A 55384-nucleotide genomic window follows, 5' to 3' on the forward strand; every position below is an offset into this window, starting at 1 on the left:
GGGCGATGCGGTAGATCAACTGCAGGTTGCCGGCCGCGGCGCTGAGGCCGCGCTCGTAGCCCACGTACACCCGCTCGGACAGCTGCTTGCCGAGGGTCACGATGGTGTCGGCGGTCGCGCCGTCGCTCTGACGCACCGACAACTCGTCCAGGCGCAGCAGCTTGGCCGGGTCGAACTTGCTGCCGCCGCTGCCGTCGCCCTGCAGCAGTGCGAGGGCGGCGCGTTGGAGCAGCAGCGTCTCGGAGCCGGCCAGTTCGTCGTAGCTGCGCCCGGTGACAAGCAGGGCGAGCTTTTCGGTGGCGGGCATTTCAGGGTCGGAGAACAGCTGGATGCGCGGTGTCAGCACGCTGCCGGTGACGCGAACACCGACGCGAACGTCGGTTTCGGCACGCACCGCCTCGATGTTCAGGCGCGGGTTCTCGAGATTGCCGACGAAGGTGATGATGCCCCGCTCGATCTGGAGGTCCTGGCCATAGGCCTGATAGGTGCCGTCTTGCGTGCGGATCTCGCCACGTGCTTCGAGCCGACCGTCCGGGGTGGTGATCTGCAACTCGCCTGTGAGCCGGGTGTCGATGCCGAGGCCGCGCAGTTGCAGCCGCTTGCCGAGGTCGATGGCCAACTGCATCTCCACGGCGCGGGGCGCGCTCGGCGCGGCTTCGTCGTCGGCGGCTTCGTCGGCCGCCGCCGCGTCGCCCGGGCGGCGCACGGTCACGTCTTCGGCGAGGCTGGGGGCGCCGCCGCGGCTGATGTCGATCAAACCGCGGTCGATGCCCAGTTTGCCGGTGATGGCGACCTTCTCGGGATCGAGCCGCACATCGATCCGGCCGCTCGCGACGATGCGCCGATCGACGCGGCCGAGCACCTCGGCTTCTTCGGCGACAAGCGCCAGTTGCGCCTGCGGCTGCGCGCCCAGCCGCGCCGTGCCGCTGACGCGCAACTCTCCTTCGCCGGCCTGGAAGCGCAGCATCTCGAGGCGGGCACTGTTGCCATCGAAGCGCGCCTCGAGCCGCCCTTCGCGCAGGGACACGCCCTCCAGTGTGTTGCGCAGCGCCAGTTCGCGGCCCTGCACCTCGCCGATCAGTTCGGGCGCACCGACGCGGCCGGCCAGGCGCAGCGACGCGTCGAGCGTGCCGCCCAGGCGCCAGCCGGCAGGGATCCAGGCACCCCAGGCGGCCAGGTTTTCGACCTGCACGTCGAGTCGCCCGTCGAGCGGTGCTTCGGGGCCGGGAAACAGCGCGGTGGGCTCGGCCCGCACCGTCTGCCGGCCCTCGATGCGGCCGAGGTTGGCGCCGGCGATCAGTTCGGTCAGGCGCCACACGCCGGCCTGCGCGTCGAGTGCGACCCGCAGGTCGGTCAGGCCGAGCGATTGAACGACGCCGAACTCGCTGATCTGCAGGTCGCCGCCGGTGCGTGCGATCTCCACCTGCGCGCGCACGACCGGATCGCTGCTCAAGTCGATGCGCGCACCGAGGCGCAGGTCGCCGGCCCAGCCGAAACCGGGCTGCAACCGCTGCAGCAACTCCGCCACGACGAAAGGTTCCACCTCCGCCTGCACCGCCAGCCGCGCCGGCGCCGCGCCGCTGCGCTGCCACTGCAGCCGGCTCCAGCGCAGGGCCGCACCGAGCACCTCGGCGCGGCCGGGCTCGAGCCGCACGGCGAGGGATTGCTCCGCCTGTTCGAGCACGAACTGAAGGTCGCGCGCGACGAACAGCGGCAGCGGCGGGGCGCTCGACGGCCTTGCCATGCCGGTGCCGGTGCCGGTGCCAGTGCCAGTGCCAGTGCCAGTGCCAGTGCCAGTGCCAGTGCCGGCATCGGCGTTGCTGCTGCTTTGAGAGCCGCTGCGGGCGTTGTCGCTCGCACTGCCGCTCGCCGGGACCGCTGTCGGCCGCAGCGACAGCTCGCTCAACGTCGCGCGCCACGTTGATGGCGCCTTGCCGGTCCCGGCTCGCCAGGCCCCGCTCAGATCGGCAGCCAGTGCGAGCGGCTCCGCGGCGGCGGCCGGCGCTGCTGCGCTCGCCTCGCTGCCGGGCGGGGGCGTGGGCTGGCGAAGGCTGGCTCTCAGGCTGGCGCGGTGCTCGGCCAGCGTGCCGTCGGCGTCCAGAGCAATGCTCGGCAGCACCAGGCCCGGGACGCGGACCTGGGCCGCCCGCAGCTTGCCCTGCAGCACCGCACGCGCGAGCGCTTCCGTGGCTGCCGCGCCAGCCGCGCCGGCGGGCAGGGTGGCGTTCCAGTCGGCATCGGCCGAATCGAGCTGCAGCGTGCCGGCCTGCAGCGCCTTCAATTCGAGCGAACCTTGCGTGGTCAGCGCGCCGCCCCCGCCACCGAGCAGGGCGGCACCGAGGCCGCCTTCGACACGGGCTTCGAGCTGCGCCTGGCCGCTCAGCGGGCCCAGTCCGAACAGTTCGGCGAGCGGAGCCAGACGGGCCAGCGCCGGGGCATCGAGCCGGATATCGAACTGCTCGCCGCCGCGCGCAGCGCTGCCGCTTGCGGGAGCCTGGAGTTGCAAGGTGAATTGGGCGGTGTTGCCGGCGGCGCCCGTCTGACCTTCTGCTTTGAGCCGGCCGCGGCCATCGGCTTCGGCCTGCAACGTCAGTGCCACCGGCTGGCCAGCCAGCGCGCTGTCGGTGAGCTCCGCGCGCAGCGTGCCGTTCAGCCGGGTGAGCAGCGCGGCGGCATCGGCCGCGTCGGCGGGGACGCGGGCCTTCAGATCGACCTGGCCGTTGAGAACGTTCTTGGCGCGGCGCCAGGCGGCGTCCGGCTCGCCGGGTAGCCACAGGCGGGGGTCGAAGGCGGCCAGTTTCAGCGCGGCTCGGCTGTCCCAGGCGTTGCCGGCGCGGCGCGCGCTGCCTTGGCCGTCGAGGCGCGCCGCGCCGGCGCGGGCGCTGAGCGACTTCAGCACGATCTCGTTCGGGGTTGCGCTGCCGTTCAGCGCGAGCTGCACGGCGTCGCGCAAGGGGCCGCTCGCTTGTTTGCGCGCGACACCGACCAGCGCGCCGGTGATCCGGGTGTCGAACTCGAGCAGGCCGAAGGAGGGTTGGGGTGCGGTTGCAGGAGGGGTCGGCGGGATGGTCGCAGACGCAGGAGCAGACGCAGGAGCAGGAGCAGGAGCAGGAGCAGGAGCAGGAGCAGGAGCAGCCGGAGCCGGAGCCGTCGGAGCAACTGGGCCCGCCGCATCCGGCGTGTGCTTCAGGCGGATCGGGCCGCTCAGGCGCAGCGGCGGCGCACGGCGGTCGAGCTGCTGCAGCAGCACGCCGTCGAGCGAAAGCTCGACCGCACCCACGCCACCGTCGATCCGGCCGCTGCCCTCGAGTTGCCCGGCCGGCGTGCCGGCGTCACCGGCGAGTTGCACGCTGGCACTGTCGATTTGCCAGTCGGCCCCTTGGCCACTGGCGCGCAAGTCGAGCTCGCGCACCGGCAGGCGCTGCTGGTCCCAGCGCCCGGGCATGGCGTTCGCGATCTGCGCGCGCACCGACAGCGGCGCATCGGCGGCGAGCTGCAGGATCGCGCTGCCGGTCAGCGCGGTGGTCGGCGCCTGAGGCGTGAAGGGGGCAAGCAGGGGGGCGAGGTCGAGTTGCGTGAAACGCGCATCGAGCTGCGAAAGCGGCAGTGCCGCGAAGGGCGTGACCTGCGCCTTGGCGTTCAGCCGTTGGTCCTGAAGCTCCAGCGAAGCCGTCACGTCGAAGCGCTCGAGCGGACCGCCGGCGGTGACCTGCAGCACGAGCCCGCGCGCCCATTCCGGCAGCGCCGTGGTGCTGGGCACTGCAGGTGCAGTTTCCTTGTCTGCGGCATCCGCGCGCACCGCCAGGCTGGAGCGCAAACTCATCGGCGCGTCGGCGTCGATGTGGGCGCTGCCCTCGGCGAGCAGGCCGTTCCAGCGCAGCGCGAGGGCGTCGATCCGATGCGTGGCGCCGGCCTCCAGGTGCGCGGTCAGCCCCTCGATGGGCGCCGGCAGGCCGGGCAGCTCGAGGCGCTCGATGCGCAGGACGTCGACCCGGGCCGTCGCCGGCAGTCGAAGGCTCTGGGGCGGCTCGGGCGCAGGGCTCGGCTCGGTGCTCGGCGTGGTCTCGACGTCCAGCTGCCGCAGTGCGATGGTGCGCGCCTCGATGTGCACATACGGCGCGCGCAGTTGCCACCGGCCGAGCTGCAGGCCGTCGATGCGCAGTCCGTCGACCCGCACTGTGCTGCCGCTGGTCTGCATAGAGGCACGGTCCAGCACGAACTCCGACTCGGCGCCGAGCAGCGCGCCGCGCGAGTCCCCGACGGTCAGCCCCGGCACCCGCTCGGCCACTGTCTGCAACCACCAGCGGGTGCCGCCTTCGGTGTGCAGCGACTGCCACGCCGCACTCAGCGCGGCCACGAGCAACAGCGGCAGCAGCACGAGCAGCGCAAGGACCAGCCAAGGCCAGCGCCGACGCCGCCGGGCCCGGGGCGTCGTCGCGTGCGGCTCGCTTTGTGCAGGTCCCGTGCGGGGCGACGGCATGCCGGAGTCGGCCTCTCGCACCATCAGAAGGTCGCTCCCACGCTGATGTGCAGACGCACCGAGCCGACCTCCTGCCCATAGGCCAGATCGACGCGCAGCGGCCCGATGGGGCTGCGCCAGCGCACGCCGACGCCGTAGCCGAAGACCGGTTCGTAATCGCCCCAGTCGTTCGCGGCATTGCCGGCATCGATGAAACCGGCGCCGTACCAGTCGCGCCAGTCACCGGAAAAGCGGCGCAGCACCTCCACGGTGCCGGTGGCCAGCACCGGACCGCCGACCACCGCGCCGTCGCGCACCGGGCCGAGCTCGCGGTAGCCGTAGCCGCGCACGGAGTTGTCACCGCCGGCGCGAAAGAGCAGCGCGTCGGGCACGCCCAGCGAATCGCGCTTGATGACCTGGGCGATCTCGCCGCGGACTTGCAGGAGCCACGGCCGCGGCAGCGGCTGGAACCAGGTGCCCTGCAGGTACAGGCGAGCGAAGGGGCCGCGCTCGTCGTCGTCGTCCAGCGCGTAGCCCGCGCCGGCCTGCGCGTTCAGGATCAGGCCGCGGGTCGGGAAGACGAGGTTGTTGACGTCGCGCCGCACCCATTCGTAGTTGCCATAGAGCGCCTTGTCGGTGGTCCGCCGCGTGTCGGTTTCGAGCGTGGTGCGAATGAATTCGAGGTAGTAGAGGCGGTCGATCCGCTCGGTGGTGCGCGTGCGGCCCAGGCGCGCGCGTTGCGTGTCGGTGCGGGCGCCGCCGGCGTCGAGCGTGTCGGCCTGCAGCGAGAGCAGGTTGCTGTAGCCGCTTTCCTGCGGATAGCCGAGCAGGTCGAAGCCGGCCAGGCGCTCCTCGCCGCCGACCTGCAGGCGCACGGAGGCCACCACGTCCTGCCCGAACGGCCGGCGGTGCGTGTAGCCGAGTCCGAAGCGCGGGCCGGTGTTGGTGGAGTAGCCGATGCTCGTGGTGGCCGACTGCAGCGTGTTCTCGCGCAGGCGGGCCACAACCACCGCTTCGCCGGCGCGCGCGGGATCGAGGTCGAGCTCCACCGCCACGCCTTCGTAGAGGTTCGAGCGCTGCAGCGCTTCCTGGTAATCGAGCAGGATTTTTTCGGAGTACGGATCGCCGATGTCGAACGGCACGAGGTTGCGTGCCACGTCTTCCGGCGTGCGCTCCAGTCCTTCGATGCGCACTTCGCCGATGCGAAAGAGTGGCCCGCTGTCGATGACGAGCGAGAGCCGCACGGTGTTGTCTTTCGCGTCGACCTGCGCGCCGGTGCCCGCATAGTCGGCGCTCGCGTAGCCGCGCGAGCGCAGGCTGGCTAGCAGCGCGTTCTTCGCTCCGGCCCATGCCGACTGGCTGAAGGCCGCGCCGCTCTTCAGCGGCCAGCGCGCCTGCAGGCCACGCCAGCGTCGCTCGAGGGCCGGGTCCCCGGCCTGAAGCGCCTCGGCGAAGGCGCCCTGCATGTCGAACTGGACGCGGCCGACGCGCGCCTGCGGGCCGGGATCGACCTGCACCCGCACCGTGGGCGTACCGCCGGCCGGGTCTTCCACGCGCTGTGCATCGACCTGAGCATTGAAATAGCCCTCGGTCTCGAGCAAGCTCCTGGCCTGGGCCGGCGCGGCGGCAATCAGCCGGCCGATCTCCACTTCGGAGATGTCGGCTTGTTCACGAAAGCGCGCGAGATCGAGATGACGCACGAGCAGTTTGCGCAGTGCGTCGGGCCCGCGCACTTCGAGGCCGTAGGCGTGCTTGTCGTCGGCGCGCAAGGTTGTGACGCCGGAGTCTTTGCCGGAGCGCTGGGGCTCGGCCGATTCCGTGTCGCTGTCTTCGGTGCCTTGCTCTGTGGATTGCGGCCCGGTCTGCGCGCTGACACCGGGTGCCGACAGCGCCGCGGCCAGCAACACCAGCAGCCCGATCAGCAGCGCGGGAACCGCCCCTCGGAGCCGCGTTGCCTGATGCATCGCCGGCGCTGCGCTCACTTGCTCAGGAGGCGCATCGCACCTTCGAGCCCCGACAGCGACAGCGGGAACATGCGCTGCTGCATCAGCTGCTGGATCACGGCGATGCTTTGCCGGTAGCCCCACACGCCGGGCGGCTCGGGATTGATCCAGGCGTACTTAGGGAACGCGTGGGTCAGGCGCTGTAGCCATTCGGCGCCGGGCTCTTCGTTGTCGTATTCGACGCTGCCGCCGGGCTGCAGGATCTCGTAGGGGCTCATGGTCGCGTCGCCCACAAAGACGAGCTTGTAGTCACGGTTGTACTTGCGGATCAGGTCCACGGTGGCGAGCTTCTCGGCGTGGCGGCGGCGGTTGTTCTTCCACACGAAGTCGTAGACACAGTTGTGGAAGTAATAGAACTCGAGGTGCTTGAACTCCGACTTGGCCGCACTGAACAGTTCTTCGACCCGGTGCACGTGCTCGTCCATCGTGCCGCCCACGTCCATCAGCAGCAGCACTTTCGCCTTGTTGTGGCGCTCGGGAACCATTCTGATGTCGAGAAGGCCGGCGTTGGCCGCCGTGCGGTGGATGGTGTCGTCAAGATCCAGCTCGAGGTCGCTGCCTTCGCGCGCGAAGCGGCGCAACCGGCGCAGCGCGAGCTTGATGTTGCGCGTGCCGAGCTCGAGGTTGTCGTCGTAGTCGCGGTAGGCGCGCTGTTCCCAGACCTTGACCGCGCTCTTGTTGCCGCCGGCCCCGCCGATGCGGATGCCCTGCGGGTTGTAGCCGGAGTTGCCGAACGGCGAGGTGCCGCCCGTGCCGATCCATTTGCTGCCGCCTTCGTGGCGCTCCTTCTGTTCCTCGAAGCGCTTCTTGAGGGTTTCCATCAGCTCGTCCCAGCCCATCTTTTCGATGGCGGCTTTCTGCTCGGGCGTCAGCTCGCGTTCGAGCGTGCGGCGCAGCCAGTCGAGCGGAACTTCGCGACCGAAGTCGGCGACGAACTCCACGCCCTTGAAGTAAGCAGCGAACGCGCGATCGAAGCGGTCGAACAGGATTTCGTCCTTGACCAGCGCGGTGCGCGCGAGGTAGTAGAACTTGTCGACCGTGGGGCCGTCATCGTCATCGATCACGCCGGCTTGCAGGGCTTCGAGCAGCAGCAGGTATTCCTTGATCGAAACCGGAAGCCGGGCCGAGCGCAGCGTGTAGAAGAAGTCGATCAGCATGGGGCCCAGCGGCGGCAAGAAACTTGTCGGGAGATTGTGGCGGCGCCTCACCGCCGAGCGCGGCGTAGGGCTTGCCTGCCCTGAAGAGCAATCAGTGCGCCCGCGGCTTGCCGAGCTGAAAGCGCAGGTGCGTGCGCACCGTCGGCCATTCGGCGGCGGTGATGCTGTAGACGCAGGTGTCGCGCAGGCTGCCGTCGGCCATGCGCTGGTGGCTGCGCAGCACGCCGTCGAACTTGGCGCCCAGGCGCTCGATGCCGCGCCGACTCTGCTGATTGAAGAAGTGCGTGCGGAACTCGACCGCAATGCAGCCCAGCGTCTCGAAAGCGTGCGTGAGCAGCATCAGCTTGCACTCGGTGTTGAGCGCGCTGCGTTGCGCGCTCGCCGCGTACCAGGTGGAGCCGATCTCGACGCGGCGGTGCTGCGCGTCCACGTTCATGTAGGTCGTCATGCCGACCACGCGGCCGGTGGCATCTAGCACCGTGAAGGGCAGCATCGAGCCGCTGGTCTGCAAGGCCAGCCTCCGCTCGATCTCCGCGCCCATCGCTTGCGGCGACGGGATGCTCGTGTACCAGAGCTCCCACAAGGCACCGTCGCGCACCGCCTCCGCCAAGGCTTGCTCGTGCTCGTGCGCCAGAGATACGAGCCGTGCGTGTCGGCCGTTCAGGTCGATCGGTTGCAGCCAGTGGTCATTCGCGCTCACTGGGCACCCTACGCGCTGCGCGCGTACCTTGCAGGCCGCGCCGGGCCAGTGGACCGGCTCCTTGCCAGGCACAAACAGTCCACTGGACTGTTTGTGCCCGGGCTCGGCCCGCCGAGCGGGAGCATGAGCATTCGGCGCGGCGCGGCGCGTTCATGGGATCAGCGGTTGCGGCTTTGCATGAACACGAGCTTCTCGAACAGACTCACGTCCTGCTCGTTCTTGAGCAGCGCACCCAGCAGCGGCGGGATCGCGACCTTGTCGTCCTGGCTCTGCAGCGCGGCCAGCGGAATGTCTTCCGCGACCAGCAGCTTGAGCCAGTCGAGCAACTCGCTCGTCGAGGGCTTCTTCTTCAGACCGGGCAGGCCGCGCACGTCGTAGAAGCTCTTCAGCGCCGCGGCCAGCAGTTCGCGCTTGAGGTTCGGAAAATGCACCTCGACGATCTTCTTCATCGTCTCGGCTTCGGGGAACCGGATGTAGTGGAAGAAGCAGCGGCGCAGGAAGGCGTCGGGCAGCTCCTTCTCGTTGTTCGACGTGATGAACACGAGCGGCCGGTGGCGCGCCCTGACAAGCTCGCGCGTCTCGTACACATGGAACTCCATGCGATCGAGCTCGCGCAGCAGGTCGTTCGGGAACTCGATGTCGGCCTTGTCGATCTCGTCGATCAAAAGCGCGGTCGGCTGCTCGGCCGTGAAGGCCTGCCAGAGCACGCCCTTGAGGATGTAGTTGTTGATGTCCCTGACGCGCTGCGAACTCTCGGCATCGGCGAGCTGGCTGTCGCGCAGGCGGCTGACGGCGTCGTACTCGTACAGGCCCTGCTGCGCCTTGGTGGTGGACTTGATGTGCCATTGCAGCAGCGGCAGCTTCAGGGCGGTGGCCACCTCTTCGGCCAGCATCGTCTTGCCGGTGCCCGGCTCGCCCTTGATGAGCAGCGGGCGTTGCAATGTGATGGCTGCATTGACGGCGAGCATCAGATCGGGCGTGGCGACGTACTGATCGGAGCCGTGGAATTTCATGTTCGCGGAAGCCAATTTGCATGTGTTCGGATGAGCTCATTCGAGTATAGGGGCCCCCTATAATCCGCGGCTGATTCAACCTATCGCAGGACCATGAAGCTTCTCTTTTCCACGTTGATCGCCGTGCTGGCAATGACTTTGCATCCTGCAGCGCAGGCTCAAGGCATCACCGGCGACGCCGCCGCCGGCGAGAAGAAGAACGCCATGTGCATCGGCTGCCACGGCATCAAGGGCTACCAGGCCAGCTTCCCCGAGGTGCACAAGGTTCCCATGATCGCGGGCCAGAACGCGGCCTACATCGCCGCTGCGCTCACCGCCTACAAAAAGGGCGACCGCAAGCACCCGACCATGCGCGGCATTGCCGAGACGTTGAGCGAACAGGACATCGCCGACCTGGCCGCGTACTACTCGGTTGAGGGTGGGCCCGTCGCGGAGACGCCGGCCAAGCCGGCACGAACCCCGGGCCCGCTGATTGCGGAGCTGCTGAAGAAGGGCAACTGCGCGGCCTGTCACGGCGAGAACTTCAACCAGCCGATCGACGCCAGCTACCCGAAACTGGCCGGCCAGCACGCCGACTACCTCTACGTCGCCCTCAAGGCTTACAAGAACAACGCGAACGCGGTGATCGGGCGCAACAACGCGATCATGAGCGCGCAGGTCAAGCCCTACAGCTTGGACGAGCTCGATGCGCTGGCCGACTACATCGGCTCGCTGCCCAGCGAGATGAAGACGGTGCCGCAGCCGAAGTTCAGGTAAGACAACCAACTCCGCGCCGAGCCGCCCGACCGCAAGGTCCGGCGGCTTTTTCATGACCGCGGCATGTCGCGCCGCCGAAGGCGAACGCGGGGGCTGGCACTATCCTGGGGCCTTGCCGGAGCATGAACCATGAATCTACTGAGCCGCCATGGCCTGCAGCGAATCGCCGCTGCCCTGGCCCTGTTGTGCAGCGCTGCCGTCGCGGTGCCGCTGCAGGCCCAGACGCTGCGCTGGGCCAGCCAGGGCGACGTGCAGACCCTGGACCCGCACTCGCAGAACGAGTCGCTCACCAACGCCGTCAACGGGCAGGTCTACGAGTCGCTCGTCAACCGCGACCGGCAGCTCGCGCTCGAGGGGGTGCTGGCCACCGAGTGGCAGCGGGTGAGCCCACTGCTGTGGCGCTTCAAGCTGCGCCCGGACGTGAAGTTCCACGACGGCAGCCCCTTCAGCGCCGACGATGTGCTGTTCTCGGTGAAGCGCGCGCGGGCCGGCAGCTCCGACATCGCGGTCTACGCGCTGGCACTCGGCGAGCCGAAGAAGATCGATGCGCTGACGGTCGAGTTCGAGCTCGAGCAGTTCAATCCGGTGTTCCTCGAGCACGTTTCAACCGTGCAGATCATGAGCAAGGCCTGGAGCGAGAAGCACGGCGCCGCGGAGCCGCTCGACTTCAAGAAGCGCGAGGAGGGCTACGCCTCGCTCCATGCCAACGGCACCGGGCCTTATCGGCTGGTGTCTCGGCAGCCCGACGTGAAGACCGTCTTCAAGCGCAACCCGGCGTGGTGGGGAAAGTTCGAGGGCAACCTGCAGCAGGTGGTCTACACGCCGATCAAGAGCGACGCCACGCGGTCGGCCGCGCTCATTTCCGGGCAGATCGATTTCGTGCTCGACCCCGCCCCGCAGGACGTGCCGCGGCTGCGCCGCACCGAGGGCGTCAAGGTCATCGACGGCCCCGAGGACCGGGTGCTCTTCATCGGCATGGACCAGGCGCGCGACAAGCTGCTGTACGGCCGCGTGCCCGGTGATCGCAACCCGTTCAAGGATCTGCGCGTGCGCCGCGCTCTATATCACGCCATCGATATCGAGACGCTGAAGACCAAGCTGATGCGCGGCCAGTCGCTGCCCACCGGCGGCATCACGCCCTCGCCGCTGGGCGCCTTCAACGATCCCGATCTCGAGCGGCGCCTGCCCTACGACCTGAAGGCGGCCCGGCAGTTGATGAGCGCCGCCGGCTATGCCGAGGGCTTCGCGGTCACGCTCGACTGCCCGAACAACCGCTACATCAACGACGAGGAAATCTGCCTGGCGCTGGCGGCGATGTGGGCGCAGATCAAGGTCGAGCTCGCGGTCAACGCAATGCCCCGCAGCACCTACTTCCCCAAGCTGCAGCGCGGCGATACCTCGATGTATCTGCTGGGTTGGGGCGGCTCGATCACCGATGCGCAAACCACGCTCACGCCGATCCTGCACAGCCGCGGGGAAGCCGGCGCCGGCACCTGGAACTTCGGCGGCGTGAAGAACGAGAAACTCGATGCGCTCATCGAAGCCTCCAGCCGCGAGCCCGACGCCGCCAAGCGCGAGGCGCTGGTCAAGGCCGCGTTGCAGGAGCACAAGGAGCAGGTGCACCACATTCCGCTGCACCGGCAGATCATCCCGTGGGCCGCGCGCAGCAACGTGACGGTCGTGCACCGTGCCGACAACTGGCTCGAGTGGCAGTGGATCAGCGTGAAGTGATCCGAGTGCCGCGGCACGCTGCCCACGCGGGAGCAGGGCTCAGCGCGTCGCGCGGCGCCTCACGCAGTCGATGTAGGCCTCGCCATCGGGCGGCAGGCCGCTGCGCTGCGATGCCCAGAGCATCTCGCCCAGGCACTCCATCAGCTCGTGCTGCGCTTCGTGCGCCGAGCCGCGCTTCGCCGCGAGCAGCGCGAACGCCTGCTTGATGCCGACCGGCTGATCGACGCTCAACTGCTCGGTGATCGACAGGTGCATCGACAGATGCAGGAAGGGGTTGCTGCGGCCTTCCTCCACCGTGTAGCTCGCAGCGAGGGCCGCGTCGGCGTCGGTCAGGTCGGCGTGGTACTCCTGATGGTCCGCGATCCAGTCGGCGGCGATCGCCTCCATCGGCGTGAGCGGCTCGCCCTCGCGCTGCTTGCGGTAGGCGTTGCAGAAGAAAAGACGGACGTCGTTCTGGGAGGGAGAGAACATTTGCGGATTGTCGCGGCGCCCTTCGAAGTCGCCCGACTGGAGGCTTATCCGGGCCGATGCCGTTGTAATTATGAATTTTGTCGGCTAGCCTTCAGAGGCGCTCCCCGCCTGCCCACGAATCCGCAATGGCCGACCTCAGCGATCTCCCCGCCCTGACCGACGCAATCCGCCCCGTCTCCCTGCACGAGGAAGTGGCTTCAAGACTTCGGGCGATGATTTTCGAGCGCCAGTTGGCGCCCGGGCAGTGGGTCGATGAGCAGGCGCTGGCGCGCGACTGGGCGATCAGCCGAACGCCGGTGCGCGAGGCGCTGAAGGTGCTGGTTTCCGAAGGGCTGGTCACGCTCGAGCCGCGCCGCGGCTGCAGGGTCACCGAAGTGTCGGAAGACGATGCCGAGCGACTCTTCCCCGTCATGGCGCTGCTCGAAGGCCGCTGCGCCTTCGAGGCGGCGCAGCGCGCGAGCGATGCCGAACTCACCGAGCTGTCCCGGCTGCACGACGAGCTGGAGCGCCACGCCGCTGCCGGCGACGGCGACGGCTACTACCGCGCCAACCACGTGTTTCACAGCCGCGTGCAGGCCGTCGCCGCCAATCCCTGGCTGAGCCGCAGCACGGATCAATTGCGCGTGTTCATGCGCCTGCTCCGCGGGCGCCAGTTGCGGCGGCCCGGGCGCATGGCGGCGTCCGTCGTCGAGCACCGCGAGCTGATCGACGCACTGACGGCCCGCGATGCGCCGCGCGCCGCACGCGTGATGCACGATCACCTGATGGCCCAATTGGCGGCGCTGCAGGCCTTGCGTGCCAAGGAGCGCGATGCCGCGCTGGGCGATGCAGGCGAGGCCGTCGCGGGTTCGCGCCCGCAGCGCCCGGTGCGCCGTCGGGCCGGCCAGGGAGTCTGAGCATGTGGACACTGCCCACCCTGAACCTCGGCACGTTCCGCGCCGCCGGGCCGCTGTCGCGGCGCAAGCCGGCGCCGCCGGCCGATCCCAAGCGGCTCGACCGCATCCTGAACGGCAGCCGCCGGCTGCTGTCCGAGCGCGGCGAAGCCAACAGCTTCGCGATCGCCGCCGAATTGCTGGTCGATTTGCAGGCGCTCACGCCGGCGCAGCACCCGGCGTTCTTCGAGTTGTTGTCCGCCGAGTTCGGCCCTGATCCGCAAGCGGTGCTCGACGCCGCGCAGCGCTACGCCCGCGAGCCCGGCGCAGCGCAACTCATCGACCTGGCCGCCAAGGTGGAGCCGCCGCGCCAGGAACTGCTGCGCCGCCTGAGCCGCGCGCCCGGCGGCACCGCGGCGATCGTCGCGCTGCGCCGCTCGTTGATCACGGCGCTGAAGGCCAAGCCGGAGCTGGCCGCCGTGGAGTCCGACTTCCAGCACCTGCTGTCGTCCTGGTTCAACGCCGGCTTCCTGCAGATGCAGCGGGTGGATTGGGGCTCGAGCGCGGCGCTGCTCGAACGCATCATCGAGCACGAGGCGGTGCATGCGATCGACGGCTGGCGCGACCTGCGCCGCCGCCTGCAGCCGGACCGCCGCTGCTTCGCGTTCTTTCACCCGGCGCTGCCGGGCGAGCCGCTCATCTTCGTGGAGGTGGCGCTCGTGCCGGAGATGCCGGAAGCGATCGCGCCGCTGATCGACCCGGCTTCGGAGCCGGGGCCGCTGAGCGAGTTCAAGGTGGCGACCTTCTATTCGATCAGCAACTGCGAGCCCGGCCTGAAGGGCGTGTCGCTCGGCAACTTTCTCATCAAGCGCGTGGCCGAGCAGTTGAAGCAGGAGCTGCCGCAGCTCAAGAGCTTTTGCACGCTGTCGCCCATGCCCGGCTTCGCCGACTGGCTGAAGAAAAGCGACCGCTGGGCAGATCGCGGCGATTTGCCCGCCCGCCAACTACAACGGCTGACCGATGCCGATGCCGTGCTGCGCGCGGCCTTCGGGGCGGCGCTCGAGGGCTTGAGCGCCTTGGATCCGCGCACGGCCGCCGAGCCGCTTCGCGACGCGATCGAACGGCTCGCCATGCACTACCTGGTGCACGAGTCGGTCACGCCGCGCGCCAACGCGGTGGCGAAGTTCCACCTGAACAACGGCGCGCGGCTGGAGCGGCTCAACTGGGCCGGCGACCTGGGCGCGAAGGGCCTGAAGCAGTCGCTCGGCCTGATGGTCAATTACCTCTACAACCTCGACGAGGTCGAGGCGCAGCACGAGCGCTTCGTCCACGGCGAGGTCGTCAGTTCGCGCCGCCTGGCGCGCAAGCTCTAGCCGCCCGGTTGGAGACTCCCCGCAAGAAGACCGACAGGAGACAACGCATGAAGACCATTTCCCCGAACGGACGCCGCCGGGCGCTCCACGCAGCACTGGCCCTCGCAGCCGGCCTGGCCGCTCCCTGGGCCGCGGCGCAGTCGTGGCCGACCAAGCCGGTGACGATCGTCGTGCCGTTCCCGGCCGGCGGCGGTACCGATGCGTTCGCGCGCCCGCTCACGGCGGTGCTGACCCAGCAGGTCGGCCGCCAGTTCATCATCGACAACAAGGGCGGCGCGGGAGGAACGCTCGGCGCGAGCGTCGCCTCGAAAGCCACGCCCGACGGCTACACCTTCTTCATGGGCGCGGTGCACCACACCATCGCCCCGTCGATGTACCCGCATCTCGACTACGACCTGCAGGCCGATTTCATTCCCATCGCGCTGGTTTCGAGCGTGCCGCAGGTGATCGTGGTCCACCCGGGCAAGGTCAAGGCCAACACGCTCGGCGAGTTCATTGCCTATGCCAAGGCGAACCCCGGCAAACTGAATTACGGCTCGGCCGGCAACGGCACCTCGCACCATCTGGCGGGCGAGCTGTTCAAGCTGCAAACCAAGACCTTCATTACCCACATTCCCTACCGCGGCGCCGGGCCGGCACTGCAGGACTTGATCGCCGGGCAGGTCGATGTCATGTTCGACGGGCTCGGTTCGTCGTCCGGGCACATCAAGGGCGGGCGCATCAAGCCGCTCGCCGTGGCAGCCGCGAAGCCGGCGCCGGGATTCCCCGACGTGCCCACCAGCGTGAGCGGCGGTCTGCCGACCTACGAGGTCTCGAGCTGGTACGCGCTCTGGGCCCCCAAGGGAACGCCGCCCGAGGTGGTCGAGCGCATGACTGCCGAGGTGACGAAGGCGCTGAACACGCCCGAGCTCAAGAAGATGTGGAACAACCTCGGCTCCGAGACGCCCACCCTCACCGGCAAGGCCTTCGGCAAGTTCGTCGATGTCGAGGTCGATCGCTGGGCCGAGGTCGTCAAGGCGTCGGGCGCCAAGCTGCAATGAAGCGCAGGCCTCGGCAACGGGGCGCAGCGGCGGCATGAGCGGCAGCATTCGCTTCGAGCGCGACGCGGGCGATGCGCGCATCGGACGCATCGTGATCGCGCATCCGGTCAAGCTCGGTGCTATCAGTGTCGCGATGTGGCGCAGTCTGCGCGACATCGCGGCTTCGCTCGATGCGATGGTGCCGACCTTGCACTCGGTCATCGTGTGCGGCGAAGGCGGTAACTTCGCTGCCGGCGCCGACATCGCCGAGTTCCCCGACTTTCGCTTCGACCCCGACACGCTGCGTGACTATCACGAAGGTGTGATCGCCCCGGCGCTGCATGCGCTGCGGGCGACGGACGTGCCCCTCATCGCGCAGATCGAAGGCGCCTGCGTCGGTGGCGGGCTGGAAATAGCGGCCTGCTGCGATCTGCGCATCGGACAGCCGGATGCCCGCCTCGGCGCACCGGTCGCCACGCTGGGCTTTCCGATGGCGCCCGATGAGTTGGCCGCCGTGCTGGCCGCATTCGGCCGTGCCGGCGCCGCCGAGTTGTTGCTTGAAGCCGGACTGCTCGACGCCGCCAGTGCCCTTCAGCGCAGGCTTCTGCACCGCGTGGCGGACGATGCCGCGTCCGAAGCATGGGCCACGGCGCAGCGCATCGCCCGCAATCCCGCATCGGTGGCGCGCGCCAACAAGCGCACGCTGCGCCAGCTTCTCGCCGGCGGGCCGACCGAGCCCGAGCGCGCGGCGCACTTCGGCTATGCGGCGAGCGTCACGCACCGCGAAGGCGTGGCCGCATTTCTCGAGCATCGCGCGCCCGACTTTCACGACGATCAGCGATGACTTCGAACGACAACCTTTTCGCCGCACTGCGGGACGGCTTCCCGCAGGACCTGGACCGCATCGCAATCGAAACCGACAACGGGTTGTCCTACGCGTGGGGCGACCTGGAGCGCGGCAGCGCGATGATCGCCAACCTGCTCATGTCGCTCGAGCTGCCCGCCGGCACACGTGTCGCGGCACACACCGACAAGTCGGTCGAGGCGCTGCTCCTCTACCTGGCGACCTTGCGCGCGGGCTTCGTCTATCTGCCGCTGAACAACGCCTACCGCAAGGAGGAGCTGCGCTATTTCATCGCCAACGCCGAACCGGGCGTGGTGGTGTGCGCGGGTCGCGATTTCGGGTGGATCAGCAAGCTGGCGTTTTCGCTCGGAGTGCAGCAGGTCTTCACGCTGAACGACGACCGCAGCGGCACCCTGCTTGAACGCGCTACGCAGCACAGCGACCGGCACGACGCGGCGGTCAAGCGCAGCGACGAGCTGGCGGCGATCCTCTACACCTCGGGCACCACCGGGCGCAGCAAGGGCGCGATGCTGAGCCACGGCAACCTGCTGAGCAATGCGCGCACGCTGCAAAGCTACTGGGACTGGCAGCCGGGCGACGTGCTGATCCATGCGCTGCCGATCTTCCATGTGCATGGCCTCTTCGTTGCTTCGCACGGCGCCTTGCTGGGCGGCAGCACGATGCTGTGGTGCGCGAAGTTCGAGCCGCGTGCGGTGCTGGAACGGCTGCCGCGCGCCACGGTCTTCATGGGCGTGCCGACGCTCTACGTTCGGCTGCTGCACGAGGCCGGCCTCACGCGCGAGGCCTGTGCGCACATGCGGCTGTTCGTGTCCGGCTCCGCGCCGCTGCTGATCGAGACCTTCCGCGATTGGCAGACGCGCACCGGCCACACGATCCTGGAGCGCTACGGCATGAGCGAGACGGTGATGCTGACCTCCAACCCCGGCCGCGCGCAGGACGGCGAGCGCATCGGCGGCACCGTGGGCAAGCCGCTGCCGGACGTGCAGGTGCGCGTCGTCGGTGACGCAGGCGACGCCTTGCTGGCCGGCGAGATCGGCCGGGTCGAGGTGCGCGGGCCGAACGTCTTTCTCGGCTACTGGCGCATGCCCGAGAAAACGGCTGAAGAGTTCACCGCCGACGGCTGGTTCAAGACCGGCGACGTCGGCCGGTTTTCAGGCGACGGTTATCTGAGCATCGTGGGCCGCAGCAAGGACCTCATCATCAGCGGCGGCTACAACGTCTACCCGGCCGAGGTCGAAGGCTATCTGAACGAGTTGCCCGGCGTGGCCGAGTCGGCGGTGATCGGCGTGCCGCATCCCGATTTCGGCGAGGCGGTGGTGGCCATGGTGGTCGCCAAACCGAACGTGGCCCTCGACGGCCACGATCTGCTGGCCGGCCTCAAGGCCCGCATCGCCGGCTTCAAGGTGCCCAAGCGGCTTTTTGTCGTCGCCGAGCTGCCCCGCAATGCGATGGGCAAGGTGCAGAAGAACCTGCTGCGCGACGAGCACGCCGCGTTGTTCGCAGAGCCGGCCTGAACCGGCGGCCTGTCACTGGCTGATCTGCCGGCCCGCTTCGACCTGCGACTCGAAATAGCGCTGCCCGCTGAAGGCGATGGTGGCGATCAACACAGTCGAGCCGACCGTCAAGGCCGCGAGGACGCCCAGCACCGCGAGCCAGCCGCTGCTTGTTGCGGCCGCACCGGCGTTGAAGCGCGCGTTCCACTTCTCGTCGGGCATGAGGCCATACACGATGGCCGCCAGCATGCTGGCCGAGAGTGCCAGCCCGAGCAGCGGAATCAAGGCCCAGGCAAGACGGTCGTCGTGGCCGAGTTCGAGCATGCGCCACACGCCGTAGGCGCCGAGCAGCGCCGGTGGCAGGTGCAGCCAGCCCCAGATGTCCTTCGGGCCGTGCAGGTAGAAGCGGTGCAGACCCAGGCTGCCGGCGACGAAGGCGAGCCAAGTGGCGAGCGTCTTCGATTTAGCCGCGTTCATGCAGCGGTGGCCGGCTGCGGGCCGTCGCCGACGGGCGCGCTGTCACCCAGCCCCAGCGCGCGCTGCAGGATCACCACGTCGAGCCAGCGGCCGAACTTCCATCCGGCCGAGCGCATCGTGCCCACGTCGGTGAAGCCGAGCGAGCGGTGCACACCCACCGAAGCGGCGTTGGCGCTGTCGCCGATCACCGCGAACATCTGCCGTGCACCGAGCGCTTCGCAGCGCGCGACCAGCTCGGCCAACAGCAGCCGGCCGACGCCGCGGCCTTGCGCTTCAGGCGAGAGGTAGATCGAATCCTCGAGCGCGAAACGGTAGGCCGTACGGGGCCGGAAGTGGTTGGCATAGGCGAAGCCGAGCACCGTGCCGGCCTGCTCGGCCACCAGCCACGGCAGCCCTTTGGCCAGCACTTCGTTGCGGCGGCGGGCCATTTCATCCAGGCCGGGTGCAGCGAGCTCGAAGGTGCCGCTGCTGTGTTCCGTGTGCCAGCCGTAGATCGTGCCGATGGCCGGCAGGTCGGCGGCACGGCTGGGCCGCAACAGCAGGGTTTGAAGCGGGACGGGTTCGCTCATCGGCAGCAAGTTTATAATGCGCGGTTTCGGTGACTGGTGCTATTGACGTGGCGCCTGTTCGAAGAACCGACGTAACCCACGTGTCAGCGCAAGCTGGCGTCCCCCGATTCGCAAGCCCCGAGCCGTGATGTCCACAGGCGGGCGCAGTGGATTTCGCAAACTTGAAGGAAACATCATGGTCGTGATCCGACTTGCACGCGGCGGCTCCAAGAAGCGCCCCTTCTACAACATCGTTGCCGCCCCGGCGCGCAACCGCCGCGACGGCCGCTTCCTCGAGCGTGTGGGTTTCTACAACCCGGTCGCCTCCGGGGGTGAAGAGCCGCTGCGCGTGGTGTTCGACCGCGTCGATTACTGGGTCAGCCACGGCGCGCAGATGTCGCCCACCGTGGCCCGCCTGGTGCAGGACGCCAAGGCCAAGGTCGCTCCCGCAGCGGTCTGATTCCACAGCGACAACGGGTCGACGTGGCTACTGCCTCGCAGGACGACGCCGTCGTCTGGCCCGAGGACGCCATCGAGGTCGGCCGCATCGTCGATGCCTGGGGTCTGCAGGGCGGCATCAAGGTGGTGCCGTTCTCCAGCGATCCACAGGCGTTGTTCTCGTCGCGCCGCTGGTTCTTGCAGCCGCCGGAGAACAAGCTCCCGACTCGGGACGCGGCCCGTGTACCGAGCCTGCTGCACATCACGCAGGCGCGTTTTCAAGGCGACGTCATCGTCGCCAACGTGCGTGACCTGGCGGACCGCACGGCGGCCGAGGCCTTGCGCGGCTGTCGAGTGTTCGTCCCGCGCGCGAGCTTCCCGAGCACGCAGGCTGACGAGTACTACTGGCACGACCTGATCGGCCTGGCGGTCGTCAACCGGGAAGGCGAGTCCCTGGGCACGGTGGCTGGCCTGCTCGACACCGGCGCGCACAGCGTTTTGCGCGTTGCGCCGGCCACAAGCGACGCGGCCAGCGACGCCAGCGAGCGATTGATTCCCTTCGTTGCAGCCTACGTCGATGGGGTCGATCTGACGGAGCGCCGGATCACGGTCGATTGGGGCCTCGATTACTGAGGCGCGGTACATGCGCTTCGACGTCCTGACGCTGTTTCCCGAATGGTTCGCCCCGCTGCGCACCGTGGGCATCACACGGCGCGCCTTCGATGGCGGCGGCGTGGATCTGCACCTGTGGCCGTTGCGCGACTTTGCCGACGACGCCTATCGGCGGGTCGACGACCGCTGCTTCGGCGGCGGCCCGGGCATGGTGATGCTGGTCGAACCGCTGGAGCGTGCGCTGGCCGCGGCACGCAGCGCTCAAGTCGAGGCAGGTGCGCCGCGCACGCCGGTGCTGTTGTTCAGCCCGGCTGGAACGAAGCTGTCGCAGGCGCGTGTTGAAGCGTTGGCTGCCGGCCCTGGCGCGGTGCTGGTGTGCGGGCGCTACGAAGGCATCGACCAGCGCTTCATCGAGCGCCATGTCGATGAGGAACTGAGCCTGGGCGATTTTGTGCTTTCCGGCGGCGAAATGGCCGCGCTTGCGCTGCTCGACGCGACGGCCCGGTTGCAGCCCGGCGTGCTGCGCGATCCAGAGTCGCATCGTCAGGACAGCTTCTCGGACGGTCTGCTCGACTGCCCGCATTACAGCCGGCCTGAGCGGCTGGGCAGCGCTGCACTGGATACCGTGCCCTCGGTGCTGCTGTCGGGTCATCACGCCGAGATTGCACGCTGGCGGCGCGAGCGCCAACTCGAACTCACCGCGCGGCGCCGACCCGACCTGATCGAAGCGGCCCGCGTGGCGGGACGCCTCACGCCCGCCGACGAGCGCTACCTGGGCGGGCTGCCTCTATAATCTGCGATTTTTCGATCCTCTGCCCGGCCCTGGCCACTTCGGCCCAGCGATGCGCGTGCATGATCATCAGGAGCCAAACCCATGGACTTGATCCAAACCCTCGAGCAGGAAGAGATCGCTCGCCTGAACAAGACGATTCCGCCTTTCGCCCCCGGCGACACGGTGATCGTTAGCGTCAAGGTGGTCGAAGGCACGCGCAAGCGGCTGCAGGCCTACGAAGGCGTCGTGATTGCCAAGCGCAATCGCGGCCTCAACAGCGCGTTCATCGTGCGCAAGATCTCCAGCGGCGAAGGCGTCGAGCGCACGTTCCAGCTCTACAGCCCGCTGATCGCAGCGATCGAGGTCAAACGCCGCGGCGACGTGCGCCGCGCCAAGCTCTATTACCTGCGCGAGCGTAGCGGCAAGTCGGCGCGCATCAAGGAAAAGCTCGGCTGATGAAGTCGAAGTCGCCCGCGGGCGCGAGCTCCGGGCCGCGCTTCAGCGCGAAGCAATTTTGGCGCGGCCCCGCGCAGCCGGCCATATCGAACGCCGGCCTGCCTTCAGCCTGATTCGACCGCCACATCAACCGCTGCGCCATCCCGGCCTGGCGGTTTTTTCATGTCCAGACTGCCCGTTTTCGATCCGGAAGAGCTTCCCGTGATTGCAGCGGTGGGCGATCTGCCGCCGGTACCCGCCGAGCGGCTGACGCCTGCTGCCTTGCGCGAGCGCTTCCGTGCGCCGCCGGTCTGGCAGCCCGAGCTTTTGGCCGATCGCCCGGGACTGCAGCGCACGCCGGCGCGGGCCTCGGTGCTCGTCGCACTCGTGCTGCGCGATGAGCTCACCGTGCTGCTGACGCGCCGCACCGATCACCTACGACACCACGCGGGGCAGATCAGCTTTCCCGGCGGGCGCGCCGAGCCGGGCGATGCGGATTGCCTTGCCACTGCCTTGCGCGAGGCGCAGGAAGAAGTTGGGCTGGCGCCGAGCGAGGCCGAGGTGATCGGCCTGCTGCCGCAGTACACAACCGTTACGCAGTTCGTCGTCACGCCGGTGGTCGCGTTGGTCACGCCCGCCTTCACGCTGCGGCCCGACCCGGGCGAGGTCGACGAGGTGTTCGAGGTGCCGCTCGCCTTCCTGATGAACCCGGCGCACCACGAGCGCCGCGGCATCGAGATCGAGGGGGCGACCCGCGAGTTCTTCAGCATGCCGTGGTCGGGCGCGGACGCACTCGGCGCGTCGCGCCGCTACTTCATCTGGGGTGCGACCGCAGCCATGCTGCGCAACTTCTACCGCTTCCTCAGCGCCTGAGCGGCACGGCCGCAACGAGTGCGCGACAAGTCGCTGGCTATCATCGAAGCATGAGTTTTTTCGCGGTCTTGCTGGCCCTGGTGATCGAGCAGTTGCGGCCGCTGCCGCGCCAGAACGGGGTTCACGAAGCGCTCGTTGCCTGGACGCGCTGGATCGGCCGCAATTTCGACGCCGGCCGCGACCACCATGCGTGGGTCGTCTGGCTGATCAGCGCACTGCTGCCGACGCTGGCTGTCGCTGCGATCTTCATCGCGCTGGTGCGTGTGAACCCGCTGCTCGGCTTCGGCTGGAACGTCGTGGTGCTCTACCTCACGCTCGGCTTTCGTCAGTTCAGCCACTACTACACCGACATCCGCGACGCGCTCGAGCGCCGCGACGAGGTGCAGGCGCGTTCGCTGCTCGCTCAATGGCGCCACCTCGACGCAAGCGACCTGCCGCGCACGGAACTGCTGCGCCACGTGATCGAGCATTCGCTGCTGGCGGCGCACCGCCATGTGTTCGGCGTGTTCTTCTGGTTCGTGCTGCTGGGCTCGTTCGGGCTCGGCCCGGCCGGCGCGGTGCTTTATCGGTTGGCCGAGTTCGCCAGCCGCTTCTGGGCCTTTCGTAGCCACACCGTCGGCATGCCCACCAACGAGCGGCTGATGCAGCGCTCGCAGCAGATCTTCTCGCTGATGGACCACATGCCGGCTCGGCTCACCGCCTTCGGCTTCGCGGTCGTCGGCAACTTCGAAGAGGCGATCTCCTGCTGGCGTCGCGACGCCTCGTTGTGGCAGCACTCGAGCGACGGCGTGATCCTGGCTTCAGCCGCCGGCGCGGTCGGCGTGCGCCTGGGCGGCAGCGCTGCACCGCCGCTGGCGGCCGACCTGTCCAAAGGCCTCACCGCCGGTGGCGGCGCAGACGATATCCATTCGCTCGGGTCCACGCCCGGCGCCGCGCCTGAGTTTGGCCACTTGCGAAGCGTGGTCGGCCTGGTGTGGCGCTCGGTGGTGCTGTGGATGCTGCTGCTGGCGTTGATGACGCTGGCCAATCTGATCGGCTGAGCCGCGGGCTCCGAGCCGGCCGGGCCGCGCTTCAACACGGCAACGCGCAGCGCGGCGAAGCCGCCGTGGTGCCTCACGAACCGGCGTCGTTCTTGATGAAAGCCTCGACATCGTCCAGCACCGGCGCAAGCCAGCGCAAGGGTCGTGCGAAGGCTCCCACCAGGCTGACGTGATCGACGCGCTCGTACCAGCGCAAGGTGACATCGGTGCCTGCACGCTGCAGCCGCTCGGCGAGTTGTGCCGTGTTGCGCTGCGGATTGACCACGGCATCTTCGCGTGCCGCGCCGAGGAAGCTGCGCACCGCGTGCTGGTCCGCATGGCGGATCGGCTGCGAATCCGGCGGCACATTCGGATGGTGGAACACCGGGCGCACGTCGGGGTTGACGATGGGCACGAAGTCGTAGGGCCCGGCCAAGCCGATCCAGCCGGCCAGCCGTTCGGGGGCGAGCCCTTGCGTGGCCAGCCAGCGCCCGTCGAGCGCCAGCATGGCCGCGTTGTAGGCGCCGGCGCTGTGGCCCATCACGAACACGCGCTCGGCGTTGCCGCCGAAGCGCGGCGCCTCGCGCAGCGCAAAGGCGAGGGCGCCGGCGCAATCGACCAGAAAGTCGGGGTAGCGCACCCGCGGGTAGAGCCGGTAGTCGGCCACCAGGGTGAGCACGCCGCGCGAAGCGAGCGCCTCGCCGATGAAGCGGTAGTCGTTGCGCTCGCCGCTGTTCCAGGAACCGCCGTAGAAAAAAAGCACCACCGGGTGGCCACCGGGTGGCGCCGGGGTGGTCGGCTGGTAGATGTCGAGGCGCTGGCGCGGGTCGTTGCCGTAGGCGAGGTCAGGCGTGAGCGTGTGCGTGCCGTCCGGCAGCAGCGCGTTGAGCGCAAGCGTAGGGGAGCATGCGGTCAGGGCCAGCGCGCTGGCCGCAAGCCCGCTGGAAAACATCATCAGGCGGCGCGTCTTCATCGCAGCGCATACGCGCGCTGCGCGCCGTCGGATGCGAACACGGCTTCAGACGGGGCCGAGCCGTGCCCGATGCCGCGCGATCTGCACCCGCACCTGCGCCGGTGCCGTACCGCCGAGCACCTGCCGTGCATCGAGCGAGCCGCGCAGCGTGAGCAGGGCATACACCTCTTCGCCGATCGACGGGTGAAAAGTCTGCAGCGTGGCCAGCGGCAGCTCCGACAGATCGACGCGCTGAGCGATGGCGACCTTGACCGCATGCGCAACCACCTCATGCGCATCGCGAAACGGCAGCCCCTTCTTCACCAAGTAGTCGGCCAGATCGGTCGCGGTGGCGTAGCCCTTGAGCGCGGCGCGCTCCATTGCCTCGGGCTTGACGCTGATGCCTCCGACCAGTTCCGCAAAGATGCGCAGGGTGTCGCTCAGCGTATCGACCGTGTCGAACAGCGGCTCCTTGTCTTCCTGGTTGTCCTTGTTGTAGGCCAGTGGCTGGCCCTTCATCAAGGTGAGCAGGCCCATCAGGTGGCCAACCACGCGGCCGGTCTTGCCGCGCGCGAGTTCGGGGACGTCGGGGTTCTTCTTCTGCGGCATGATCGACGAGCCGGTGCAGAAGCGATCGGCCAGGTCGATGAAGCCGAAGCTCTGGCTCATCCACAGGATCAGCTCCTCGCTCAGGCGCGACACGTGCACCATGCACAGCGCTGCGGCGGCAGAGAACTCGATGGCGAAGTCGCGGTCGCTCACGGCGTCGAGAGAGTTCTGGCACACGCCCTCGAAGCCGAGCGTGCGCGCGACACGCTCGCGGTCGAGCGGGTAGCTCGTCCCGGCCAGCGCCGCGGCGCCGAGCGGCAGGCGATTGACGCGTTTGCGCACGTCGATCAGGCGTTCGGCGTCCCGCGAGAACATCTCCACATACGCCAGCAGATGGTGGCCGAAGCTCACCGGCTGTGCCACCTGCAGGTGCGTGAAGCCGGGCAGGATCACCTCGGCGTTGGGTTCGGCCACATCGACCAGTGCGCGTTGCAGCGCCGTGAGCAGCGCGCACAGGGTGTCGATTTCGCCGCGCAGCCACAGGCGCACATCCGTGGCGACCTGGTCGTTGCGCGAGCGGCCGGTGTGCAGGCGCTTGCCGGCGTCGCCGACGAGTTGGGTCAGGCGCGCCTCGATGTTGAGGTGCACGTCCTCAAGCTCTAGCTTCCATTCGAAGGTGCCCGTTTCGATGTCGGCCGCAATCTGCGCCATGCCGCGCACGATGGCGGCGTGGTCGTCGGCACCGAGGATGCGCTGCGCGGCAAGCATCTCCGCATGGGCGAGCGACGCGTCGATGTCGGCGCGCCACAGGCGCTTGTCGAAATCGACGCTGGCCGTGTAGCGCTGCACCAGCTCGCTCATCGGTTCCGAGAACAGCGCCGACCAGGCTCGTGACTTCTTGTCGAATTGGTTGTCGTTGCTCATCGAGGGGCGGGTGCTGCGGCTTGCCGTGGACCGCATGGGTTGTGGACAATCGATTGTAGAAGGCGCCTTTTCGCTCTCGCGCCGCTCCTGCACCGCTCCTGCACCGCTCCTGACCGAAACCCGAACGCGACGAACGCCGGTGACTGCCGCGAAATCCTCTGCTCCGCCGGTCGGCCGCACGCCGGCGTCCGGCCTGGGCACGAGCACGGCACCCGTGCTGCTCAGCACCGGCTTCGGCGGTCTGGACGGCGACACGCCGGACAGGCGCCTGGCTGACAACCGAAGCTCGGCCTTCGACGTCTGCCACGTCGGCGTCGTGCTGCGGGCGGTCTTGTTCGTGCATGGCGTGCTTGCGCTCGGCGTGGCCTTTTCGGTGGCCGATGCCGGTGCGTGGTGGCGCCAGTTCGCGGCCACTTCGGCGGTGGCGCTCCCAGCCTTGCTGGTCTGGTTGATCACCGCCTGCCTCGCCGAGCGCCGCCTGGCCCGGCTGCCGGCCGGCGCGCAATGGGCCGCCGCGATCTCGTGGGGAGGGGCCTGCGCCCTGGCGGCGCGCAGTTTGTGGGACTGGGTGCAGTGGCCCGCGGCGACGCCCGAAGCCAGCGTGCTGCAGGCCTTCGCCGTGGCAGCGACGGGTGCCGCCATGGCTGCCGCCTTCTTCCACTGGCTACGCCAGCGCGCCCGGCTGCAGCTGCCGGCGGCCACCACGGCGAGGCTGGCGGAACTGCAGTCGCGCATTCGTCCGCATTTCTTGTTCAACACCTTGAACACTGCGATTGCGCTGGTGCGCATCGACCCGTCCCGGGCCGAGACGGTGCTGGAAGACCTGGCAGAACTGTTCCGCGTGGCGCTGTCAGACGGCGGGCCGCAGGCCGCAACCACCCTGGGCGACGAGATCGAGCTGGCGCGCCGCTATCTTCAGATCGAGGAGCTGCGTTTCGGCGCGCGCCTTCAAGTGCGTTGGGAACTCGACCCCCAGGCCGATGGCGCCAGGCTGCCGCCCCTGCTGCTGCAGCCGCTGGTCGAGAACGCTGTCAAGCACGGCATCGAACCGGCCGCGCAAGGCGGCATGCTGCGGGTGCGCACGAGGGTGCGGCGCAATCAGGTCGAAATCCTCGTCGCCAACAGCCTGCCGGGGAGCTCCGCAGCGCCGGCCGTGCCCGGGCACGGCATCGCGCTGCGCAATGTGCACGAGCGACTGCGGCTCATGCACGACGTCGCAGCCGACTTCAGCGCACGCCGCCATGGCGATGTCTACCGGGTGCAGATCGTGGTGCCGCTGTGAACGAGATGACCACCGTAGACAAGTCCTTGCGCGTGCTGATCGTCGACGATGAGCCGCTGGCGCGCCTGCGACTCGCGCAACTGGTGCGCGAGGTCGGCGCGGCGAGCGAGTCGGGCGTGGAGGTGGTGGGTGAGCTGGGTGACGCACAGGCGGTGTTGCACTGGTTGGAGCAGGCTTCCGCCGACGTGCTGCTGCTCGACATCCAGATGCCCGGCCTGGACGGCATCGCACTGGCCGCACGCCTGCAGGCGCTGCCCCGGCCCCCGGCAGTGGTTTTCATCACGGCGCACGCCGAGCATGCCTTGCGTGCCTTCGAATTGGAGGCGACTGACTACCTCGCGAAACCGGTTCGGCGAGAACGTCTGCAGGCTGCCCTGGCCCGCGTGGCGCGCCGCCTGTTCGCAGCCGGCGGAACGTCTGTCGCTGCAGAGCCCGTCATCGTGGTCAGCGAACGCGGCCGGCTGGTGCGTGTGCCGCTGGCCGAAGTGCTGTATCTCAAGGCCGAACTCAAATACGTGACCCTGCGCACCGCGCGACACAGCTACGTGCTCGACGAAGCGCTGGCCGATCTGGAACAGCGGTTGGGTGAGCCCTTTCTGCGCGTGCATCGCAATGCCGTGGTCGCCAAGTCCGCCGTCCGCGCACTCGAGCACCGTGCCAGCGAGGAGGAGGGCGCCGAAGGCTGGGCGGTACAGGTCAGCCCGACCGAGGAATGGCTCGCAGTCTCCCGACGGCAGATCGGCGCGGTGCGCCAAGCGCTGGCGGACGGTGGGCTGTGAGTCCGTGCGGACGGTCATGACGGCGCGATACGGCAGGGCTTGAGGGTGCTGGCCGACTGAGCAACCCGACTTTCGCATTGGATGAAAGAGCAGCGCTCGGTCCACCGGGCGCCCGCCGCACGGTGAGCGCGAGAAGGCGCCGCCGATAATCGGCGCGATGCATCCCACCGCTTTGCTCGACCTTGCCGGCGAGTTGCTAGGCGCCGTGCTCAGATTCGAGCAGCCGGCCGACGCGGTCGTTTCCTCCTTCTTCCGCCAGCACCGCAATCTCGGCCAGCGCGAGCGCCATGCTCTGGCCGAAACGGTTTACACCGTTTTGCGTCGGCGACCGCTACTACAGCATTTCGCGCAGTCGGGCTCGGGGCCTTTGGAGCGCCGGCTGGCGCTGCTCGGCTGGCAAGGCAGTGAAGGCTTTTTCGGTGGCACGCTCGCACCACCTGAAACCGAATGGCTCGAGCGCGTTCGTGGCGTCGCGACGGAAAGCCTGCCCGAGCCGCTGCGCCACAACCTGCCCGACTGGCTCGCCGGCGCACTGAAGTCGGCGCTCGGCGACGAAGAGTTTTGGTCGCTGGTGGCCAGCCTCGATACCCCCGCGCCACTCGACCTGCGTGTCAACGCGCTTCGCGCCAAGCGCGAGGAGGTCAGGACTGGTCTTGCAGATGCCGGCATCGAGACGCAGCCGACGCCGCATTCGCCTTGGGGCCTGCGCGCCACCGGCAAGCCGGCGATCAGCAAGCTCGACGTGTTTACGCGGGGCGATGTCGAGGTGCAGGACGAGGGCAGCCAGTTGCTGGCCCTGCTGACCGAGGCGCGGCGCGGCGAGATGGTGGTCGATTTCTGTGCCGGCGCCGGCGGCAAGACGCTGGCGCTCGGCGCGATGATGCGCAATACCGGCCGGCTCTACGCCTTCGACGTGTCTGGTCACCGGCTCGATGCGCTCAAGCCGCGGTTGGCGCGCAGCGGTCTGTCCAATGTCTATGCGGTACAGATCGCGCATGAGCGGGACGATCGTATCGAGCGCCTGGCTGGAAAGATGGACCGCGTGCTGGTCGACGCCCCCTGCTCGGGGCTGGGGACCTTGCGTCGCAATCCCGATCTGAAGTGGCGACAGTCGCCACAGACGATCGATGCCTTGCGAGAGGGACAGACGGCGATTCTGAACAGCGCGGCGCGCCTTCTCAAGTCGGGCGGCCGGCTCGTTTATGCGACTTGCAGTCTGCTCGAGGCGGAGAACGAGAAGATCGCGCAGCGCTTCGGCACCGAGCACCGCGAGTTCGTGCCGCTGCCCGTTGTCGCCGCGCTCCGGCGGGCCGGGCTGGGGCAAGCGCTGGATCTCGTCGCAGACGACTATCTGCGTTTGTGGCCTCATCGGCACGCAACCGACGGCTTCTTCGCGGCCACGTGGCAACGCAAATGAGAAGAGTGGCTGCCGTGAACGTTGCGCTCGCCGTGTACTCCAAGCGAAGGCGACTGCAATAGACGGCTTTTTTCTGGGGTTTCTCCGGGGCTCGCCAACTACAATCTGCTGTTGCTCAAAAGGATACGAATGGAATCGATATCGACCTTGTGGTTTGCGCTGATCGATGGCCTCGCTGATGGATGGCTGCAGGCTTCCTGGTGGCAGGTCCTGATCGCCGCTTTGGTATTCACGCACATCACCATCGCCGCCGTCACGATCTTCCTGCACCGCTCGCAGGCGCACCGCTCGCTCGATCTGCATCCGGCTGTGATGCATTTCTTCCGTTTCTGGCTGTGGCTGACCACCGGCATGGTGACCAAGGAGTGGGTCGCGATCCATCGCAAGCACCACGCCAAGTGCGAGACGCACGACGACCCGCACAGCCCTCAGACCCGCGGCATCAAGGCCGTGTTGCTGACCGGTAGCGAGATGTACCGCGCCGAAGCCAAGAACGAGGAAACGCTGGCCAAGTTCGGCCACGGCACCCCTGACGACTGGATCGAGCGCAACCTCTATACCCGCTACAGCTGGCAGGGCGTGGGCCTCATGCTGCTCGTCAACCTGTTCCTGTTCGGCGCCATCGGCGCGTCGGTATGGGCGCTGCAAATGGCCTGGATCCCGATCACCGCGGCCGGCATCATCAACGGCCTGGCGCACTGGTGGGGCTACCGGAGCTTCGAGGCCCCCGATGCTTCGACCAACATCTCGCCCTGGGGCATCATCATCGGCGGCGAGGAGTTGCACAACAACCACCACACCTACCCGACCTCGGCCAAGCTGTCGGTCAAGCCCTACGAGTTCGACATCGGCTGGGCCTACATCCGTGGGCTGGAAATGCTGGGCCTCGCCACCGTGCGCAAGACGCCGCCGAAGATGGCACTGGGCGCCCTGAAGCCGGTGGCAGACAGCCAGACGCTGGAAGCCATCATCAACCACCGCTACGAATTGATGGCCAGCTACGGCCGCGATCTCAAGGCCGCTTGTGCGACCGAGATGGCGCGCCTCAAAGCCAGCGGCCAGCCGGACCCGGCCAAGCAGGCCCAATTGAGGCTGGCCCAGCGCTGGCTGCACCGTGACGACGACCGCATTCCGCACGCGGTGCGGTCGCAGGTGGCCTCCGCACGCGCGGAGCATCCGGTGCTCGACATGCTGGTGACGATGCGCGAAGAACTGCGCCAGTTGTGGACCCGCACCAACGTGTCGGCCGAGCAACTGGTGGCGGACCTGCAGGCATGGTGCAAGAAGGCCGAGGAAAGCGGTATTGCAACCTTGCAGGAGTTTGCGTTGCGGCTGCGCGCGGCGCACGCCTGAAGACGGCGATCCGCTCACCGACGAAAGCGCCCTGCGGGGCGCTTTTTTCATGGAGCGCGCGCGGGGGCTTGCGGTTGCGCTTGGCCACTCGCGGAGCAACAAAAAACCCGCCGGGCCAAAGCCGGGCGGGTTCTTGCTGAGAAAGGGGCCGAATTACTTCAGCTTCACTTCCTTGTAGGCGACATGTTTACGAGCCTTGGGATCGAACTTCATGATCTCCATCTTCTCGGGCATCGTCTTCTTGTTCTTGTCGGTCGTGTAGAAGTGACCGGTGCCGGCAGTCGATTCCAGCTTGATCTTTTCGCGTCCACCTTTGGCCATGATGTGCTCCTTGCTTTCGGGTCAGGCGATCAGAGTTCGCCGCGGGTGCGCAGGTCGGCGACGACCTTCTCGATCCCCACCTTGTCGATCAGGCGCAGCGCGGCGTTGCTGATGCGCAGGCGGACCCAGCGGTTCTCGGTTTCGAGCCAGAAACGGCGGTACTGCAGGTTAGGCAGGAAGCGGCGCTTCGTTTTGTTGTTCGCGTGGGAAACATTGTTCCCAACCATCGGGCGCTTGCCCGTGACTTGACAGACGCGTGCCATGACGCTTCTCCGTTCGTAATTCGCTAGGTTTGAATCGGCATACAGAGCAGGCGTTCCTGCCTGGTGCGTGCCCTTCCGGCGCCTTCGCGTGCCGCATACGGCAGGCTGCAGGTGCCGGGTCTGATATCCGGCAAAGAGCGCGATTATAGACGCACGGCAGCGGCTGGGGGCACCGCGCGCTCAGAGCGTGCCGTCCTGCTCCAGGAAGCGCTGCGCATCGAGCGCAGCCATGCAGCCGGTGCCGGCGCTGGTGATCGCCTGGCGGTACACATGGTCCTGCACGTCTCCGGCGGCGAACACACCGGGCACGCTGGTCATGGTGGCAAAGCCGGACAGGCCGCTTTTGGTGATGATGTAGCCGTCCTTCATCTCGACCTTGCTTTGGAAGACTTCGGTATTGGGTTGGTGGCCGATGGCAATGAAGCAGCCTTGCAGCTTCAACTCGTGGGTGCTGCCGTCTTGCGTGCTTTTCAGGCGGATGCCGGTGACGCCGCTGGTATCGCCGAGCACTTCGTCGAGCACATGGAAGAGCTTGAGCTCGATCTTTCCGGCGGCGGCCTTCTCCATCAGCTTGTCCACCAGGATCGGTTCGGCCTTGAACTTGTCGCGGCGATGGACCAGCGTCACCTTGCTGGCAATGTTCGACAGGTACAGCGCTTCCTCGACCGCGGTGTTGCCCCCGCCGATCACGCACACCTCCTGGTCCCGATAGAAGAAGCCGTCGCACGTAGCGCAGCCGCTGACGCCGCGGCCCATGAAGGCCTGCTCCGAGGGCAGGCCCAGGTACTTGGCCGAGGCGCCTGTGGCGACGATCAGCGCGTCGCAGGTGTAGCCGCCGGCATCGCCGGTCAGCACGAAGGGGCGTTTGGAAAAATCGACCGTGTTGATGTGGTCGAACACGATCCGCGTCTTGAAGCGCTCCGCGTGCTCGAGAAAACGCTGCATGAGATCGGGCCCCTGCACGCCATGCACGTCGGCCGGCCAGTTGTCGACATCGGTGGTCGTCATGAGCTGCCCGCCTTGAGCGAGGCCGGTCACGAGCATCGGCTCGAGGTTGGCGCGGGCAGCGTAGAGCGCCGCGGTGTAGCCGGCGGGACCGGAGCCGAGGATCAGAACCTTCGCGTGCGGGGTTTGTGGCGTGCTCATGGGTAGGGGTGCGGGTGTGGTTCACCGGCCATTTAAGGGTGCGTCCGGGGTTGTGAGCGCTGACCTTCGGTTAGAGTGGCCGGCGGCAACAAATCACGCTTCTCTGCCGTTCCTGCGGCGCAGCGTGGATTGTAGGTAAGGTCATCGAGAGGCGTTGCAAGCCGGTCGGCGGCCGCGATCGATGCACAACAAACCAGGAGGATGTCTGATGGCGATGTTGTCCAATCTCGACCTGATCCGGCGTGTGCCGCTGTTCTCGCTGCTTACCGGCGAGCAGGCCCAGTCGATTGCCGATGGCGTGGTGAAGCGGCGCTACCGGCGCGGCGAAACCATCGTCGAACAGGGCACGAAATCCAACTCGCTGTTCATCCTGCTCACCGGGCGCGCCCGCGTCGTCACGGCGGATGCGCGTGGCCGGGAGGTCATCCTGGCGGTGCTGCAGCCGGGCGACTACCTCGGCGAGATGAGCCTCATCGACAACGAGCCGCATTCCGCAACGGTCCGCGCCGAGGTGCAGAGCGATGCGCTGGTGCTCGGCCGTTCCGAGTTCACGCGTTGCCTGCCGGAGAACTCGAGCCTGTCGTACGCGATCATGCGCGGCCTGGTTTCGCGGCTGCGCTCGGCCGACCGGCAGATCGAATCGTTGGCGCTGCTCGACGTGTACGGCCGGGTCGCTCGCGCGTTGCTCGACATGTCCGAAGACGGCGCCGATTACAAGCTCATCCGCAACAAGGTCTCGCGGCAGGACCTCGCCAAAGTGGTCGGCGCCTCCCGCGAGATGGTCAGCCGCGTGATGAAAGACCTGGAAGAGCGCGGCTTCATCAAGACGCAGGACACCGGTGCGGTCCACATCATGGAGCGGCTGGCGCAGCGCTGAGAGGAAGACGTCCCGGCTCGTGCGGTCCCGGCTCGCTCCGGGCATCGCACCAACCCGGTGGCAGCGACGCCGCTGCGCTGTGCAACGGTTGTCGCGGTGGCGAAGAACGCCAGAGTGCGACTGTGTGAACCACTGCACCGCCTGAGCATCGCGCAACAGATCGACACCGCCACGGCGGCAAGCGGCACGCCGCTCGGGCGACAATCGCCGCCATGAGTTTTCCCCTCGGTTCTCTCGGCGCCGACGGCGCCGCACTCTCCGCCCGAAGCGCCGCGCCCCAGACCGCTGCAACGCGTTGGCGTCTCCAGTTCGCAGTGGTGTTCGGCGGCGTCGTCTGGTTGCTGGCGCTGCTGGCGCTGCTCACCCACAGCGCGGGCGATCCCGCGTGGTCGACCTCCGGCCTGCGCCCCGACATCCACAACGGCGCCGGTGCGGTCGGCGCCTGGTTTGCGGACCTCGCTTTCTTCCTGTTGGGCCATTCGGCCTGGTGGCTGCTGCCGCTCGGGGCGCGTGCCTGGCTCGGCGCGCTGGCGCTGTGGCTGCGGGGTGACCGGGCGGCAACCCGGGCCGATCCGGTGGCAGCGCGGCCGGACTGGCTGCTGTGGTTCGGTGTCGTGCTGCTGCTGGCCGCGAGCTGTTCGCTCGAGCACACGCGCTTGTATCAATGGGAGGCCGGCTTGCCGGGCGGCCACGCCGGCGGCGCGCTCGGCTATGCGCTGGGCGCTGCCAGCGTGAAGGCGATCGGCTTCACCGGCTCGGGCGTGTTCTGGATTGCGGCGCTGGTGGCGAGCTTGCCGCTGGCGTTGCGCTTTTCGTGGCCGGTGGTCGCGGAGCAGCTCGGTGCCGCGCTGGAAGGTCTGCGCGAGAAGCGGATTGAGCGCATCGAGCGCGCCGAGGACATCCGCCTCGGAGAGCAGGCGCTGCGCGAACGCGAAACCGTGGTCGAGTCCGAGCGCGTGCAGCTCGGCGACCACGCACCCCTGGTCATCGAAGCGCCGATCGTCGAGCTTCCGAAAAGCGAACGAGTCGCCAAGGAAAAACAGAAACCGCTGTTCACCGAACTGGCCGACACCAAGCTGCCGCAGGTCGATCTGCTCGACGCCGCGCCCGGCCGCATGGAGACGGTGACGCCCGAGTCGCTCGAGATGACTTCGCGGCTGATCGAGAAGAAGCTCAAGGATTTCGGCGTCGAGGTGCGCGTGGTGGCGGCCTCGCCCGGCCCGGTGATCACGCGCTACGAGATCGAGCCGGCCACCGGCGTGAAAGGCTCGCAGATCGTCGGTCTGGCCAAGGACCTCGCGCGTTCGCTGAGCCTCGTGAGCATCCGCGTGGTCGAGACGATTCCCGGCAAGAACTACATGGCGCTGGAGCTGCCCAATGCCAAGCGGCAGATGATCCGTCTGGCCGAGATCCTCGGCTCGCAGGCCTACAACGACGCCGCCTCCATGCTCACCATCGGCCTGGGCAAGGACATCGTCGGCGGCCCGGTCGTCGCCGATCTCGCGAAGATGCCGCACTGCCTCGTCGCGGGCACCACCGGCGCGGGCAAATCGGTCGGCATCAACGCCATGATCCTCAGCCTGCTCTACAAGGCCGAGGCGCGCGACGTGCGGCTGATCCTCATCGACCCCAAGATGCTGGAGATGAGCATCTACGAGGGCATTCCGCACCTGCTGTGCCCGGTGGTCACCGACATGAAGCAGGCCGCCAACGCGCTCAACTGGGGCGTGGGCGAGATGGAGCGGCGCTACAAGCTGATGAGCAAGCTGGGCGTGCGCAACCTGGCCGGCTACAACAAGAAGATCGACGAGGCCGCGGCCAAGGGCGACAAGCTGCCCAACCCTTTCAGCCTCACGCCCGAGCAGCCCGAGCCGCTGGAGCGCCTGCCGCACGTGGTGATCGTCATCGACGAGCTCGCCGACCTGATGATGGTGGTCGGCAAGAAGATCGAGGAGCTGATCGCTCGCCTGGCGCAGAAAGCACGTGCGGCCGGCATCCACCTGATCCTCGCCACGCAGCGGCCCAGCGTCGACGTGATCACCGGCCTCATCAAGGCGAACATTCCGACGCGCATTGCGTTTCAGGTCAGCAGCAAGATCGACTCGCGCACCATCCTCGACCAGATGGGCGCCGAAGCGCTGCTCGGCATGGGTGACATGCTCTACATGCCTTCAGGCACCGGCCTGCCGGTGCGCGTGCACGGCGCCTTCGTCAGCGACGAGGAAGTCCACCGCGTCGCCGACTACCTGCGCAGCCAGGGCGAACCCAACTACATCGAAGGCATTCTCGAGGGCGGCACGCTCGACGAGGAGGGCGGTGTGGCCGGCGAGGGCGGCGGCGCGGCGGACGCCGAGGCGGACCCCATGTACGACCAGGCCGTGGCCACCGTGTTGCAGCACAAGCGAGCTTCCATATCGCTGGTGCAGCGCCACCTGCGCATCGGCTACAACCGCGCGGCGCGGCTGCTGGAACAAATGGAGAAATCCGGGCTCGTATCGGGCATGGCGACGAACGGCAACCGCGACCTGCTGGTGCCCCGGCGCGATGCTGAATAAAGGATCGAGCGATGAAGGATGAAGGACTCCGGCGCTCGCGCGGATCGTTCGGCGAGGGTGGGCAGAGCAGCAAGCGTCCGTCTTTTGTCGCTCGCATGTGCGTGGCCGGCCTGTTGACGCTGGCCGCAACCACCGCCCGCGCCGACGCGCTCGACACGCTGAAGGCCTTCATCAGCGAAGTGAAGACCGGCCGCGCCGCCTTCACGCAAACAGTGACCTCGCCCGACGGCGTCAAGAAGCGCAGCTCCAGCGGCAGCTTCGAGTTCGCCCGTCCGAACCGCTTCCGCTTCGCCTACGTGAAGCCCTACGAGCAGTTGATCGTCGCCGACGGCCAGAAGGTCTGGCTCTACGACACCGACCTCGAGCAGGTCACCGTGCGTGCTTTCGATCAGGCGCTGGGCGCGACGCCGGCCGCCTTGCTGGCGGGCGGCTCGCTGGAGCGCGACTTCGAGCTGAAGGCGCTGCCCGACGAGGGCGGGCTGCAGTGGGTGCAGGCACTGCCGCGCGTGAAGGACGGGTCTTTCCAGTCGCTGAAGATCGGTTTTCGCGACGGCACGTTGGCCGCAGTGGAGATCGTCGATGCCTTCGGGCAGCGTTCGCGGCTGGCGTTCTCGCAGGTCGAGGCCAACCCGGCGTTGCCACCCGGGCGCTTCATGTTCACCCCGCCGGCCGACGTTGACGTGATTGCGCAGTAGCCACCGAGGGAAAGAGACCGCCGCGACCGCGGCTTCTCGCGTACCGCGCGCCGGCGCTCGAGCGGACAAGCGCCGCGAAAGCTGTGCTTTGCCGCTGCCACAATCGACGACATGCCCTCGATGAGCCTGCCGCTGGAGCCCGCTGCCGCGTCTCCCGCGGACGATGCCGCGCCGCTGGCCGAGCGGCTGCGCCCGCGCTCGCCGGCCGAGGTCATCGGCCAATCCCAACTGCTCGGTGAAGGCAAGCCGCTGTCCGCAGCTTTTGCCTCGGGGCGGCCGCATTCGATGATCCTGTGGGGCCCGCCCGGCACCGGCAAGACGACCCTGGCGCGGCTGATGGCCGATGCCTTCGATGCGCAGTTCATCGCCATCTCGGCGGTGCTCGGCGGCGTGAAGGACATCCGCGAGGCGGTCGAGCAGGCGCAGGTCGCGCGGGGCATGGGCCGGCGCACCATCCTCTTCGTCGATGAGGTTCACCGCTTCAACAAGTCGCAGCAGGACGCCTTCCTGCCGCACGTGGAGTCGGGCCTGTTCACCTTCATCGGTGCAACCACCGAGAACCCGTCGTTCGAGGTCAACTCGGCGCTGCTGTCGCGGGCGCAGGTGTACGTGCTCAAGTCGCTGGGCGATGATGACCTGCGCCTGTTGTTCGAGCGCGCGCACGACAAGGCGCTGGCCCACCTTCAGTTCGATGCCGTCGCGATCGACACGCTCATCGGCTACGCCGACGGCGACGCGCGGCGCTTCCTCAATCTGCTGGAACAGGCCGACACGGCGGCGCGCTCGGCGGGGGTTCAAACCATCGACGCGAAGTTCGTCGAGAACGCGCTCAGCCTCAACGTGCGCCGCTTCGACAAGGGCGGCGACAACTTCTACGACCAGATTTCGGCGCTGCACAAGTCGGTGCGCGGCTCGCACCCCGACGCCGCGCTGTACTGGCTGTGCCGCATGCTCGACGGGGGTGCGGACGCCAAGTACCTCTCGCGCCGCATCGTGCGCATGGCGTGGGAAGACATCGGCCTGGCCGACCCGCGGGCGCTGCAGATCACCAACGATGCCGCCGCCACCTACGAGCGGCTTGGTTCACCCGAAGGCGAGCTGGCGCTGGCCCAAGCCGTCATCTATCTCGCCCTGGCCCCCAAGAGCAACGCCGGCTATCAGGCCTACAACCAGGCCCGCGCCTTCGTGAAGCAGGACCGCTCGCGCGAGGTGCCGGTGCACCTGCGCAATGCGCCGACCAAGCTCATGAAGGAGCTCGGCCACGGGCGCGAGTACCGCTACGCGCACGACGAGCCGCACGGCTATGCGGCGGGCGAAACCTACCTGCCTGAAGGCATGAGCGAGCCTGGCTGGTACCGCCCGGTGCCGCGCGGCCTGGAAGCGAAGATCGCCGAGAAGATGGCTTTCCTGCGCGGCCTCGACGACGAGGCGACGGAAAGCTAGCTCAACCGCGCCGTGCCGTGCCGTGCCGTGCCGCAGCAGTGCCGTGCCGCAGTGCCGTGGCGCGGTGCTGTCTCTCAGCGCCGTCACTCAGTGCCATCACTCAGTGCCATCACTCAGTGCCGGGCGGCAGGCGGGTCCCGCGCATCGACCGCCTGGCCCTTCAGGCTGCTCAGCCAGCGGAACACCTCGGCCACCGCCTCCACGTGCTCGTCGCCGATGTACTCGCCGAGCGCCACGCTTCGAAACAGCGAGCGCGCGAGCGGTGGGCTTTCCAGCACGGGAATGGCGCGCTGCCCCGCCTCGCGGCGCATGCGCAGGGCCTCGTCGTCCTGCCCCTTCGCCACCACGACCGGCAGCTCGACCACGCCCGGTTCGTAGTACAGCGCTACTGCAAAGTGGGTCGGATTGGTCACGACGACATTGGCCCCGGCAAGGCCTGGCTTGACGGGCGAGTCCCGCAGTTCGCGCTGCAGCCGGCGCTGCTCGCCCTTGATATGCGGGTCGCCGTCCGTGTCCTTGTGCTCGCGCTTGCGCTCGGTCTTGGACATGCGGTTCATCTTGATGTATTCGAAGCGTTGATGCACGAAGTCGATCGTTCCCAGCACGGCGAGCACCAGGGCACAAGCGCCGAACATCACCTGCAGCGCGGTCAGCCCCGCCAGGCCGGTGTTGGCCGTCTCGCCGTAGATCTCCATGATGAGCGGCCGCATGAAGGTCCAGAGAGTCCAGGCGATCACTCCCCCCAGCAGGCACACCTTGAGCACCATCTGAATCAGCACGCCCAGTTGCCGAGTGGAGAAGAGCAGCTTGAGCGACTCGGCCGGGTTCAGACGCTCGAACCGGATCTTCAGCGGGTCGGCCGACAGCACGCCCTGTGTCTGCAACAGGCCCACGACCACGGCGATCAGCGTTACAAGCAGCAGCAGCGGCACCACGATCCACAGCATGGCAATCAGCATTTGCTCGATGGCCGGCCCAACGGCGGACGAACTGCCGCCCGAGCCGACCACGTCCAACGCTGCATCGAGCACGCGACGCATCTGCAATTCCATGAACCCGCCGCCCAGCCACAGCAGGAAGAATGCCGCGACGAGTTCGATCGCACCGGTCAGGTCGCGGCTGACGCCCACCTCGCCGCGCTTTCGCGCTTCGCGCAGCTTGTGGGCGGTGGGTTGCTCGGTTTTCTCTTCGCTTTCGCTGGCCATGATCTGCTCACCGTTGGCGCCACACCCGGTCCAGCGTGGGCAGCAGGCCCTCGGCGTTGCTGAACTGCTGCCGCACCACATCGACCAGGTGGCTCAGTAGCAGTGCGAGCACCAGCAGTCCGGTCAGGGCCTTGATGGGCATCGAGAAATAGAACGCGTTGAGCTGCGGCGCAGCGCGGTTGATCAGCCCGACGCCCAACTCGATGAGCAGCAGGGCGCCGAGCACCGGCGCCGCCAGGCGCGCCGCCATCTCCAGCAGCGTGCCGGAAGTGGCGATGGCGAAGTCGCGCAGGGCGCCCGACAGGTCGGGCAAAAAAGATGCCGGCGGCCACAACAGCAGCGACTCGTACAGCAACTGCAAGAACACCTGCAGGCCGCCGAAGCCGACGAACAGCAGCACACCGAGCTGGCTCATGAGCACCGACAACGGACCGGCGGAATGGTTGCCGTAGGGGTCGAAGATCTGCGCGTTGGTGTACCCCGCCTGCGTGTCCATCAGCTCGCCCACGGCGGTCAGCGTCCACAGCACCATGCCCATCGCATAGCCGATCAGCCCGCCGATGAATATTTCCTTCACCACGAAGGCGATCCACTGACCCGCGTGCCAGTCCACGATCGGGAACGACACGGCGAGCCCCGGATAGGCCACCAGCACCAGGATGAGCATGAAGGCAATGCGAATCTGCCGCGGCACGATCGCTCGCGCCAGCAGCGGCAGGACCACGAACGCGGCTGCAAAGCGTGGCATGCCGGCGAGCAACGGCATGAGCAGCGACATCACCGCGGTCGGATCGCTGGCGAGCGCTTGCAGGTTCATGGCGGCGTCTCAGTGCCCGGCGCGCAGCCCGGATCGATCCGCGCGTCCTTGCCCCCGCTGTCGAGCGTCGCCTGGCACGAGTCCGGCGTGATCAGCGTGTCGTCGACGGCGAAGAGGCGGCACGGCTCGCCGCCGGATCGCCGGGCGCAGGCGCGCAGTGCGCGATCGACCGCGTTGGCGCCGTGCGCGTAGCCGAAGCTGCCTGCGGTGCCGATGGCGAACGCCCGCGGCAGTTTCACGAGCATGAACTTCGCGAACGCCGCCCGCGCTGGCGAGGCAAGCTCGTCTGCGGCCGCTTCCGTGACCGGTGCCACCTTCAGCGCAGAGCCGGGCGGTGGCGGCGGTACGGCGTCGGGGTCGGGCGATACCAATGAGCCGACCAACGCCTCGGCCGAGATGATGCTGCGGCCGATGGTGGCCGTCTTCAGCTCGTCGATGACGGAGCGAAACAACACCGTGTCCTCGTCGAAGTGGTCTTCCACGGTCACACCCGCCGCAGCGCCGCGCGCCAGCACCAACCGGCCGAGATACACCGGCCCCATGGCCGCAACTTCGAACGGCACGTTGATCGTCGCCAGTGACCGCTGCGCGTCGGGCGTCTTCGAATCTGCATCGCGAATGCCCGTCAGCAGGTAGCGATCGGGCGGCAAGGCCAGCGCCAGCAGGTAGTCGGCGTACTGGCCGGGCACGCTTTGCTGCAGACGGCCCGAGACCGAGGTGACGCCCGGCTGTCCTTGCAGCGCCACATCGACCCGCACCGCCGCGGGCGGCTCGAGAAGGCTCGACAAGCGCACCACCAGCAAGGCGCCGTGCAAGGGCGCGGGCACTGGCGCCGCCTTCGCGTCCGCTGGCGGCGGCGATGCGCAGCCGGCCAACACAAGCAAGCCAGCCAAGCCCATGACGACCGTGACGATGGTGTGCGTGAAACGCTCTGCCTTGAACATGGACCTCGCCCTTCCTGCCGCTTGCGCCCGAATCGAGTGGCCGACTCGCCAGGGGCTTCGCCTGCCGTGAACGGCTCTTGCCAGTGGCGGCAGGCCCGGCCTGGGCGGTCTGCCGGCATGCGCCAATCGTATTTCTTGCGTTTGAAGCGCTGGCATGAAGAGTTCCTGAACTTTGCTTCAGCTTGTCTCGCGGCGGCCCGGACGAGCGCAACACTGCATTCGTCCATCGGTTGCTTCCGAGTCGTTGCAGTAGAGGTCATCGCATGTCACACGCCGATCCAGCCGTACATCTCGCCGCGCCGGCGCCTCATGCCAGTGCGATGGCAATCGCGCAGCGCTACCTCGGACTGGCACTGTCCTTCGACTACCTCTCCAGCGGGCACGGCCATCGGCAGACCCGGCGCGTGATCGGCGAGCGCATGGCACACCGCGGCGTCACGGCACTGCCCGACTGCACGCTTCCCGCCGCAAAGAGCCGGCCCGCCAAAAGAGGCTGCGACTTCGCCGATTCGCAGGAGCGCTACCTCTGGGAGGTGGCCTGCCAACCCCGGTTGAGTAGCAGCGAGGAATACCGCCTCGCCGTTCGCATGCGGGCGGGCGACCGCGAGGCACACGACGCGCTGCTGCAAGCCAACCTCGGCCTCGTGGTGATGTTCGCCCGCCGCTACCAGCGGCCCGGCGTGCCGATGCTCGATCTCGTCGCCGAAGGCAACATGGGCCTGCTGACGGCCGCTCGCCGGTTCGACCCCGAACTCGGCCACCGTTTCGCCACCTATGCCAAGTGGTGGGTGCGCCAGGCGATCCAGCTTGCCTTGCCCCGGTTGATGGGGGTGGTGCGCCTGCCCGCCAGCCACCATGCAGCCCGCCGCTCGGCAGCCGCCTTGCGCAGGGAGCAAATGGCCGCGATGCCGCTCGAAGCGGAACTCAACGCCGCCGAGTTCGAAGACGAGCGTTCGATGCACGACGAATCCTTCCTCTCGCCGAACCCCAGGCTCGACCAGGCCGCCAACGACCCCCAACCCTGCGGCGTCTTCGACTTCGAACCCAGCGACGCCCAGGCGCTCGATGCCCTCGCTATCCCTACGGAAGACGAGCCCCCAGCCGCTGCCATGGCGCTCCAGCGCATGGCCGCGCTCTGGCGCGCGCTCGACAGCCTGAACGAGCGAGACCGCGTGGTCATCAGCGAACGCTATGCGCTCGTCAACGACCGCGCCTGCACGCTCGACGAGCTGGCGCGGCGCTTCAACGTGTCGATCGAGCGCATACGGCAGATCGAATGCGCCGCCGTCAAGAAGCTGGCCAAGGCCCTGAAGGAAGCCGGCGCGAGCGCCGACACGCTGCTGTAGCGAAACCTTGCCGGGCGGCGGGCGAGGGCTCACCCTGCGCCGGGCGGCTCCGAGCGTCTTTGTATCCGTGGTGGATACAGCTTCGGGCGAGACGGCACTTGAATCGCAGATTCGTTTTCAGTATCTAGCGTCGAGCCGCGAACCGCGAACCGCGAACCGCGAACCGCGAACCGCGAACCGCGAACCGCGAGCCGCGAGCCGCGAGCCGCGAGCCGCGAACCGCGAACCGCGAACCGCGAGCCGGCGCCCGAGCGGGCCGATCGTGGCGTCAAGCTTTCGACCCGCACTCGGGTGACCGCAAGGCGGTGCGCCCGCTCGGCCGCGTTGCTCGGCAGCACGGCCATCTCGCTTCACGCAACACGGCGCCCCACGCGGCCTGAGCGATCCGGTCTTGAAGCAAGCACCCCTCTTTCTGCGAACAGGCCCACCCTCGAAGCGAACTTCCATGACCGTCAACGACGTTTCCCGCCGCGCCGCCGCTCTGCCTTCCCGCCGTTCGACCTGGATGGCCGCGGCCAGCGCGCCCCACTGGAACGTGCAGGTGGCTTCAACCCTTGAAAGCGAAGCCTCTCGCCTGCAGACGGGTGCCCAAGTACTTTTCTCGAACGTCGCCTTGAAACGCAGTACCCCCTGCGTAAGTAGTCAGTAGGCGAGTCTGGTCGAGGCTTGCTCCGCGAATCACCTCGAAACGTAAGGAACAACGATGAGCACAACCGACGTGGGCGTCAGCCGCAACCGAGCGACGAGTGGCCGAGACGCCGGCAGCGCCGGTCAATCAAAGGCGGGCGCGGCAGGCCTGGCAGTGAGCTACCTGAGCGGAAACATCGACAAGCTCGGTGATTCGCCGGTCGGCAAAAAGCTGAAGGAACTGCAGAACCAGGCGGGCAACTCCGAGCAGGAGTGCAGCCAGTTGGAGCGCCAGATGATCGACCGACTCACCCGGTCGGTGATGAGCGGCGGAAACGCCGATGTATCGCTGGCCGCCGAACTGATCGACATCGTGAGCGGCCTGACCAAGAACGAGGGGCTTCGGGAAAACCACAGGGGCACCGTTTTCATGCTGCTCGACGCCATCGGCTCGGGCAAGTACGACCAGAAGGAGCTAAAGAAGATCGTCGACGAATTCCGCAAGCTGTCGTCCGACTCGGATGGCTTCACCGAGAAAGACGCGCAGCAGATCAGGACGATGTTGAAAGGCCTGCCGAGCCAAGGAGCGGGGCCTGCGAAGAACGGGGCAGACGCGAGTGCTGCGGGCGACGGTAAAGACGGCGCCGGCGATCCCGCCCTTTCCCCCGGCGCAGCGAGCGCCGCAGCCATCGGCACCGTTAAAGCTCTGACGGGCGGTGCTGGCGCAGGCGCAGGTGCAGGTGCAGGTGCAGGTGCAGGTGCAGGTGCGGATGGACCGCCGAACAAGGACCTTCCTGCTGCCATCGGGGCCGGCGCCGCTGTGGACGCAATTGCTGGCTCAGCGGCTCGCGATGCCGACAAGACAAGGCCGGCCAATACGGCTGCCGAGGACACGGCCGGTGCCAAGGGCGTGGCGGCTCTGCGCGCAGCCGACAACGCGCATGGCAACCGGTTGACGGTGCCCGCAGAAGAGGAGATCGGCAAGACTCTGACCCTCGAAGAGGCCAACGACCCGGTTTTCATGAGCGCCTTCGCCGCCCGGTTGAATGCACATCAAAACCTGGCTCTGAACACCGAGAACCCGGACGCCGTGGGGGTTTCGGAGAAGCAAGAGATCCTGAAGCAGGCCCGCAGCTACGCGGCCCAATGCTCCGCGCTCGGCATGACGGAAGAAGACGCGGTGGCATTCGCCGGCCGTTTGTCCAGGGAAGAGATCGCAGCTCCCGAATTCATGGCGGCACTCGCGGCGCGCCTGAAGCACTCCTCCGGCTCCGACGACAGCGCCTATCAGTTCGCGGCCGCCGTGAAGAACCACGGGATCGGGCTCGAGTACATCGACCACTACGCTGCCAATCTGACACCCGAGGAAGCTGCCGACAAGGCTTTCATGGCGATGTTGGCCAGCAACTCGATTCCCTTGGCCGGCCAGCCCGCTGACCCGGAAGACGCGCTGGCCCGGACGCGACAGAAGTTCGAGTTCTTGCAAACAAGATCTGCAGCCTGACGCACCCGCCGCCCCGGTCGGCCGATCGATGATGGGGAGCGGCAGGCAACTCGTCGTTCCCGGCTGGGCGCTCTTCACCGCGAACAGCCGGGGACGACGAGCATGTTCCTCAAGCCACCCGACGCGAAGAAGCGGCACGCTCACGCGCCTCGCCGGTGCGTCAAGGCAAGGACGTGAGCTTCAAGCTTGGCGCGTCGCCCAGGTAGCGCGCATACAGCGACATCACCTTGGGCACATAGGCCCGGGTTTCCGCATAGGGCGGGATGCGCCGGCCGTACTTGATGACGGCGCCTTCGCCGGCGTTGTAGGCGGCAACCGCGAGCTGCACGTCGCCCTTGAACAGCTCCAGCAGATCCTTCAGGTAGCGCGCGCCCACGTCGATGTTGTTCACCGGGTCGGCCAGCCCCTGCCGCACGCCGTAGCGCGCGCCGGTGGGCGGCATGATCTGCATCAGCCCGATCGCGCCGACCGGCGACCTGGCCGCCGGGTTGAAGTTGGACTCGGCATGCATGACCGCCAGTAGCAGCGCATGCGGCACGCCGTAAGCGCGTGACGCGGCGGCTACCAGTTCGCGCACCGTGGGCGTGATCAAACCGGCATAAGCGCGGCGCTCCGATGCCCGTGGCCGGAGCGCAGGGATCGACAGCCGCTGTCGCGGGCGGGGCGGCGGCTCGGCCAGAGTGAGGTAGGGCTCGCTGCCCGGACTGTCGGGCTCATGCGAATACGAGGGCAGCCCGCCCGAAGTGGTGGACAGGAAGATGCTCCCGGCCGCTTGCGCCGATGCGCTCGCACCGACTATTGCCAGGCACAACGCAGACAGCAGCGCGCGCGGGCCGCGCCGGCAGGCACGCGCACTCATTGATAGCCGAGCACCAGGCCCTGCAGCAAGCGCGCCCAGCCTTCCAGCACCACGAACAGCAGCAGCTTGAACGGCACCGAGATGATGGTGGGCGAGACCATCGCCATGCCCAGCGCCAGCAGCACATTCGCAACGATCAGGTCGACGATCAGGAAGGCCAGGAACATGATGAAGCCGATGCGAAAGGCTTCCGAGAGCTCGCTCACGGTGAACGCCGGCACCAGCACCATCATGTCGTTCTCCTGCAGATTGCGCGCGGCCTCCTCGGGCCACAGGCGCGACGCAGTGCGCTGGAAGAACTTGCGGTCGCGCACTTCCGAATGCTTGAACAGGAAGTTGCGCAGCGGCGCGGACACAGCGGCGTAGGCGCCGTCCAGGTCTTCGATCGTCTTGAAAGACGAAATACCGAGCCCCGCTTTGCTCAGGTTGTCGCCGGCCGCGATGAACACCGGGGCCATCACGTACAGCGAAAGCACCAGTGCAATGCCGTTGAGCACCATGTTCGGCGGTACCTGCTGCAGACCCAGCGCCTGGCGCAGCAGGCCGAGCACGATCACGATCTTGGCGAAGCTCGTGACCATCAGCGCGATGAACGGCAGCAGCGCCAGGGCGCCGATGGCGATGAGGATCGGCAGGTACTCGGTCATGCTGCAGGCCGGATCAGGCGCTGGCCATCGGTGTGATGACCGCTTCGCTCGCGGCGGCGGAAGCGGTCGCTCCGGCGTCGGTTTCGTCTGCGTTGCCTGGCGTGGCCGATGCCGCAGCGCGCCCGGCTCCGCTCGGATCGACCGGTGCGGGCTGAAGCGCCGCGATGCGCACGCCGAGACGGTCGCCAATGGCCACGAGTTGGCCGAGACCCAGCCGCCGCCCGCCGCACCACAGGACCACCCCGTTGCCCTCGATCGGCTGCACGGTCTCGAACACCTGCCCCACAGCGAGCGTGCGCAATGCCGACAGGGGCAGCGACAGCCGTCCCAGTTCCAGCTCGATATCGATCATGACGGCATCGATGTCGGGCGGGCCTCCCGCCGGCATCTGCGATTCGGTATCGCCCGCTTCGGGCGCGCTCTTCGGGTCGGAAGCATTCATCTCGTGTCTCCTTGAAGGGGGCCGGCCTGGCTCGGCATGGGCTGCGTTCGCTGCCAGCACGCTCGTCACTTCCAGGCGGCAGCCCGACTGCACGGCACTGATGTGGGGCAGGAGCGTGCTGCCGAGCAGCAGGCGAACGGGCAGGCTGCGCAGCCGGTCGGCGCGCGCGTCGAGCAGCAGCACATCGCCGGCTTCCATGCTCGCCAGTTCCTGCACCGTCACGCCGACGGGATCGCACTGGAGCGACACCTCCACGGGAACATCGAGCGCAGCGGGCGACTCGATCAGCCCGCCGGCGGTACCCGCCCGGGCGAGCCGGCGCCAGCCGATCGGCCGCAGCGCGCGCAACAGTAGGGCGGTTTGCGCGGCCGGCCCGCCGTTCTCGCTACCGTGCTCGAGGCGCAAACCCAGCGCCTCGTCGGGCGAACAGGCCGGCACCGCGCCATCGAGCGAGAGCAGCTCGAGCGTCGCTCCCAGCCGTTGCTCGAGCGCCTGCCACAAGGGCTGCAGGGCGTGCATCACGGCGGCACGCCGCAGTGGTTCGGGTACGCCCTGCGTCAGCGCCGGGCCCAGATCGGCCATCACGGCCGGCTGGATGATCTGCAGTTCGAAGTCGTTGCCGCCGCAGCGCACATGCAACTGCATGCCGGCGCGCGACGCGAGCACTTCCTCGAAGCGCACGGTGAAGGTGTCATTTCCAACAATCAGCGGTTCGAGCTGCCGCCCGTAGAAGACGCGGCAGGCTTCGGCGACCCACACTGGCACGCGCGGCAGTGCGGGATGGCTGGCAAGCGAAGCTGCGGGGGCGCGCAGAGCAGTCATTGCAGTTCCTCCGGGCCGATCAGGAACACCATGGTTCGCGGGTTGCCGAACTGGCGCTGCTCGAGCGCCGCGTTCAGCGAGGGCAGGGCTTCGACGAGTGCGCGGTAGGCGTTCTCGGAGGCTGTTCGCAGCGCCACCGAAAGTTCACCGCCGACGCAGGCGATGTCGGCTTCGGTCAGCGGCAACACCTCCGGGCGCAGGCGGACGGTCAGGCGCCAGCGGTCGCCCGGCAAGCGCCGGCCGGCCCGCACGCCGCCGGCGATGTCCTGGAGCAAGGCCTCGAGCACCGGGCCGTGGCGCTCGGCATCCGGCAAGCCGTGGTCGAGCGATTGGCGAAACCAGTGCATGACGTTGGGCGACCGCGCCGATTCCATCTGCTCCGACAAGCTGCCGGGCGTCTTGCGCGGCGAGCGCCCTTCGCGGTCTTGCTGGTCGCCGGATCCACCGTCGTCGCGCGGGCGCTGCAGGGCCTGCTCGAAGCGTTGCGCTGCGGGCGGACGTTCACTGCCATCGGGCAGCGTGGTGGCGAGGCGCAGGCGCGCTGCATCGAGGGGGTTCATGCGGCGTTCCTGTGAAGCGATTGGTTTTGCCAGCGCGCGCTGAACTCGTCGTCAGCGCGCTGTTCCGAGCGCTGCCCGTGAAGCCGCGCCGCACGCTGCGCCTCATGGCGGCAGGCTTCGGTCAGTTTGTGATGGGTGCGCACCTTGGCGGCATAAACGCGGCGCGCTTCGCGGGCGGCATCGAGCGCGGTCTGGGTCTTGGCCGTGAGCGCCTCCAACTCCAGGCGCGCTGCTTCGATCTGCCGCTCGAAGACCTCGACTTGCGCCAGTGCAGCCTGAGCCTCGCCGGCGTTCATGGCCCCTCCCTCGAGCACGGCGTCGAGCAACGCCTTGGCCGAATGCTGCAGGCGCGTCATCGCCAAGGCGGCGTGCATCTGGGCGGCGAGCGCCAGCTCGTAAGCCTGGTTCTGCTCGTGATAAACGCGAAGCGCGCGCCGCTCGCGCGAGGCATGGATGGGCAGCAGCCCGTCGAGCACCGTCGTACTCATGCGGCCAGCTCCATCAGTCGCTGCAAGCTCGAGGACGCGCTTGCCGGGTGGTCGGGCGCCTGGTTCAGGAAGGTCTGGATCGCCGGCAGCTTGGCGATGGCTTCGTCGGCCAGCGGGTCGCTGCCGGCGCGGTACTCGCCCACGCGAATGAGTAGCTCGATCTCGCGGTGGCGCGCGATCAGGCTGCGGATGCGGTGCGCCGCGGCCTGCTGTTCGGCGGAGGCCACCGCCGGCATGAGCCGCGACAGGCTGGCCAACACGTCGATCGCCGGGTACTGCGGCGTCTGGGCGATGGCGCGCGACAGGATGATGTGGCCGTCGAGGATGGAGCGCACTTCCTCGGCGATGGGGTCGGTCTCGTCCTCGCCTTCCACCAGCACCGTGTACAGCGCGGTGATGGAGCCGGTGGCCGCGTTGCCGGCGCGCTCGAGCAGCCGCGGCAGCACCGCGAACACCGAGGGGGGAAAGCCGCGCCGGGTGGGCGGCTCGCCGCAGGCCAGGCCCATCTCGCGCAATGCGCGGGCGAGCCGTGTCACGGAGTCCATGACCAGAAGCACCCGCAGCCCGCGGTCGCGAAAGCTCTCCGCGATGGTGGTCGCGACGAAGCCGGCCTTGACGCGTTCGGCGGCCGAGCTGTCGCTCGTGGCGGCCACCACGACCGACCGCCGCATGCCTCCGGGGCCGAGCGTGTGCTGCACGAACTCGCCGACCTCGCGGCCGCGTTCACCGACCAGCGCGACCACGCACACATCGACGTCGCAGGCGCGCACCAGCATGCCGGCGAGCGTGCTCTTGCCCACGCCCGCTGGCGCGAACACGCCGATGCGCTGGCCCTGGCCGAGCGTCATGAGCGCGTCGATCGTGCGCACGCCGGTGTTGAAAGGGCGGGTGACGGGAGCGCGGTCCAGGGCGGCCGGAGAGGCGGCATTCACCGGCCGCCAGGTCTTGGTATCGAGCGGGCCGCGGCCGTCGATGGGCTGCCCGAAGCCGTCGAGCACGCGGCCGAGCAGCGCATCGCCCACCGGCACGCGGTGGCCGTGGCGCAGCGGCACCACGCGCGCGCCGAGCGACAGGCCGTCGAGCTCGCCGTGCGGCATGAGCAGGGCGCATTCGTCGGCCAGGCCCGTCACTTCGGCGAGCTGAACGCGGCCGTCCGACAGCCGCAGCTCGCAAAGTTCGCCGATGCGCGCATCGATCCCCGCCACGCGGATCAGCGTGCCGCGGGCTTCCGCCACGCGCCCGCACAGCGCCACCGGTGCCACGGTGCCCAGTGCGCGCGCCACCGCATCGCGCAGGCCGGCACCGGCATCGCGCAGCGCGGCACCGGCGGCGGGCAGGTCGCGGGCGCCAGCGTGCGGCGCGCGCTCCGCGTCGAGGGTGGCGTCGCTGTTCATGGTTGTTGCTGCAGCGGCAGACCGGCATGCGCCGGCGCCTGCTCGACCAGCGAGGCGACCGTCGTTTCCAGCGCCGAGCGGATGGCGGCGAGCTGCACGTCGAGACCGGCATCGGCAATGCCTACATCGGTTTCAAAGATGCAGTCTTCGGATTGCACTGCGGGATCGGCGATCACCGTGACCAACCCCGCACCGCACTGTTTGGCATCGAACTCGCCGAGCGCAGTGCGGGCCATCTCGGCCTGCGACGGATGCACCCGCAGACGAGCCCAGCGCGCCTGCTTGAGCAGCCCGTCCACCGCTTGAAGCGCGCCGGCCATGAGCTGGCGGCGGTTGGCGCTCCTGAGCACGACCGCGGTCGCATCGACCACCATGTCCACCATGGCGGGCGCCAGGTCGCGCAGGGCCACCTGCCGTGCGGCCGCAGCGGCAGCCAGCCGGCCCGACCACTCGGCCTGCGCTTGCGCGGTGCCCTGGCGGCGGCCGCGCTGGCGCGCCTGCTCGTAGCCATTGAGGGTTTGCTTGAGCATCAGCTCGTCGCGTGACCGGGCGCGCACCAGGAGGTCCGCCGCCTCCGTCACCGCGCCGGCTTGTGCTTTCTTCAGGAGCCGGCTCTTGCTGGCGACCATGAAGTCGGGGAGATCGATCAGAACAACCAGGTCCATGTGGGCGTCCAGCGAGGAAGAATGTCGTTGACGATCGCGTCAACCCAGCGCTCGGTGCGTTGTCGGGGCAAGCAAGGCAGGGTTTGCAGCGAGAGCCCCTTGGGCGCGCAGAACGCGGCGCGCAGGGCCGCCGGGCGCTGCACGGGATCTTGCGCATTGAGAAGACGCAGCAATTGGTGATAGCCGTCGTGCTGAATGCGCTGCCTCAGCGCCACGCCGTTGAGCGGCTCCCAGTGCAGGTACAGCGGCACGGGCGCGTGCTCCACAGCTTCAGCGACGGGCAGCCACAGGGTGTCGAGCGCGTCGCCGAGCGCGCCACGCAAGGCCGTGAGGTGCTGCTGCCGCACGACCTGACGCAGGCTGTCGCGGTGAGCCGCAATGCCCGCCGTCAGCGCAAGCCGCGCTCGCGCGGGACGGTCCATCAGGAACAGGCGCGCGGCGCGGTCGTTGAGCCACCAGTCACAGGAGGTTTCGAGCCCGTGTTCGCGCAACATGGCGAGCGACAGTTCCTGCAGCACGGGCTCTCGCGCATCTGCCGCCCATTCGGGCAGCCAGCTCTCATCGGCATAGGACGCCGGCTGCAGGTTGAAGCGCAGCAGCAACTGCGCCCAGGAGGCCTGCGCCTGCGTCGGCAGCGGCAAGGGCTTGGAGAGAGGGGCCGCAGTGTCCATGGCCGCTTGCCGGTGTTCGGTTTCGGCGCTCGGCGGCGACACGGGTCAGCTCAGCGCGGTGCGCCGAAACTGGCGTCCGCGCCGGACTCGGCGAATGTTTCCGGCCGGGCGGCGTCGAAGCGTGGCGGCATGATGGGGCTGGCCGAACGCGCATCGATCGCAGCGCTCGCGGAAGGCTCGAACCACTGGCCGGGGCGATGAACCGCGTTGTTCGGCGCCTGGTTGCGATGCGTGGAAACCGGCATCAGCGCGGACATGCCGTGCGGATGGGACGGCTTGCGCCACATGCGCCAGCCCATCACGCCCCAAGTGAGGGCCAGGCAGCAGGCCAGCAGGATCGCGAGCGACGACACCACGGGATCGCCCGGCAGCAGGCTGGCGGGCTGCGTCAACACCGCCTGAACCGGTGCGCGGGACGCTAAGAAGGTGAGCGACACGTTATCGACTTTCAGGCCTTCGATGCTGCGCGTGACCAGCGTCTTGATGGCCGGGGCCATCTGCTGAAGATCGGCATCGGGCAGGTGCTTGATGAACACCGCGGCAGAGGATGGCTGCACGCGGTCGGACAGCGGATCGTTGATGGGGATGACTGGATGCACCCGCGCCGAGGTCACGCCGTCGATCTGCGAGAGCGTGTTGGAAAGCTCCTGCGAGACCGCGAAGATGTAGCGCATGCGCACTTCGGACGGCGTGGAGACGAGCCCTTCCTTCTTGAACAGCTCGCCCATCGAGACGAAGCGCTCGCGCGGCACGCCCTGGTTGCGCGTGACCTGCAGCGCGTGCTGGTGGTCTTTCTCGTCGACCTCGACCCGCCAGAGATCGTCGCCTGCGGGCGATTTGGTGGCGGCAATGCCTTCGCTGTAGAGGATGGTCAGGGCGGCGTTGGCATCCGCCTCGTCCACCTTGCCGAACAGTTCGGCCTTGCAGCCGGACAGACCAGAAGGGCCGCGCTCGCCCAGCCCCGGATCGCCGGCCTGCGCGCTTGCATCGAGGGGGCCGCCATCGCCTCACCCCTGCTGCTGGAAAATGGTGGTGACGCCTTGCTTGGCGCTGCCCACCATTTCCACCATCAGCGACATGCGAAGGATTTCGCCCTGAAAAGCGATCATGCGGTCGTTTGTCATTTGAAAGCTCTCGACCGCCGACATCTCGTGCCCCCCCGCACCATGCCAACTTTCGGCTTGCAGCGCGTCAGGCAGGACGTCCGGCAGGAACTCGCTCGGGTTGAACTGCGATACGAAGGTGGAGACGGGATTGCTCGTGCTCGGCGACGCCGCGGATGCGTCGGCGTAGAAGTTCTCGCGCTGCGGTTCAGCTTGCAGCAACTGCGCGAAGCGTTGTCCGCGTTCATGCTGCGCGGTGGATGCAAGGCCCGCTCCGGTCGATCCAGGGGTGGCAGTCGCCGCCGACATTGCAAATTCCATACAGCCTCCAAAAAATAGAAGTGGCGGGCGCTCAGGCCCACATGGCGTGGGTTGGCACGCTGGGCGCGGGCTCAGGGGATGGCGTGGGGTCGATGTAGCCGTTGGGGCGGCCGAGCACGGCGCAGGCCAGGCCGATGGCGTATTCGTCGCGCCCGTCATCGATGACGGACTGGAGCAACTGCTGCCAGCCGCTGCGGTCGGTGTCGAGAAGGCACACGCCGAGCGTTGCCTTGGCGAGCTGGCTGTTCGGAAAGCGCTCTACCGTCGCTTCGAGAGTGCGAATTCCATCGTTCTTGCGGCCCGCGGCAAAGTCGTTCATGCCGAGGGAAATGCTGGCGTAGGGAAGGTCGGGGCGAACTTCCAGCATCGTCCGCGCAATCTGTTCCGCGCAGGCGAACTCACGCAGTTCGGTGCCCAGCATGGCGATCTTCAGAAACAGACGGTAGTGAGTGCCTGAAACGAGCGGGTTCGAAATGCCGGAGTCGTCGTCGTCTTCCATGGAGGGCCTTCGTGGGCGTGCAATGCAAGGGAAAAAAGGGGCGCCGCAGGGCGACACCCCTTTTGATGAGTCGATTACTTCTGGAGTCGCTTGGCACCGTCCATCTTGGCTTGAAGCATGACCATTGCCGTGTTCATCCTGTTTGATTCGGACATGATCGCGGTTTGAGTCGCAATCGCTTTGTCGTTCATTTGGGCGAGTTGTTGGATCTGCGTCAGCTGTGTCATGTCGATCTCCTTGAAGGTTGATGAGAGTCAAGTCCGTTGCGCACGAGAGGCCCGGGCTGTTCCCAGGATCCTTCGAGCCACTTCGAACGCCGAGTCCAACCGCCTCGACACATCTTGGTTCGCCGCGGCCTTGCTTGGATCGCCTTCAACGGCCTGCATCGCCTTTTGAGCCTCGGTTAGGCTTTCATGTAGCGACTGGAGCAGTTGTTCGGTGTCGTCGGCAAGGATCTGGTTGGCCAAACTAGTGGGGACTTGGTCGGGTTGTCTTGGCGTGGAATACATACCGAAGCTCCTGTGTCAATTCAAGGGGTAGGTGATGCGGTTCTTGCCCACTGCGAACTCGATCGCTTCCGGTCCGATGGCGATCACTTCAGCGCCATCCGGCAGCACGGCACCGACGAAGTAGCGCGCGCCGTCGGCTCCCGCAAAGTTGCCGTTCTCGCCCGGAACCACGCTCACGATCTGCACCGGCAAAGCGTGTTGGCGCGGCGCCGTGTTGGGCACCTGATAGAACGCAACGCGGTCATCGATGCGCACGACGCCTGCGAGGTCGGCCGTGAGCAGGCGCAGCCGGTCTCGCACCGCCATGTCGTCCGATGTGCCCTGCACGCGCACGGTGCCGGCGCCGCGGTAGGCGACGCTCAAACTAGGGTCGGCCAGCGCGTCACGCACCTGCATCGCGAGCTCGGATCCCACGCGAACCTGCAGGCCGGCGTGCGCCAGCTTCTCCTGCTCGAGCCACAGCCGCAGCCGTGCGAGCGAGGCGGCGTCGTCCACGTAGCCGGTCGCCAGCGGCGACGAGTCGGGGGCGGCCACGAGGTTCACGTCGGGCCAGCCTTGTGCGGCCAGATTGCGTGTGTCCAGCGGCATGCTGGCCGAAGCGGGGCGCACGAGTTGCACCACCACACCGGCCGTGAGCAGGGCGGACAGCGCGAGCAGCACGGGCGCGACGCCGCGCCCCAGCGAGCGACGCAGCCGCTTCGGTGCGGGCTCGGGCGGCAGGGCCTGCGTGAGCACCAGCTCGGCGCTGCCGATGACCAGGCGCTGGCGCATGAAACGCCCGCGTATGCCGCTCTCGCTCGGCGGCAAAGCCAGGCCGCCGGGAAGGGCGAACAGCGACCACACGCCGTCCACGCGCCGCAGTTCCGCATGATGAGGCCGCACGCCGGCGTCTCGCAGCACGATGTCGTTGTCGTCCGCGCTGCCCACGCGCGCCGCCGAGCGCAGCCGCAGCGCTGCGCCGCGGTGAAGGCCCGCGCTGACGCGCACGGCACAGGGGTGCAGACGAGGCACGGCGGCCCCGGCATTCAGGATGGGGGACTGCAGCAGGTTGGCGAAGGTTTGCTGCGCGCGCTGCGCAGCGGCCATGCCGCCGAAGGTTTGCGTGTTCATAGGGCCGCCACCTTCGGCGTGAGCAGGAAGAAGCGTTCGACCCGGCTCTTGCGTTTCTCTGTGTACTTGAAAAGCCGGCCCACGCCGGGCAACGCAGACAGGCCCGGCACGCCGGCCTCGTCGCTCGTGTCGCTCTCTTGCGAATAACCGGCAATCAGCAGCGCCTCGCCATCGGCGATGAGCGACTGCGTGGTGATGGTGCTGCGGCGCACGACGGGAATCTGATCGACCGCCTGCCCGGTGAGCACGCCGTCTTCGATGCGGATGGCCATCTTGACTTTCTGCTGGTCGCCTTCGGTCACGATCAGCGGCGTGACGCGCAGCGAAGTGCCGACCGACACGTCGAACAGATCAACGTCGAGGTTGCCGGCCACGCGCACGAAGAAGGTGCTGATGTCTTCCATGACCGCTTCGACGTTGTCGAGCGTCATGATCTTCGGGCTGGCCAGCATGTTGGCGCGGCCTTCCTGCGCAAGCGCATTGACGCGGGCGATGAGGAAGCGGCCGGCGTCGCCGAGCACGGTGGTGAGCACCACGCTGGGCGAGGGCGAGAGGGTTTGTGCACCGTTCGGCCCGATCGTGGGCGCGCCGTCGGCGAGTGCGGTGCCCCAGCTCAGCGTGGGCAGGCTGCCGCGGCCAACCTGCAGATCGACGCGCCCGGTGCGCAGGCGCCAGTCGAAGCCCAGGGCCTCCAGCGCGTCGGAGTTGACTTCGATGATGCGCACCTCGATTTCGACCAGGCCCGGCTTGACGTCGAGCGACTTCACGGCGGTTTCGTGGTCCTTCATGCGCTCGGGGGCGTCGCGCACGATCACGGCGTTCATGCGGCCATCGGCGGTGAACTGCGGCAAGGTGTCGCCGGGCGAAGACGACTGTGCGGCGGGTGCTCGCGTGTCGGCATCGAACACCGACGCGCGGCCGCGGTAGGCAGACCCCGGAGCCTGCCCGCTGAGACCGAGGCCGTACAAGGCGTCGAGCGGCGACGAGCGGCTTGGCGAAGCGGGCGCAGCAAGCGTGCGCACCGGCGAGGCGCCGTAAACCTGTGAGAGCACCGAGGCCACGCCGGGGATCGTCTGGTCGCGCCCGCCCTGCGTGTAGGTGAGATCGCCCGCCCAAGCATAGCGCAGCGGAAACACACGCACCACCGCGGTCGACCCGACGACGTTGTCGTTCCGATCGACGGAACGCGCAGTCTGCGCCACCAGGTCG

54 protein-coding genes (1 of these 54 cut by a window edge) are annotated in these 55384 nt (G+C 68.1%); 24 read left to right on the plus strand and 30 right to left on the minus strand.

Annotated features, from left to right (window positions below):
* From H0W40_RS03170 to H0W40_RS03190, 5 genes are all read right to left on the minus strand, one after another.
* Positions 1-4480: translocation/assembly module TamB domain-containing protein (locus tag H0W40_RS03170; RefSeq protein ID WP_292443105.1), on the minus strand; the 4480-nt coding region annotated here is incomplete at its 3' end.
* A gap of 23 nt (positions 4481-4503) precedes the next feature.
* Positions 4504-6423, minus strand: a complete 1920-nt coding sequence (locus tag H0W40_RS03175; protein ID WP_292443107.1) for an autotransporter assembly complex family protein — start codon at positions 6421-6423, stop codon at positions 4504-4506.
* Positions 6424-6437: 14 nt separating this feature from the next.
* Positions 6438-7619, minus strand: coding sequence for a VWA domain-containing protein (locus tag H0W40_RS03180; protein WP_292443108.1), 1182 nt, complete (start codon positions 7617-7619; stop codon positions 6438-6440).
* Between the two features lie 91 nt (positions 7620-7710).
* Positions 7711-8319 (minus strand): GNAT family protein, encoded by a 609-nt coding sequence (locus H0W40_RS03185; RefSeq protein ID WP_292443109.1) that lies wholly within the window; start codon positions 8317-8319, stop codon positions 7711-7713.
* Between the two features lie 158 nt (positions 8320-8477).
* The gene (locus H0W40_RS03190; RefSeq protein ID WP_292443111.1) at positions 8478-9332 is read right to left on the minus strand and encodes a MoxR family ATPase; all 855 of its coding nucleotides are present in this window, start codon (positions 9330-9332) and stop codon (positions 8478-8480) included.
* A 93-nt stretch (positions 9333-9425) separates the two neighbouring features.
* Between H0W40_RS03190 and H0W40_RS03195 the strand changes: the two genes are divergently transcribed.
* Together H0W40_RS03195 and H0W40_RS03200 are read left to right on the plus strand one after the other, a co-directional pair.
* Positions 9426-10088 (plus strand): c-type cytochrome, encoded by a 663-nt coding sequence (locus H0W40_RS03195; protein WP_292443113.1) that lies wholly within the window; start codon positions 9426-9428, stop codon positions 10086-10088.
* A 153-nt stretch (positions 10089-10241) separates the two neighbouring features.
* Complete coding sequence (locus H0W40_RS03200; protein ID WP_292443199.1) at positions 10242-11819, plus strand: ABC transporter substrate-binding protein; 1578 nt, start codon at positions 10242-10244, stop codon at positions 11817-11819.
* Positions 11820-11858: 39 nt separating this feature from the next.
* On the opposite strand, the gene H0W40_RS03205 is transcribed toward H0W40_RS03200, so the two are convergent.
* Positions 11859-12290: a DUF1841 family protein gene (locus H0W40_RS03205; RefSeq protein WP_292443115.1), complete on the minus strand. Its 432-nt coding sequence runs from the start codon at positions 12288-12290 to the stop codon at positions 11859-11861.
* Between the two features lie 125 nt (positions 12291-12415).
* Here H0W40_RS03205 and H0W40_RS03210 point away from each other — a divergent pair, with 125 nt between their 5' ends.
* The 5 genes from H0W40_RS03210 to H0W40_RS03230 are packed head-to-tail and all read left to right on the plus strand — an operon-like array spanning position 12416 to position 17933.
* On the plus strand, positions 12416-13186 hold the full coding sequence (locus H0W40_RS03210; RefSeq protein WP_292443117.1) for a GntR family transcriptional regulator: 771 nt from the start codon (positions 12416-12418) through the stop codon (positions 13184-13186).
* A gap of 2 nt (positions 13187-13188) precedes the next feature.
* Complete coding sequence (locus tag H0W40_RS03215; protein ID WP_292443119.1) at positions 13189-14535, plus strand: malonyl-CoA decarboxylase; 1347 nt, start codon at positions 13189-13191, stop codon at positions 14533-14535.
* Positions 14536-14582: 47 nt separating this feature from the next.
* The gene (locus tag H0W40_RS03220) at positions 14583-15575 is read left to right on the plus strand and encodes a tripartite tricarboxylate transporter substrate binding protein (RefSeq protein WP_292443121.1); all 993 of its coding nucleotides are present in this window, start codon (positions 14583-14585) and stop codon (positions 15573-15575) included.
* Positions 15576-15609: 34 nt separating this feature from the next.
* Positions 15610-16398: an enoyl-CoA hydratase-related protein gene (locus H0W40_RS03225; protein WP_292443123.1), complete on the plus strand. Its 789-nt coding sequence runs from the start codon at positions 15610-15612 to the stop codon at positions 16396-16398.
* Positions 16395-17933: a malonyl-CoA synthase gene (locus H0W40_RS03230; protein WP_292443125.1), complete on the plus strand. Its 1539-nt coding sequence runs from the start codon at positions 16395-16397 to the stop codon at positions 17931-17933. Before H0W40_RS03225 ends, H0W40_RS03230 begins: the two co-directional genes overlap by 4 nt.
* A 12-nt stretch (positions 17934-17945) precedes the next feature.
* On the opposite strand, the gene H0W40_RS03235 is transcribed toward H0W40_RS03230, so the two are convergent.
* Complete coding sequence (locus H0W40_RS03235; RefSeq protein WP_292443127.1) at positions 17946-18389, minus strand: TM2 domain-containing protein; 444 nt, start codon at positions 18387-18389, stop codon at positions 17946-17948.
* Positions 18386-18958 (minus strand): GNAT family N-acetyltransferase, encoded by a 573-nt coding sequence (locus H0W40_RS03240; RefSeq protein ID WP_292443129.1) that lies wholly within the window; start codon positions 18956-18958, stop codon positions 18386-18388. The genes H0W40_RS03235 and H0W40_RS03240 overlap by 4 nt, the downstream gene beginning before the upstream one ends.
* Before the next feature lie 175 nt (positions 18959-19133).
* Between H0W40_RS03240 and rpsP the strand changes: the two genes are divergently transcribed.
* The 6 genes from rpsP (at position 19134) to H0W40_RS03270 (ending at position 23107) form a co-directional block, all read left to right on the plus strand.
* Positions 19134-19397 carry a 30S ribosomal protein S16 gene (rpsP, locus tag H0W40_RS03245; protein WP_292443131.1) on the plus strand — a complete coding sequence of 88 codons (264 nt, stop codon included), beginning with the start codon at positions 19134-19136 and terminating at the stop codon, positions 19395-19397.
* A 23-nt stretch (positions 19398-19420) separates the two neighbouring features.
* On the plus strand, positions 19421-20008 hold the full coding sequence (gene rimM / locus H0W40_RS03250) for a ribosome maturation factor RimM (protein ID WP_292443133.1): 588 nt from the start codon (positions 19421-19423) through the stop codon (positions 20006-20008).
* 10 nt (positions 20009-20018) lie between these two features.
* A complete protein-coding gene (gene trmD, locus H0W40_RS03255; RefSeq protein ID WP_292443135.1) occupies positions 20019-20780 on the plus strand; it encodes a tRNA (guanosine(37)-N1)-methyltransferase TrmD in 762 nt (253 codons plus the stop codon).
* A gap of 81 nt (positions 20781-20861) precedes the next feature.
* Positions 20862-21215, plus strand: a complete 354-nt coding sequence (rplS, locus tag H0W40_RS03260; protein ID WP_292443137.1) for a 50S ribosomal protein L19 — start codon at positions 20862-20864, stop codon at positions 21213-21215.
* A gap of 162 nt (positions 21216-21377) precedes the next feature.
* Positions 21378-22067, plus strand: a complete 690-nt coding sequence (locus H0W40_RS03265; protein WP_292443139.1) for a CoA pyrophosphatase — start codon at positions 21378-21380, stop codon at positions 22065-22067.
* Between the two features lie 50 nt (positions 22068-22117).
* The gene (locus tag H0W40_RS03270; protein ID WP_292443140.1) at positions 22118-23107 is read left to right on the plus strand and encodes a CobD/CbiB family protein; all 990 of its coding nucleotides are present in this window, start codon (positions 22118-22120) and stop codon (positions 23105-23107) included.
* 73 nt (positions 23108-23180) lie between these two features.
* Here H0W40_RS03270 and H0W40_RS03275 read toward each other — a convergent pair whose 3' ends face one another.
* Positions 23181-24059: an alpha/beta hydrolase gene (locus H0W40_RS03275; protein ID WP_292443142.1), complete on the minus strand. Its 879-nt coding sequence runs from the start codon at positions 24057-24059 to the stop codon at positions 23181-23183.
* Positions 24060-24104: 45 nt separating this feature from the next.
* Complete coding sequence (gene argH / locus H0W40_RS03280; protein WP_292443144.1) at positions 24105-25511, minus strand: argininosuccinate lyase; 1407 nt, start codon at positions 25509-25511, stop codon at positions 24105-24107.
* A 139-nt stretch (positions 25512-25650) separates the two neighbouring features.
* Here argH and H0W40_RS03285 point away from each other — a divergent pair, with 139 nt between their 5' ends.
* The 4 genes from H0W40_RS03285 (at position 25651) to H0W40_RS03300 (ending at position 30342) form a co-directional block, all read left to right on the plus strand.
* Positions 25651-26793: a sensor histidine kinase gene (locus H0W40_RS03285; protein WP_292443145.1), complete on the plus strand. Its 1143-nt coding sequence runs from the start codon at positions 25651-25653 to the stop codon at positions 26791-26793.
* Between the two features lie 5 nt (positions 26794-26798).
* Positions 26799-27572 carry a LytTR family DNA-binding domain-containing protein gene (locus tag H0W40_RS03290; protein WP_292443147.1) on the plus strand — a complete coding sequence of 258 codons (774 nt, stop codon included), beginning with the start codon at positions 26799-26801 and terminating at the stop codon, positions 27570-27572.
* Between the two features lie 157 nt (positions 27573-27729).
* Positions 27730-28989 (plus strand): RsmB/NOP family class I SAM-dependent RNA methyltransferase, encoded by a 1260-nt coding sequence (locus H0W40_RS03295; protein WP_292443148.1) that lies wholly within the window; start codon positions 27730-27732, stop codon positions 28987-28989.
* Between the two features lie 129 nt (positions 28990-29118).
* Positions 29119-30342, plus strand: coding sequence for an acyl-CoA desaturase (locus H0W40_RS03300; protein ID WP_292443150.1), 1224 nt, complete (start codon positions 29119-29121; stop codon positions 30340-30342).
* A gap of 153 nt (positions 30343-30495) precedes the next feature.
* Here H0W40_RS03300 and rpmG read toward each other — a convergent pair whose 3' ends face one another.
* From rpmG to trxB, 3 genes are all read right to left on the minus strand, one after another.
* The gene (rpmG, locus tag H0W40_RS03305; RefSeq protein ID WP_292443151.1) at positions 30496-30663 is read right to left on the minus strand and encodes a 50S ribosomal protein L33; all 168 of its coding nucleotides are present in this window, start codon (positions 30661-30663) and stop codon (positions 30496-30498) included.
* A 29-nt stretch (positions 30664-30692) separates the two neighbouring features.
* Positions 30693-30926 (minus strand): 50S ribosomal protein L28, encoded by a 234-nt coding sequence (gene rpmB / locus H0W40_RS03310; protein WP_292443153.1) that lies wholly within the window; start codon positions 30924-30926, stop codon positions 30693-30695.
* Positions 30927-31106: 180 nt separating this feature from the next.
* Positions 31107-32072, minus strand: coding sequence for a thioredoxin-disulfide reductase (gene trxB, locus H0W40_RS03315; RefSeq protein WP_292443155.1), 966 nt, complete (start codon positions 32070-32072; stop codon positions 31107-31109).
* A 208-nt stretch (positions 32073-32280) separates the two neighbouring features.
* Between trxB and H0W40_RS03320 the strand changes: the two genes are divergently transcribed.
* The 4 genes from H0W40_RS03320 (at position 32281) to H0W40_RS03335 (ending at position 37642) form a co-directional block, all read left to right on the plus strand.
* Positions 32281-32949 carry a Crp/Fnr family transcriptional regulator gene (locus H0W40_RS03320; RefSeq protein WP_292443157.1) on the plus strand — a complete coding sequence of 223 codons (669 nt, stop codon included), beginning with the start codon at positions 32281-32283 and terminating at the stop codon, positions 32947-32949.
* Between the two features lie 212 nt (positions 32950-33161).
* On the plus strand, positions 33162-35504 hold the full coding sequence (locus tag H0W40_RS03325) for a DNA translocase FtsK (protein ID WP_292443158.1): 2343 nt from the start codon (positions 33162-33164) through the stop codon (positions 35502-35504).
* Between the two features lie 95 nt (positions 35505-35599).
* The gene (lolA, locus tag H0W40_RS03330) at positions 35600-36199 is read left to right on the plus strand and encodes an outer membrane lipoprotein chaperone LolA (RefSeq protein ID WP_292443201.1); all 600 of its coding nucleotides are present in this window, start codon (positions 35600-35602) and stop codon (positions 36197-36199) included.
* 111 nt (positions 36200-36310) lie between these two features.
* Positions 36311-37642 carry a replication-associated recombination protein A gene (locus H0W40_RS03335; protein WP_292443160.1) on the plus strand — a complete coding sequence of 444 codons (1332 nt, stop codon included), beginning with the start codon at positions 36311-36313 and terminating at the stop codon, positions 37640-37642.
* 113 nt (positions 37643-37755) lie between these two features.
* Here the strand turns inward: H0W40_RS03335 and H0W40_RS03340 are convergent, their stop codons facing one another.
* The 3 genes from H0W40_RS03340 to H0W40_RS03350 are packed head-to-tail and all read right to left on the minus strand — an operon-like array spanning position 37756 to position 40608.
* Positions 37756-38847, minus strand: a complete 1092-nt coding sequence (locus tag H0W40_RS03340) for an EscU/YscU/HrcU family type III secretion system export apparatus switch protein (protein WP_292443162.1) — start codon at positions 38845-38847, stop codon at positions 37756-37758.
* Between the two features lie 7 nt (positions 38848-38854).
* On the minus strand, positions 38855-39664 hold the full coding sequence (sctT, locus tag H0W40_RS03345) for a type III secretion system export apparatus subunit SctT (RefSeq protein ID WP_292443164.1): 810 nt from the start codon (positions 39662-39664) through the stop codon (positions 38855-38857).
* On the minus strand, positions 39661-40608 hold the full coding sequence (locus tag H0W40_RS03350; RefSeq protein ID WP_292443166.1) for a hypothetical protein: 948 nt from the start codon (positions 40606-40608) through the stop codon (positions 39661-39663). Before H0W40_RS03350 ends, sctT begins: the two co-directional genes overlap by 4 nt.
* 263 nt (positions 40609-40871) lie before the next feature.
* Here H0W40_RS03350 and H0W40_RS03355 point away from each other — a divergent pair, with 263 nt between their 5' ends.
* The 3 genes from H0W40_RS03355 (at position 40872) to H0W40_RS03365 (ending at position 44085) form a co-directional block, all read left to right on the plus strand.
* Positions 40872-41954, plus strand: coding sequence for a sigma-70 family RNA polymerase sigma factor (locus H0W40_RS03355; RefSeq protein ID WP_292443167.1), 1083 nt, complete (start codon positions 40872-40874; stop codon positions 41952-41954).
* A 445-nt stretch (positions 41955-42399) separates the two neighbouring features.
* Entirely contained in the window at positions 42400-42603 is a 204-nt protein-coding gene (locus H0W40_RS03360) for a hypothetical protein (protein ID WP_292443169.1), read from the plus strand.
* Positions 42604-42657: 54 nt separating this feature from the next.
* The gene (locus H0W40_RS03365; RefSeq protein ID WP_292443171.1) at positions 42658-44085 is read left to right on the plus strand and encodes a hypothetical protein; all 1428 of its coding nucleotides are present in this window, start codon (positions 42658-42660) and stop codon (positions 44083-44085) included.
* Positions 44086-44245: 160 nt separating this feature from the next.
* Here the strand turns inward: H0W40_RS03365 and H0W40_RS03370 are convergent, their stop codons facing one another.
* The 14 genes from H0W40_RS03370 to sctC all read right to left on the minus strand — a co-directional run.
* Entirely contained in the window at positions 44246-44944 is a 699-nt protein-coding gene (locus H0W40_RS03370; RefSeq protein ID WP_292443173.1) for a lytic transglycosylase domain-containing protein, read from the minus strand.
* The gene (gene sctR, locus H0W40_RS03375; RefSeq protein WP_292443175.1) at positions 44941-45591 is read right to left on the minus strand and encodes a type III secretion system export apparatus subunit SctR; all 651 of its coding nucleotides are present in this window, start codon (positions 45589-45591) and stop codon (positions 44941-44943) included. The genes H0W40_RS03370 and sctR overlap by 4 nt, the downstream gene beginning before the upstream one ends.
* 13 nt (positions 45592-45604) lie before the next feature.
* Positions 45605-46855 carry a FliM/FliN family flagellar motor switch protein gene (locus H0W40_RS03380; protein WP_292443177.1) on the minus strand — a complete coding sequence of 417 codons (1251 nt, stop codon included), beginning with the start codon at positions 46853-46855 and terminating at the stop codon, positions 45605-45607.
* Positions 46852-47415 (minus strand): flagellar hook-length control protein FliK, encoded by a 564-nt coding sequence (locus H0W40_RS03385; RefSeq protein ID WP_292443179.1) that lies wholly within the window; start codon positions 47413-47415, stop codon positions 46852-46854. The genes H0W40_RS03380 and H0W40_RS03385 overlap by 4 nt, the downstream gene beginning before the upstream one ends.
* Positions 47412-47903, minus strand: coding sequence for a hypothetical protein (locus tag H0W40_RS03390; RefSeq protein ID WP_292443180.1), 492 nt, complete (start codon positions 47901-47903; stop codon positions 47412-47414). The genes H0W40_RS03385 and H0W40_RS03390 overlap by 4 nt, the downstream gene beginning before the upstream one ends.
* Positions 47900-49297, minus strand: coding sequence for a FliI/YscN family ATPase (locus H0W40_RS03395; protein ID WP_367153725.1), 1398 nt, complete (start codon positions 49295-49297; stop codon positions 47900-47902). The genes H0W40_RS03390 and H0W40_RS03395 overlap by 4 nt, the downstream gene beginning before the upstream one ends.
* The gene (gene sctL / locus H0W40_RS03400) at positions 49294-49962 is read right to left on the minus strand and encodes a type III secretion system stator protein SctL (protein ID WP_292443182.1); all 669 of its coding nucleotides are present in this window, start codon (positions 49960-49962) and stop codon (positions 49294-49296) included. Before sctL ends, H0W40_RS03395 begins: the two co-directional genes overlap by 4 nt.
* Positions 49944-50633: a SctK family type III secretion system sorting platform protein gene (locus H0W40_RS03405; protein WP_292443184.1), complete on the minus strand. Its 690-nt coding sequence runs from the start codon at positions 50631-50633 to the stop codon at positions 49944-49946. The genes sctL and H0W40_RS03405 overlap by 19 nt, the downstream gene beginning before the upstream one ends.
* A gap of 50 nt (positions 50634-50683) precedes the next feature.
* Complete coding sequence (gene sctJ, locus H0W40_RS03410; protein ID WP_367153726.1) at positions 50684-51592, minus strand: type III secretion system inner membrane ring lipoprotein SctJ; 909 nt, start codon at positions 51590-51592, stop codon at positions 50684-50686.
* Between the two features lie 48 nt (positions 51593-51640).
* The gene (locus H0W40_RS03415) at positions 51641-52057 is read right to left on the minus strand and encodes a hypothetical protein (RefSeq protein ID WP_292443186.1); all 417 of its coding nucleotides are present in this window, start codon (positions 52055-52057) and stop codon (positions 51641-51643) included.
* Positions 52058-52088: 31 nt separating this feature from the next.
* Positions 52089-52556: a M48 family metallopeptidase gene (locus H0W40_RS03420; RefSeq protein WP_292443187.1), complete on the minus strand. Its 468-nt coding sequence runs from the start codon at positions 52554-52556 to the stop codon at positions 52089-52091.
* Positions 52557-52630: 74 nt separating this feature from the next.
* The gene (locus H0W40_RS03425; RefSeq protein WP_292443188.1) at positions 52631-52783 is read right to left on the minus strand and encodes a hypothetical protein; all 153 of its coding nucleotides are present in this window, start codon (positions 52781-52783) and stop codon (positions 52631-52633) included.
* Positions 52784-53080: 297 nt separating this feature from the next.
* Positions 53081-54175, minus strand: a complete 1095-nt coding sequence (locus H0W40_RS03430; protein WP_292443190.1) for an FHA domain-containing protein — start codon at positions 54173-54175, stop codon at positions 53081-53083.
* Positions 54172-55384, minus strand: partial view of a type III secretion system outer membrane ring subunit SctC gene (gene sctC / locus H0W40_RS03435; RefSeq protein ID WP_292443192.1) — the 3' portion only. The gene runs 467 nt beyond the window's last position; the window shows 1213 of its 1680 coding nt (coding positions 468-1680); its start codon lies off the right edge, out of view; the stop codon is at positions 54172-54174. Before sctC ends, H0W40_RS03430 begins: the two co-directional genes overlap by 4 nt.

Origin of the sequence: Methylibium sp., from assembly GCF_013817345.1 — a bacterium.
GTDB lineage: Bacteria > Pseudomonadota > Gammaproteobacteria > Burkholderiales > Burkholderiaceae_C > Methylibium.

Excerpts from the sequence above, each read along its gene's own strand:
- H0W40_RS03175 (WP_292443107.1), bottom strand. The coding sequence starts at position 6,423 with ATGCATCAGGCAACGCGGCTCCGAGGGGCGGTTCCCGCGCTGCTGATC.
- H0W40_RS03180 (WP_292443108.1), bottom strand. The coding sequence starts at position 7,619 with ATGCTGATCGACTTCTTCTACACGCTGCGCTCGGCCCGGCTTCCGGTT.
- H0W40_RS03190 (WP_292443111.1), bottom strand. The coding sequence starts at position 9,332 with ATGAAATTCCACGGCTCCGATCAGTACGTCGCCACGCCCGATCTGATG.
- H0W40_RS03195 (WP_292443113.1), top strand. The coding sequence starts at position 9,426 with ATGAAGCTTCTCTTTTCCACGTTGATCGCCGTGCTGGCAATGACTTTG.
- H0W40_RS03205 (WP_292443115.1), bottom strand. The coding sequence starts at position 12,290 with ATGTTCTCTCCCTCCCAGAACGACGTCCGTCTTTTCTTCTGCAACGCC.
- H0W40_RS03210 (WP_292443117.1), top strand. The coding sequence starts at position 12,416 with ATGGCCGACCTCAGCGATCTCCCCGCCCTGACCGACGCAATCCGCCCC.
- H0W40_RS03215 (WP_292443119.1), top strand. The coding sequence starts at position 13,189 with ATGTGGACACTGCCCACCCTGAACCTCGGCACGTTCCGCGCCGCCGGG.
- H0W40_RS03220 (WP_292443121.1), top strand. The coding sequence starts at position 14,583 with ATGAAGACCATTTCCCCGAACGGACGCCGCCGGGCGCTCCACGCAGCA.
- H0W40_RS03225 (WP_292443123.1), top strand. The coding sequence starts at position 15,610 with ATGAGCGGCAGCATTCGCTTCGAGCGCGACGCGGGCGATGCGCGCATC.
- H0W40_RS03230 (WP_292443125.1), top strand. The coding sequence starts at position 16,395 with ATGACTTCGAACGACAACCTTTTCGCCGCACTGCGGGACGGCTTCCCG.
- H0W40_RS03235 (WP_292443127.1), bottom strand. The coding sequence starts at position 18,389 with ATGAACGCGGCTAAATCGAAGACGCTCGCCACTTGGCTCGCCTTCGTC.
- H0W40_RS03240 (WP_292443129.1), bottom strand. The coding sequence starts at position 18,958 with ATGAGCGAACCCGTCCCGCTTCAAACCCTGCTGTTGCGGCCCAGCCGT.
- rpsP (WP_292443131.1), top strand. The coding sequence starts at position 19,134 with ATGGTCGTGATCCGACTTGCACGCGGCGGCTCCAAGAAGCGCCCCTTC.
- trmD (WP_292443135.1), top strand. The coding sequence starts at position 20,019 with ATGCGCTTCGACGTCCTGACGCTGTTTCCCGAATGGTTCGCCCCGCTG.
- rplS (WP_292443137.1), top strand. The coding sequence starts at position 20,862 with ATGGACTTGATCCAAACCCTCGAGCAGGAAGAGATCGCTCGCCTGAAC.
- H0W40_RS03265 (WP_292443139.1), top strand. The coding sequence starts at position 21,378 with ATGTCCAGACTGCCCGTTTTCGATCCGGAAGAGCTTCCCGTGATTGCA.
- H0W40_RS03270 (WP_292443140.1), top strand. The coding sequence starts at position 22,118 with ATGAGTTTTTTCGCGGTCTTGCTGGCCCTGGTGATCGAGCAGTTGCGG.
- H0W40_RS03275 (WP_292443142.1), bottom strand. The coding sequence starts at position 24,059 with ATGAAGACGCGCCGCCTGATGATGTTTTCCAGCGGGCTTGCGGCCAGC.
- argH (WP_292443144.1), bottom strand. The coding sequence starts at position 25,511 with ATGAGCAACGACAACCAATTCGACAAGAAGTCACGAGCCTGGTCGGCG.
- H0W40_RS03290 (WP_292443147.1), top strand. The coding sequence starts at position 26,799 with ATGACCACCGTAGACAAGTCCTTGCGCGTGCTGATCGTCGACGATGAG.
- H0W40_RS03295 (WP_292443148.1), top strand. The coding sequence starts at position 27,730 with ATGCATCCCACCGCTTTGCTCGACCTTGCCGGCGAGTTGCTAGGCGCC.
- H0W40_RS03300 (WP_292443150.1), top strand. The coding sequence starts at position 29,119 with ATGGAATCGATATCGACCTTGTGGTTTGCGCTGATCGATGGCCTCGCT.
- rpmG (WP_292443151.1), bottom strand. The coding sequence starts at position 30,663 with ATGGCCAAAGGTGGACGCGAAAAGATCAAGCTGGAATCGACTGCCGGC.
- rpmB (WP_292443153.1), bottom strand. The coding sequence starts at position 30,926 with ATGGCACGCGTCTGTCAAGTCACGGGCAAGCGCCCGATGGTTGGGAAC.
- trxB (WP_292443155.1), bottom strand. The coding sequence starts at position 32,072 with ATGAGCACGCCACAAACCCCGCACGCGAAGGTTCTGATCCTCGGCTCC.
- H0W40_RS03320 (WP_292443157.1), top strand. The coding sequence starts at position 32,281 with ATGGCGATGTTGTCCAATCTCGACCTGATCCGGCGTGTGCCGCTGTTC.
- H0W40_RS03325 (WP_292443158.1), top strand. The coding sequence starts at position 33,162 with ATGAGTTTTCCCCTCGGTTCTCTCGGCGCCGACGGCGCCGCACTCTCC.
- lolA (WP_292443201.1), top strand. The coding sequence starts at position 35,600 with ATGTGCGTGGCCGGCCTGTTGACGCTGGCCGCAACCACCGCCCGCGCC.
- H0W40_RS03335 (WP_292443160.1), top strand. The coding sequence starts at position 36,311 with ATGCCCTCGATGAGCCTGCCGCTGGAGCCCGCTGCCGCGTCTCCCGCG.
- H0W40_RS03340 (WP_292443162.1), bottom strand. The coding sequence starts at position 38,847 with ATGGCCAGCGAAAGCGAAGAGAAAACCGAGCAACCCACCGCCCACAAG.
- sctT (WP_292443164.1), bottom strand. The coding sequence starts at position 39,664 with ATGAACCTGCAAGCGCTCGCCAGCGATCCGACCGCGGTGATGTCGCTG.
- H0W40_RS03350 (WP_292443166.1), bottom strand. The coding sequence starts at position 40,608 with ATGTTCAAGGCAGAGCGTTTCACGCACACCATCGTCACGGTCGTCATG.
- H0W40_RS03355 (WP_292443167.1), top strand. The coding sequence starts at position 40,872 with ATGTCACACGCCGATCCAGCCGTACATCTCGCCGCGCCGGCGCCTCAT.
- H0W40_RS03360 (WP_292443169.1), top strand. The coding sequence starts at position 42,400 with ATGACCGTCAACGACGTTTCCCGCCGCGCCGCCGCTCTGCCTTCCCGC.
- H0W40_RS03365 (WP_292443171.1), top strand. The coding sequence starts at position 42,658 with ATGAGCACAACCGACGTGGGCGTCAGCCGCAACCGAGCGACGAGTGGC.
- H0W40_RS03370 (WP_292443173.1), bottom strand. The coding sequence starts at position 44,944 with ATGAGTGCGCGTGCCTGCCGGCGCGGCCCGCGCGCGCTGCTGTCTGCG.
- sctR (WP_292443175.1), bottom strand. The coding sequence starts at position 45,591 with ATGACCGAGTACCTGCCGATCCTCATCGCCATCGGCGCCCTGGCGCTG.
- H0W40_RS03380 (WP_292443177.1), bottom strand. The coding sequence starts at position 46,855 with ATGACTGCTCTGCGCGCCCCCGCAGCTTCGCTTGCCAGCCATCCCGCA.
- H0W40_RS03385 (WP_292443179.1), bottom strand. The coding sequence starts at position 47,415 with ATGAACCCCCTCGATGCAGCGCGCCTGCGCCTCGCCACCACGCTGCCC.
- H0W40_RS03390 (WP_292443180.1), bottom strand. The coding sequence starts at position 47,903 with ATGAGTACGACGGTGCTCGACGGGCTGCTGCCCATCCATGCCTCGCGC.
- H0W40_RS03395 (WP_367153725.1), bottom strand. The coding sequence starts at position 49,297 with ATGAACAGCGACGCCACCCTCGACGCGGAGCGCGCGCCGCACGCTGGC.
- sctL (WP_292443182.1), bottom strand. The coding sequence starts at position 49,962 with ATGGACCTGGTTGTTCTGATCGATCTCCCCGACTTCATGGTCGCCAGC.
- H0W40_RS03405 (WP_292443184.1), bottom strand. The coding sequence starts at position 50,633 with ATGGACACTGCGGCCCCTCTCTCCAAGCCCTTGCCGCTGCCGACGCAG.
- H0W40_RS03415 (WP_292443186.1), bottom strand. The coding sequence starts at position 52,057 with ATGGAATTTGCAATGTCGGCGGCGACTGCCACCCCTGGATCGACCGGA.
- H0W40_RS03420 (WP_292443187.1), bottom strand. The coding sequence starts at position 52,556 with ATGGAAGACGACGACGACTCCGGCATTTCGAACCCGCTCGTTTCAGGC.
- H0W40_RS03425 (WP_292443188.1), bottom strand. The coding sequence starts at position 52,783 with ATGACACAGCTGACGCAGATCCAACAACTCGCCCAAATGAACGACAAA.
- H0W40_RS03430 (WP_292443190.1), bottom strand. The coding sequence starts at position 54,175 with ATGAACACGCAAACCTTCGGCGGCATGGCCGCTGCGCAGCGCGCGCAG.